General features: G+C 62.7%; 53 protein-coding genes and 1 tRNA gene (1 of these 54 running past the window's edge). 23 read left to right on the top strand and 31 right to left on the bottom strand.

Annotated elements, in window-relative coordinates:
- Positions 1 to 31: 31 nt before the first annotated feature.
- A complete protein-coding gene (locus WDM91_22580; GenBank protein MEI9997398.1) occupies positions 32 to 1,510 on the bottom strand; it encodes a M81 family metallopeptidase in 1,479 nt (492 codons plus the stop codon).
- Positions 1,511 to 1,747: 237 nt separating this feature from the next.
- On the opposite strand from WDM91_22580, the gene WDM91_22575 reads away from it, so the two are divergent.
- A complete protein-coding gene (locus WDM91_22575; protein MEI9997397.1) occupies positions 1,748 to 2,920 on the top strand; it encodes a lipid-transfer protein in 1,173 nt (390 codons plus the stop codon).
- A gap of 243 nt (positions 2,921 to 3,163) precedes the next feature.
- Here WDM91_22575 and WDM91_22570 read toward each other — a convergent pair whose 3' ends face one another.
- Positions 3,164 to 3,604 carry a MucR family transcriptional regulator gene (locus tag WDM91_22570; protein ID MEI9997396.1) on the bottom strand — a complete coding sequence of 147 codons (441 nt, stop codon included), beginning with the start codon at positions 3,602 to 3,604 and terminating at the stop codon, positions 3,164 to 3,166.
- A 387-nt stretch (positions 3,605 to 3,991) separates the two neighbouring features.
- Here WDM91_22570 and WDM91_22565 point away from each other — a divergent pair, with 387 nt between their 5' ends.
- Positions 3,992 to 4,408 carry a helix-turn-helix transcriptional regulator gene (locus tag WDM91_22565; GenBank protein ID MEI9997395.1) on the top strand — a complete coding sequence of 139 codons (417 nt, stop codon included), beginning with the start codon at positions 3,992 to 3,994 and terminating at the stop codon, positions 4,406 to 4,408.
- 58 nt (positions 4,409 to 4,466) lie between these two features.
- Here WDM91_22565 and WDM91_22560 read toward each other — a convergent pair whose 3' ends face one another.
- The 3 genes from WDM91_22560 to WDM91_22550 are packed head-to-tail and all read right to left on the bottom strand — an operon-like array spanning position 4,467 to position 7,562.
- Complete coding sequence (locus tag WDM91_22560) at positions 4,467 to 5,369, bottom strand: Pnap_2097 family protein (GenBank protein ID MEI9997394.1); 903 nt, start codon at positions 5,367 to 5,369, stop codon at positions 4,467 to 4,469.
- 13 nt (positions 5,370 to 5,382) lie between these two features.
- Complete coding sequence (locus WDM91_22555; protein MEI9997393.1) at positions 5,383 to 6,393, bottom strand: SDR family oxidoreductase; 1,011 nt, start codon at positions 6,391 to 6,393, stop codon at positions 5,383 to 5,385.
- 38 nt (positions 6,394 to 6,431) lie between these two features.
- A complete protein-coding gene (locus tag WDM91_22550) occupies positions 6,432 to 7,562 on the bottom strand; it encodes an SDR family oxidoreductase (protein ID MEI9997392.1) in 1,131 nt (376 codons plus the stop codon).
- Positions 7,563 to 7,849: 287 nt separating this feature from the next.
- On the opposite strand from WDM91_22550, the gene WDM91_22545 reads away from it, so the two are divergent.
- From WDM91_22545 to WDM91_22520, 6 genes are all read left to right on the top strand, one after another.
- Entirely contained in the window at positions 7,850 to 8,605 is a 756-nt protein-coding gene (locus WDM91_22545; GenBank protein MEI9997391.1) for a S24/S26 family peptidase, read from the top strand.
- Positions 8,602 to 9,615 (top strand): hypothetical protein, encoded by a 1,014-nt coding sequence (locus tag WDM91_22540; GenBank protein ID MEI9997390.1) that lies wholly within the window; start codon positions 8,602 to 8,604, stop codon positions 9,613 to 9,615. Before WDM91_22545 ends, WDM91_22540 begins: the two co-directional genes overlap by 4 nt.
- On the top strand, positions 9,612 to 11,087 hold the full coding sequence (locus tag WDM91_22535; GenBank protein MEI9997389.1) for an amino acid adenylation domain-containing protein: 1,476 nt from the start codon (positions 9,612 to 9,614) through the stop codon (positions 11,085 to 11,087). The genes WDM91_22540 and WDM91_22535 overlap by 4 nt, the downstream gene beginning before the upstream one ends.
- 3 nt (positions 11,088 to 11,090) lie before the next feature.
- The gene (locus WDM91_22530; protein MEI9997388.1) at positions 11,091 to 11,354 is read left to right on the top strand and encodes an acyl carrier protein; all 264 of its coding nucleotides are present in this window, start codon (positions 11,091 to 11,093) and stop codon (positions 11,352 to 11,354) included.
- Between the two features lie 72 nt (positions 11,355 to 11,426).
- Positions 11,427 to 11,822, top strand: coding sequence for a PaaI family thioesterase (locus WDM91_22525; GenBank protein MEI9997387.1), 396 nt, complete (start codon positions 11,427 to 11,429; stop codon positions 11,820 to 11,822).
- The gene (locus WDM91_22520) at positions 11,819 to 12,331 is read left to right on the top strand and encodes a GNAT family N-acetyltransferase (protein MEI9997386.1); all 513 of its coding nucleotides are present in this window, start codon (positions 11,819 to 11,821) and stop codon (positions 12,329 to 12,331) included. Before WDM91_22525 ends, WDM91_22520 begins: the two co-directional genes overlap by 4 nt.
- A gap of 14 nt (positions 12,332 to 12,345) precedes the next feature.
- Here WDM91_22520 and WDM91_22515 read toward each other — a convergent pair whose 3' ends face one another.
- The 11 genes from WDM91_22515 to WDM91_22465 form a co-directional block, all read right to left on the bottom strand.
- Entirely contained in the window at positions 12,346 to 13,536 is a 1,191-nt protein-coding gene (locus WDM91_22515) for an MFS transporter (protein ID MEI9997385.1), read from the bottom strand.
- Between the two features lie 18 nt (positions 13,537 to 13,554).
- A complete protein-coding gene (locus WDM91_22510; GenBank protein ID MEI9997384.1) occupies positions 13,555 to 15,018 on the bottom strand; it encodes a DUF92 domain-containing protein in 1,464 nt (487 codons plus the stop codon).
- On the bottom strand, positions 15,015 to 15,923 hold the full coding sequence (locus tag WDM91_22505; GenBank protein ID MEI9997383.1) for a hypothetical protein: 909 nt from the start codon (positions 15,921 to 15,923) through the stop codon (positions 15,015 to 15,017). Before WDM91_22505 ends, WDM91_22510 begins: the two co-directional genes overlap by 4 nt.
- An 8-nt stretch (positions 15,924 to 15,931) precedes the next feature.
- Positions 15,932 to 18,028: a hypothetical protein gene (locus tag WDM91_22500; GenBank protein MEI9997382.1), complete on the bottom strand. Its 2,097-nt coding sequence runs from the start codon at positions 18,026 to 18,028 to the stop codon at positions 15,932 to 15,934.
- Between the two features lie 17 nt (positions 18,029 to 18,045).
- Positions 18,046 to 18,978, bottom strand: coding sequence for a UbiA family prenyltransferase (locus tag WDM91_22495; protein ID MEI9997381.1), 933 nt, complete (start codon positions 18,976 to 18,978; stop codon positions 18,046 to 18,048).
- Complete coding sequence (locus WDM91_22490; GenBank protein MEI9997380.1) at positions 18,971 to 19,375, bottom strand: hypothetical protein; 405 nt, start codon at positions 19,373 to 19,375, stop codon at positions 18,971 to 18,973. Before WDM91_22490 ends, WDM91_22495 begins: the two co-directional genes overlap by 8 nt.
- A 94-nt stretch (positions 19,376 to 19,469) precedes the next feature.
- A complete protein-coding gene (locus WDM91_22485) occupies positions 19,470 to 19,730 on the bottom strand; it encodes a PqqD family protein (protein ID MEI9997379.1) in 261 nt (86 codons plus the stop codon).
- Between the two features lie 149 nt (positions 19,731 to 19,879).
- Positions 19,880 to 20,614, bottom strand: coding sequence for a class I SAM-dependent methyltransferase (locus WDM91_22480; GenBank protein MEI9997378.1), 735 nt, complete (start codon positions 20,612 to 20,614; stop codon positions 19,880 to 19,882).
- A 58-nt stretch (positions 20,615 to 20,672) separates the two neighbouring features.
- Positions 20,673 to 21,725 (bottom strand): 3-oxoacyl-[acyl-carrier-protein] synthase III C-terminal domain-containing protein, encoded by a 1,053-nt coding sequence (locus tag WDM91_22475; protein MEI9997377.1) that lies wholly within the window; start codon positions 21,723 to 21,725, stop codon positions 20,673 to 20,675.
- Between the two features lie 51 nt (positions 21,726 to 21,776).
- The gene (locus WDM91_22470) at positions 21,777 to 22,517 is read right to left on the bottom strand and encodes a phytanoyl-CoA dioxygenase family protein (protein ID MEI9997376.1); all 741 of its coding nucleotides are present in this window, start codon (positions 22,515 to 22,517) and stop codon (positions 21,777 to 21,779) included.
- Between the two features lie 10 nt (positions 22,518 to 22,527).
- Positions 22,528 to 22,821, bottom strand: coding sequence for a PqqD family peptide modification chaperone (locus tag WDM91_22465; GenBank protein MEI9997375.1), 294 nt, complete (start codon positions 22,819 to 22,821; stop codon positions 22,528 to 22,530).
- Between the two features lie 69 nt (positions 22,822 to 22,890).
- On the opposite strand from WDM91_22465, the gene WDM91_22460 reads away from it, so the two are divergent.
- From WDM91_22460 to WDM91_22445, 4 genes are read left to right on the top strand one after another with little or no spacing between them, the layout of a single operon-like run.
- Positions 22,891 to 24,075, top strand: a complete 1,185-nt coding sequence (locus WDM91_22460; protein MEI9997374.1) for a cupin domain-containing protein — start codon at positions 22,891 to 22,893, stop codon at positions 24,073 to 24,075.
- Between the two features lie 58 nt (positions 24,076 to 24,133).
- Positions 24,134 to 24,448 (top strand): PqqD family protein, encoded by a 315-nt coding sequence (locus WDM91_22455; GenBank protein MEI9997373.1) that lies wholly within the window; start codon positions 24,134 to 24,136, stop codon positions 24,446 to 24,448.
- A gap of 27 nt (positions 24,449 to 24,475) precedes the next feature.
- Positions 24,476 to 25,636 (top strand): radical SAM protein, encoded by a 1,161-nt coding sequence (locus tag WDM91_22450; protein ID MEI9997372.1) that lies wholly within the window; start codon positions 24,476 to 24,478, stop codon positions 25,634 to 25,636.
- Between the two features lies 1 nt (position 25,637).
- Positions 25,638 to 26,438, top strand: coding sequence for an SDR family oxidoreductase (locus WDM91_22445; protein ID MEI9997371.1), 801 nt, complete (start codon positions 25,638 to 25,640; stop codon positions 26,436 to 26,438).
- Positions 26,439 to 27,352: 914 nt separating this feature from the next.
- On the opposite strand, the gene WDM91_22440 is transcribed toward WDM91_22445, so the two are convergent.
- From WDM91_22440 to WDM91_22410, 7 genes are all read right to left on the bottom strand, one after another.
- Entirely contained in the window at positions 27,353 to 28,267 is a 915-nt protein-coding gene (locus WDM91_22440; GenBank protein ID MEI9997370.1) for an alpha/beta hydrolase, read from the bottom strand.
- 10 nt (positions 28,268 to 28,277) lie between these two features.
- The gene (locus WDM91_22435; protein MEI9997369.1) at positions 28,278 to 30,077 is read right to left on the bottom strand and encodes an NAD(P)/FAD-dependent oxidoreductase; all 1,800 of its coding nucleotides are present in this window, start codon (positions 30,075 to 30,077) and stop codon (positions 28,278 to 28,280) included.
- Positions 30,078 to 30,138: 61 nt separating this feature from the next.
- Positions 30,139 to 31,386 (bottom strand): TetR/AcrR family transcriptional regulator, encoded by a 1,248-nt coding sequence (locus tag WDM91_22430; GenBank protein MEI9997368.1) that lies wholly within the window; start codon positions 31,384 to 31,386, stop codon positions 30,139 to 30,141.
- Positions 31,387 to 31,468: 82 nt separating this feature from the next.
- Positions 31,469 to 32,407, bottom strand: coding sequence for an Lrp/AsnC family transcriptional regulator (locus tag WDM91_22425; protein MEI9997367.1), 939 nt, complete (start codon positions 32,405 to 32,407; stop codon positions 31,469 to 31,471).
- An 85-nt stretch (positions 32,408 to 32,492) separates the two neighbouring features.
- Positions 32,493 to 34,049, bottom strand: a complete 1,557-nt coding sequence (locus tag WDM91_22420) for an AMP-binding protein (protein MEI9997366.1) — start codon at positions 34,047 to 34,049, stop codon at positions 32,493 to 32,495.
- Positions 34,050 to 34,087: 38 nt separating this feature from the next.
- Complete coding sequence (locus WDM91_22415) at positions 34,088 to 35,236, bottom strand: thiolase family protein (GenBank protein MEI9997365.1); 1,149 nt, start codon at positions 35,234 to 35,236, stop codon at positions 34,088 to 34,090.
- 2 nt (positions 35,237 to 35,238) lie between these two features.
- The gene (locus WDM91_22410; protein ID MEI9997364.1) at positions 35,239 to 35,586 is read right to left on the bottom strand and encodes a zinc ribbon domain-containing protein; all 348 of its coding nucleotides are present in this window, start codon (positions 35,584 to 35,586) and stop codon (positions 35,239 to 35,241) included.
- 305 nt (positions 35,587 to 35,891) lie between these two features.
- Here WDM91_22410 and WDM91_22405 point away from each other — a divergent pair, with 305 nt between their 5' ends.
- The 3 genes from WDM91_22405 to WDM91_22395 are packed head-to-tail and all read left to right on the top strand — an operon-like array spanning position 35,892 to position 38,640.
- Complete coding sequence (locus WDM91_22405) at positions 35,892 to 36,677, top strand: SDR family NAD(P)-dependent oxidoreductase (GenBank protein MEI9997363.1); 786 nt, start codon at positions 35,892 to 35,894, stop codon at positions 36,675 to 36,677.
- Between the two features lie 7 nt (positions 36,678 to 36,684).
- Positions 36,685 to 37,464, top strand: coding sequence for a crotonase/enoyl-CoA hydratase family protein (locus WDM91_22400; GenBank protein ID MEI9997362.1), 780 nt, complete (start codon positions 36,685 to 36,687; stop codon positions 37,462 to 37,464).
- A gap of 24 nt (positions 37,465 to 37,488) precedes the next feature.
- Positions 37,489 to 38,640 (top strand): acyl-CoA dehydrogenase family protein, encoded by a 1,152-nt coding sequence (locus tag WDM91_22395; GenBank protein ID MEI9997361.1) that lies wholly within the window; start codon positions 37,489 to 37,491, stop codon positions 38,638 to 38,640.
- On the opposite strand, the gene WDM91_22390 is transcribed toward WDM91_22395, so the two are convergent.
- The 3 genes from WDM91_22390 to WDM91_22380 all read right to left on the bottom strand — a co-directional run bounded on the left by WDM91_22390 (position 38,637) and on the right by WDM91_22380 (position 42,971).
- Positions 38,637 to 39,608, bottom strand: coding sequence for a nitronate monooxygenase family protein (locus WDM91_22390; GenBank protein MEI9997360.1), 972 nt, complete (start codon positions 39,606 to 39,608; stop codon positions 38,637 to 38,639). The two genes, WDM91_22395 and WDM91_22390, sit on opposite strands and share 4 nt — an antisense overlap.
- Before the next feature lie 96 nt (positions 39,609 to 39,704).
- Positions 39,705 to 41,927, bottom strand: a complete 2,223-nt coding sequence (locus WDM91_22385; protein MEI9997359.1) for a TonB-dependent receptor — start codon at positions 41,925 to 41,927, stop codon at positions 39,705 to 39,707.
- Positions 41,928 to 42,894: 967 nt separating this feature from the next.
- Positions 42,895 to 42,971: transfer RNA gene (locus WDM91_22380), tRNA-His, on the bottom strand.
- 153 nt (positions 42,972 to 43,124) lie between these two features.
- Here WDM91_22380 and WDM91_22375 point away from each other — a divergent pair.
- From WDM91_22375 to WDM91_22355, 5 genes are all read left to right on the top strand, one after another.
- A complete protein-coding gene (locus tag WDM91_22375) occupies positions 43,125 to 45,104 on the top strand; it encodes an AsmA family protein (GenBank protein ID MEI9997358.1) in 1,980 nt (659 codons plus the stop codon).
- A gap of 7 nt (positions 45,105 to 45,111) precedes the next feature.
- Complete coding sequence (locus tag WDM91_22370) at positions 45,112 to 46,215, top strand: extracellular solute-binding protein (protein ID MEI9997357.1); 1,104 nt, start codon at positions 45,112 to 45,114, stop codon at positions 46,213 to 46,215.
- Positions 46,216 to 46,356: 141 nt separating this feature from the next.
- Positions 46,357 to 47,301: an oligopeptide ABC transporter permease OppB gene (oppB, locus tag WDM91_22365; protein ID MEI9997356.1), complete on the top strand. Its 945-nt coding sequence runs from the start codon at positions 46,357 to 46,359 to the stop codon at positions 47,299 to 47,301.
- A complete protein-coding gene (locus WDM91_22360; GenBank protein ID MEI9997355.1) occupies positions 47,298 to 48,236 on the top strand; it encodes an ABC transporter permease subunit in 939 nt (312 codons plus the stop codon). The genes oppB and WDM91_22360 overlap by 4 nt, the downstream gene beginning before the upstream one ends.
- Before the next feature lies 1 nt (position 48,237).
- Positions 48,238 to 50,052 (top strand): ABC transporter ATP-binding protein, encoded by a 1,815-nt coding sequence (locus tag WDM91_22355; protein MEI9997354.1) that lies wholly within the window; start codon positions 48,238 to 48,240, stop codon positions 50,050 to 50,052.
- A 6-nt stretch (positions 50,053 to 50,058) separates the two neighbouring features.
- Here WDM91_22355 and WDM91_22350 read toward each other — a convergent pair whose 3' ends face one another.
- Entirely contained in the window at positions 50,059 to 50,694 is a 636-nt protein-coding gene (locus tag WDM91_22350) for a hypothetical protein (GenBank protein MEI9997353.1), read from the bottom strand.
- Positions 50,695 to 50,776: 82 nt separating this feature from the next.
- On the opposite strand from WDM91_22350, the gene WDM91_22345 reads away from it, so the two are divergent.
- Together WDM91_22345 and WDM91_22340 are read left to right on the top strand one after the other, a co-directional pair.
- Positions 50,777 to 52,423: a peptide ABC transporter substrate-binding protein gene (locus WDM91_22345; protein MEI9997352.1), complete on the top strand. Its 1,647-nt coding sequence runs from the start codon at positions 50,777 to 50,779 to the stop codon at positions 52,421 to 52,423.
- Positions 52,423 to 53,997 carry a peptide ABC transporter substrate-binding protein gene (locus WDM91_22340; protein ID MEI9997351.1) on the top strand — a complete coding sequence of 525 codons (1,575 nt, stop codon included), beginning with the start codon at positions 52,423 to 52,425 and terminating at the stop codon, positions 53,995 to 53,997. The genes WDM91_22345 and WDM91_22340 overlap by 1 nt, the downstream gene beginning before the upstream one ends.
- Here the strand turns inward: WDM91_22340 and WDM91_22335 are convergent.
- Positions 53,994 to 54,914, bottom strand: a complete 921-nt coding sequence (locus WDM91_22335; GenBank protein ID MEI9997350.1) for a LysR family transcriptional regulator — start codon at positions 54,912 to 54,914, stop codon at positions 53,994 to 53,996. The two genes, WDM91_22340 and WDM91_22335, sit on opposite strands and share 4 nt — an antisense overlap.
- Before the next feature lie 71 nt (positions 54,915 to 54,985).
- Between WDM91_22335 and WDM91_22330 the strand changes: the two genes are divergently transcribed.
- Complete coding sequence (locus tag WDM91_22330; GenBank protein MEI9997349.1) at positions 54,986 to 55,927, top strand: NAD-dependent epimerase/dehydratase family protein; 942 nt, start codon at positions 54,986 to 54,988, stop codon at positions 55,925 to 55,927.
- 301 nt (positions 55,928 to 56,228) lie between these two features.
- Here WDM91_22330 and WDM91_22325 read toward each other — a convergent pair whose 3' ends face one another.
- The 3 genes from WDM91_22325 to WDM91_22315 form a co-directional block, all read right to left on the bottom strand.
- Entirely contained in the window at positions 56,229 to 56,579 is a 351-nt protein-coding gene (locus WDM91_22325; protein MEI9997348.1) for a hypothetical protein, read from the bottom strand.
- A 24-nt stretch (positions 56,580 to 56,603) separates the two neighbouring features.
- Entirely contained in the window at positions 56,604 to 56,930 is a 327-nt protein-coding gene (locus tag WDM91_22320) for a hypothetical protein (protein ID MEI9997347.1), read from the bottom strand.
- Positions 56,931 to 57,182: 252 nt separating this feature from the next.
- On the bottom strand, positions 57,183 to 57,377 hold the 3' end of the coding sequence (locus tag WDM91_22315; GenBank protein MEI9997346.1) for a hypothetical protein. The gene runs 336 nt beyond the window's last position; only the last 195 of its 531 coding nucleotides appear in the window; its start codon lies beyond the right edge, outside the window; the stop codon is at positions 57,183 to 57,185.

Genomic DNA, 57,377 nt, shown 5'->3' with positions numbered 1-57,377 from the left:
GCACAGGTTGCGATTGCCTTCCCAACGGCTCTCATGACCCCTCCCCAGCCTTCGGGGCGGCAATCGAATACCCCAACGGGTCGTTCGTGCGCGGAAAATATTCGAGATTTCGCTTCTTGCGATAGGGCAGCATTGCAAAATCCATCTGAAGCGTGCCCGGCGTGGCGACGAGGATTACCTCGTCGGCGAGGGGTGCGAAATGCGAACGGAAGTGCTGTGTCGATTTCACCACGATGAGGCGCTTGCTTGAGAGATCGATGCCCAGTCCTGTGAAGGCCTCCGGCGAAAAAGTCTGTGTGCGGATGGAATTTACCACGATGTCGATACCGTCGGTTTCTATCCAGACCGAAGCCCCCATCGGGGCACGCGAATCGCCCAGCCCTTGCTGGTCGTGACGTTCGGCGATGGCGCGGACCGTTATTTCGACGTCCAAGGGATCGCCCGAAGCCGCGCCGCCCTTGCCGCCCAGCCGCAGTTCGAATGTCGCGCCGACACCTGCTTCCATGCAGATGGCAACAGCCTGTGGATCCCATACACAGCCGAAGGCCGCGTCGCGCAGCGATCGGCCCAGCATGGCGCGAAGAAGCGAGACGTTGTCGCTCGGCGCGCCTCCACCGGCGTTGTCCGCCGTATCGGCCAGAACGACCCTGCCTTGCGCCGAGGCACATAAATCCAGGGCCGTGGCGATATCCGGCATCCGGGGAACGAACGCCTCGCGTCGCGCATAGATCACCCGCCCGATGCGCTCGGCCGCGGCGCGCGCCAGCTCCCTATCCCCATCGGCGATAACAAGGACTTTCGACCCGGCTTCGGGCGAATCCCCCCAGGGAAATCCATGCACGAAACTTATGGAAAGTATTCCCGGTCGCTTTTCCTCCTCCCGGATGTAACCGAGCAATCCGGACATCGGTTCTGCGGTCGTCGGATAGAACCCGACCATGCAGCAATCGAAGACCGCGGAGACCGGCGCGACAAGGCCCGCTTTCCTGCGCACGCAGATGTCGTAGAGTTCTTCCGAGCGGGGAATAAAATCGCTGTGGGGATATTCCTTCATCAGGACGATGGCGTCTGCGTTCGCCACCATCGTCTCCGTCAGATGGCAGTGCGGATCGAGCTCCACGCCAATGGCAAGCTCTGGTCCGCCGATGCGGCGCAGATGAGAAATAAGATCGCCTTCGCAATCGTCACAAGCGGTGGACACCATCGCGCCGTGCAGGATCAGAAGCGCAATGTCGAAAGGTCCTTGCTTTCGAAAATCCGCGAGTATCCGGTCGCGATACCCCTCATAGACGCTTTGCAGCGTGGGCCCGGAAGGCTCCGCCGAAGCAATCAATCCCGCAACGAACTCGTGTCCGTCTTCGGCGGCTCTCTTTTGCAGGCCTTGGATGATCTGGGCGTCGGGGTTGCCGCTGTCATCGTCGGGCGCGATCTCGACGAATCCGCGCGCGCCTGTCGGCCACGGCGCAAAGGTGTTCGTTTCCGTCGAAAGCGCCGCCGCGAAGATCCGCATCACAAAATTCCTTCTATATCGGACGCCGGACATAGCGTGCGCCAGATGAGCCGCGTTGCGGACCCTGCTTCGACTGCGCCGACATCGGCTTGCAATCGCCCGCCGCGCGCAATATTAGTCTGACCTGACCGTTTATGCAACGGCGCATCGCCAAGAACGTCGATGCCGGCCTGCCAGCTGGGTGGCGGTCCCGTTGAGCAATTGGAGGAATTCGAGATGCGCGGTTCAACACGCGAGGTGCTGGTCGCCGGCGTCGGAATGATCCCATTCACCAAGCCGGGCCAGAATGCGCCGTATGATGATATGGGCAGCGCCGCCATTCGCCTCGCACTGAAAGACGGCGGGATCGGCTTCGACCAGGTCGAGCAGGCCTATGCCGGCTACGTATTCGGCGAAAGCTGCGCCGGCCAACGGGTCATCTACAAGGCGGGCATGGCCGGCATCCCGATCTTGAACGTCAACAACAACTGCTCGACCGGGTCGTCCGCCTTGTTCCTGGCGCGCCAGGCGGTCGAGAGCGGCGCGGCCGAATGCGCGCTTGCCGTGGGATTCGAGCAGATGCGCCCGGGTGCCATCGCGCCGATCTTCACGGACCGAGTCAGCCCGTTCGAAGACTTCGACAAGGCCTGCGCGGAACTGGTCGACGTCGACCTGCCCCTCGCCCTGCGTTATTTCGGCGGCGCCGGCCTAGCCCATATGAACAAGTACGGCACGACGCTCGCCGACTTCGCCAAGGTCCGAGCCAAGGCAAGCCGCCATGCCGCGAACAATCCCATGTCGGTATTCCGCAATGTGATGACGGAAGAGGACGTGCTTGCGGCGCAGACGATCTGGCCCGGCGTGATGACGCGGCCGATGGCGTGCCCGCCGACATGCGGTGCCGCCGCGGCTTTGGTCGTATCGCGCGATTTCGCCACAAAGAACGATCTTGATCGGTCCGTCCGCATCGCCGCTCAGGTCATGACGACCGACACGCCCATCACGCTCGAAGCGCGCGACATGATCCATCTGGTGGGCAGCGAGATGACGCAACGCGCCGCCACTGCGGTATACGAAAAGTCGGGCATCGGGCCCGAGGATATCAGGGTGGCCGAGCTGCACGACTGCTTCGCGCATAACGAGGTGATCACATATGAGGGGCTGGGGTTCTGCGGCGAGGGCGAAGCGCAGCGCTTCATCGCCGACGGTGACAATAGCTATGGTGGCAAGGTCGTTACCAACCCGTCGGGCGGCCTGCTGTCTAAGGGACATCCGCTCGGTGCCACCGGCCTGGCCCAGTGCTATGAGCTCGTTCATCAACTTCGCGGCACGGCTGACAAGCGGCAGGTGGAGCACGTCCGACACGGCCTGCAACACAATCTCGGGCTTGGCGGCGCATGCGTCGTCACGTTATACGAGAAGACAACGTAGAATTCACCGAACGAACCGGCAGCATTGCGTGAGGCTCGCTCTTTTCGCGCAGCTTTTCGGCCGACCCGTGGTCCGGGAGCGGAGCAGTTTTCCGGAAACGGAATGGTACAGCAACACTATCCAGCGAACTTTGCTCTCAGGTTTTTCCGCTGACGCAGAAGCGATGTCGTCGGAATCGAAGGTGACGGCGGTATTGGCGGCGCGGCCGCTACAGGCGCCGTCGTCCGAGCTATGTCGGCGTCGTCACGCCCGTGATTTCCGCGCCCGTTTCCCGGTGCGCGACTTCCCCAAGCCTATGTCCCGGGCAACCTGCGCACGGCGAGCCGCGTAATTGGGCGCCACCATCGGATAGTCCGCGGGCAAGCTCCATTTCAGACGATACTGCTCGGGCGACAAACGATAGCGCTCTTTCAAGTATCGCCGAAGAATTTTGAGCCGCTTGCCGTCCTCGAGACAGACGAGGTAATCGGGCGTGATGGACTTTGCGATGGATATCGCGGGCTTTTGATAAGACAGTCTCTCAGTTCGGGAATGCTCTGCCAGCCGGTGCAAGGCGCCCAGGACCTCCTCCAACATCACGGAAATCCTATCGACGGGTAGCGTATTGTTGCTGACATAGGCGGCCACGATGTTGCTCGCCCACCCGATAAAGCGTTCCGTCTGGCTGTCTCGGTCGTCGGTCATGCGCGTCCAAAAAAGATACTATGCGATATGCCTCAATACTGCCGACACCGGCGCAATATCAACCGAAGAATCCCGTTCACTCGCGAGTGGGCGTTTCTACGATGCCGCATGGGAGTTGAATTATTGACCACCGAATAAGCCGTTCCAAATGTGAAGAAGTCTTTCCAAATGTATTGCGAAGAAGAAAACTCGATTTTAGATGTCGTCGAACCACCGGAGAAAATAGTGTCCATGTCTGACAATATAGAGGCCAGTTTTTTCGAGCTATGCTTGAACTGCCTTCTCGTGAATGCTGATTGTGCGCGCCAGCCACTTGCAGACATTTCCGGACCTGCCCGCAGGTGCACCAGCCCACGAAACCCGCCTATAGAGGCATGATGAATCGCGATGCCTAGGTCCGCCAACAGGCAACTAGACAATTACATCGGCAGGCGAATCCAGGCGCGCCGCAAAGCAATGAGAATCACGCAATCCCAGCTGGCGAAAGGCATGAATCTCTCATTCCAGCAAATTCAGCGCTACGAGGCCGGCACGAGCACCATCACCGCGCCACGCCTTTACCAACTGGCGCGTCTCATGGAAGTTCCCATCGAATATTTTTTCGACGCCCCGCTGTTGGCGGCTTCTCTTCTGCGCGAAGTCGACGGCAAGCGTCTTCCAGAGTTGGAGCGTACCATCGACTTCGCCACCTCGCCGGAGGGCACCGTTCTCATCGATGCGTTCCGCGCCATCGCAAATCGTGATCTGAGACGGCAGATGCTTCGCCTCATCGCTCTCCTGGGAAAAGATCTTGCGCCGAAATAGCGTGTCCCGCAGGTGAGCGTCTGCGGTTCGCGTGCCGGGCTCCCTGCTTGCGCCCCGATCAGCGCGACGCGGCCACCTCGAGGATGCGGCGCGTCGAACTGCCCGTCGCCGCCGCAAGTGCGGCAGGTGCCTCCCGCTGGGCGATGCCAACCGCCACGACATTTCCGGTCATCTCATTCATGACGCGCGCGACACAGTCCCCGCGTGCGGAGATATCGAATACCGAAGCCTCGACCGTCAGCACGTCACCCACGTTTGCATTGGAGAGAATGAACAAATCTCGCCCGACGATATTTCCGAGCGATAGGTGACAATCGAACAGCCAAGCGTTCTCGGCGCGATCCATGATGCTTGGAATGTACGCGAAATAGAGAATTTTTGCGCCGTTGAATTCGATCGATGGGCAAGGCAGGAACCGCACCGGCGCCGGCGTTGCGAGACGGGTCATGGAGTTCGCACCCTGTCGCGCCGCGCGCGCCGCCTCGAGAAGCGTTTCGGCGCCCTGCGGCGGGGAGCGGACGATGACGGCGTGCCGCATCGACGTCGGCTCCGCGGAAACCAGCCCGGAATTGTCGCTCTCACGTTGCCGCTTGAGGAAGATGGACAGCAGCTCGACCTGCAAGACCGCTTTGCCCCGGATCATTCCGACGTGACGGGAGTAAAAACGCTTGCGCGACACGAACTCTCCTGCCGAAGCAATCTCGAGGCTGTCGCCCTCCCGCGCGGCACCGAACGCGCAATTGCGCAAGCGTATGGCGACGAAGGCGGGATAAAGCCTGTTGCCGAAGGTGTCGCAAATGGCCTGCGGCTCCAACTCCAGGTAACGGCCAATGAGGGACCAGTGCATGTCACCGAGCTGACGGAGCAACCACGCCTCGGAGAGTCCGCCATAGGCCAGTTGCGGCATTCCAAGCAGATGGGACTGCAGAATGCTCGTCCGTGCAGGATCGACCGCGCTCATGCGTCCTCGTCTCCTATTTGCGGTCGGCTAAAGCGTAATAAAGCGCGATCGCGTCAAAGGCCCGTTCCAACCGCGCCGGCTGGACATTCCAGCGGCGACAGGCGTCTGTGAACCGGGTCGTTTGGAACGGGCCAATGCCGTCCATGTATGAAAGCGTCTGGCGCTGGATTCCGAATAGAGGCAAAAGAACATCCGACCGCGCAACGGCACGGAACAACGACTTTGGGACCGTCCAAATCCTCTCGTGACCGGCGAGCCTGCGGACCATCTCTCGCGTGAACTGCCGCAGCGTAGGCGCTTCCTTGTCGATAACATGCAGGACATCCAATCCGTTGGGCCTTTCGCCCAGCCCGGCGCAAACCGTATCCGCTACAAGATCGACAGTGACCAGCGGGAACGTAAACGCACAATCCCCGGGCAAAAGAAACGGGAGGTGCCGCCACATCATGGCGAACGCCGCGTAAGGACCGTCGAACTTGGAGGTCACGCCGCCGGACGAGTCACCTATCACGATGCCGGGCCGGTAAATGCGGGTCGGCATCACGCCGTTTCCACCGACGATCTTCTCGGCGTGCCATTTGGAACGTTCGTAGTGATTGCGAAAATCGGCCGGTGCGTCGACCGGCAGTTCGGGCGTGCTGGCCGCCGCGCGTCCGGCCACAGTGATGGAGCTTATATAGTGCAGTTCGATATCGTTTCGCGCGCCGAAGATCGCCAACACATTCGCAGTTCCCTGGACGTTGGTTTTCATGGCTTCCGCCCACGAAATGTCCAGGCGGTACACGGCGGCGGCATGGACGATCTGCGAGATCGTGGATTGCACCATCGCCAGGTCCTCACCCGACAACCCCAGATTCGGCCCCATGACGTCCCCGGCGACGACGGTCAGCCGTCCCAAGCCGCTGCATCGGCGCAACGCAAGCTCTTGTTGCGTACCGCCGCGCACCAGGGCGATTACCTCGCGTCCCTGCGTCAGAAGCTGCCGCACGATCCTCGACCCGATAAATCCCGTTGCACCGGTCACGAACACCGCTCCGCCCGCCTCTGGTAGCTTAGTTCCAGTCATCGCGCCGATCCGAAAGACCCAAGTCGGGCGCGATCGCCGAGCGTGCGGGCCCCGAACGCCATGTCGACGGCGAATCGGCAAAGCGTCTCTACATAGGTCTCGAAAGCCGGTGCCGTGAGCCCAAGCTTCTCCGCGCCGGCAGTCGCGTAACAGCGCTGCGTCGTGATGTATGGAATGAAAAGCGCCAGCTTCCGAAGCTTGCGCCGAATACCTGCGGGAAGAACGCCGGCGCCCGCGGCCGCGAACAAGAAGGGACCGGGCGGCACGAATATTCCCTGGAGTGGTCGTGATCCTCCGTCGAGCTTATTGAATGCACCTGCGCACAATTCCCAAAGCCGCCGGATCGTGACAGCGTGCGATCCCGCCGCCGCATGCACGATACGGTGATCGTTCGCCGCCGACGCGTGCATGGCCATCACGACGTCGACGACGAAATCGAGCGGAACGATGTCCAGCGTGGCATCGGGTCTCGCCGGAAGCAGCGAGAGCTGTGCCTGATGGACGAGCTTGAAGGGATAATAGAGCGTCGAGAAGTTTCTTATGGTCCCGGTCCGGGAATCCCCAACGATGGCCGTGGGGCGTATGACGTTCACGGGGCATCGCACGCGATCGAGAAATATCCTCTCTGCCAGGAATTTCGACATCTCATACCTGTTGCTGAACGTGTCCGAGAATCGTAGAGGCTCCTCGGCAATCGTGCCTGTGCGGATGCCGCCGGCATAAGCGGTCGAGATATAGGAGCACCGCTCGAGACTTCCGCGCGCGATGAGCAGGTTTGCCAATTCGGCACAGTTTTCCGCGCCGGCCAAATTTGTGGCGATCAGATCGTCCCCACTCGCGCGCCAGTCGACGTTCGCGGCTGCGTGCACGATGTCGGTCAGGCCTTCGATGGCCGCGTCATCATGCTGTAGGCCGAACAGCGGCGCACGGACGTCGCCCTCGACAATGGACACCCGATCGGCGGCCGCCGGCAATCCGGCCAGAAGGCGCTTCAGAGCACCGCGCGACTGCGGCCGAACCAGCGCAACCACATGTGCCGGCGTGTTCTCCACCAACGCCTGGAGCAAGGCTCCCCCGAGATTCCCCGTGGCACCCGTCACGAGATATTTCGGCGAGGCATTGCGCATCACGGTCTCCGGACCTGCGGAGCGTCAGCGCAATCTTGCGCCGGACGGCCTCCGATCGACTGGGTTGCCGGCCCGCTCCGCAGCAATATCGTATAATATCATAATGTATATATTCCGCCAGTAAAGTATTCTATATTGTCTTCCCAATCGAGTTTTTCTAGTCTTCGCGGATGAACCCCAGTCAGGGCGGAAGAGCAATCCGAAGCCGGAACGCCGCGCCGTGCACCCGCCCGGTGCGGCATGCGGCACGCGCGTTGGATCTTGTGATTTCGCCCTGTGGACGCCAATTGCGTGTGATCGTTCCGGCAATCCGCAGCAGCGCGCACTTTCTGCTTCTCGACGAGCGCCACTGCCGCCTCTATCTCTGCGATTTTGACGAGACGAAATTTTCATTGTCCGCGCGCGGCGGCGGAACAGCGGCGGGTGAGAGCGTTTTCGCGGCCGCCACGGCTTTCTTCGCGGCGGTGTACGAGGCGATCCATTTCGTCGTCTCGCAGGTCCAGTTGCCGGTCACCATGGCTGTCTTGTTGTACAGGCGCTTGGCGCACCGCATGGCAGCGCCGGAATCTGCAAGACCCGCGCGGTCGAATGCGTCAGACTACGCAGTCGTTTCCGGAATGAGCATGTATCCGGTGCTGCGCACCGGTGCGATCGTGGAGATCGAACAGCTGGCGGCTGGCGACACGGTGCAGACGGGAGAGATCGCCGTCATCCGGACCGATTGCCGGACGCTCATTCATAGAGTTTTGCTCCAATTCATGTTTCGTGGCGCCCAATACGCTGTCGAAAAGGGCGATGGCGAATTGCGGCTATCGATCGTCAGCCAAAAGGATATCTTTGAACGCCTCGTGGAAGACGACGCGCCGGTCGCGATGTCCCAATGGCCTCCAACAGTTGTTTCGCTTGTCTTCGGCCTGGCTTGGCTGCCCGCGGACCTGATGGCACGTGCGCTTGGGACGGCATTCTCATGGACGATCTGGAATGGCCTGGGGCGGCCCCGCTCGTGTTGGTCCGCTTTGGCCCACATTGGTGAACCACCATGATCGGCTTGGTCGGCATTTCGGCGACGGTTCCGGACGCGGTGAGGCCCGCTGAGGACTTCACGAGCGACCACGCGGCGGCCGCGGCGGCCGGCTTCGCACAGATCCGGATGGCGAAGAGCGAGCAGGAAACCGCCAACCTTCAACTCGAAAGTGCACGCAACGCCCTGGCGGACGCGGCGATAACGCCGGACCGTGTCGACTACGTCATCGCCGTGAGAAACGGAAGCTGCGCGCCCTATTCCGCGACATGGCTTTCCTGTCTTTTGGCGCGCAGCCTCGGCGCAACCGCCGCGCAATGCCTCGACATTCAGGGATGTTCCTGTGCCGGCACGCTGCTCGGCCTCGACACGGCAAGACGTTTTTTGCAGCACGCCGGCCGATACGCGCTTGTGGTCGGCGGCGGCGCCGCGCCCCTCACATCGCGATGGCTCGACGACCGCTGCGAGTTTCCCGACGCTCCCCCGCCTGCCGGCGATTCCGTGGCCGATGTGCCTGTCCTGCTTGGTGACGGCGCGTATGCCGCGGTCGTCGCCGCGGACGGCGGATGGATAGGACTGTGCGACGTCGCGATAGATCTCGATCTGTCCTTCACCGAATCCCATGTCAGCCGCGGCGGTCTTGCCTTCCCGATCGATCGCGCCGAGAAAGCGCGCTGGTTGTCCGCTGCGCCCATAGGCCTCTTCCGCGCTCTCGACCGCTGCCGGAGAGGCTCCGGTAGCTTCGCCCCCACCGGAAGCTTCCTGATCGGGACCAACAGCGGCATGGACATCAAAAAGAGATTGTCCGCTCTCATGGCGCAAGCCGACTGGGGCGAGCGACAGCAAAAGGCCTGCGATGCTCAACTTGAGCAGATGTCGCAGATCGGTCATCTGATCGGAGGCGACACGATCGCGAACCTTCAGCACCTTTCGCGTACCGGCAGCCTTGCCGAGGGCGATCACCTGGTCGCGATCGAATTCGGCGAGATGTTCTATACGAGCGTTGCCACGCTCCGCGTGAACACAAAATGAGCGGGTTTGCGGACAATATACTGTCTCAGTGCGCCCGGGCGCCGTCGGCGACCGCCGTGCACGACGACAACACAAGTCACACGTTCCATGATCTGGAGGAGGCATCGCGATCGATAGCGCAGTCCCTCGTCGCGGCGGGCATTTCGCACGGTGCCCGCGTCTGTATTTCCCTCCCCAAGTCATTCGCTGCCGTTGCCGCGATCATGGGAATCGCGCGGGCCGGCGCATCCTTCGTTCCCCTCGACCATACTGCGCCCGCCGCTTATCAAGCTGCACAGGTCGTGGGCATCGACGTTGCCGCGGCGATCATCGCGCCGACCGTTCACGAGGCGGCGGAACGGCTTTTCGCGGGATTTTCGGCGATCCAAGCCGGAGGCTTTGCAGCAAAACAAGTGCGCATCCTGGCGCGCGCGGCGGCTTCGTCCGCGGACCAGGAGGCTTACGTCATCTTCACCTCCGGCTCGACTGGCAGGCCGAAGGCTGTCGCGATCACCATTCAAGCTCTTCAAGCCTATCTTGCGGGCGCGAGAACCGCTTACGGACTCGCGCCGGGCGACAGGGTCTTCGGTCCCGCACCGCTTCACTTCGACTTCAGCATCCAGGACATCGTATATCCACTGAGCGTGGGCGCCGGCGTGTTGTGCGCGCCCGCAACCGTCTTCATGCCAGGCGACATCATCGCCTGGCTCCGCCGCACCCGCGTCACCACGCTTTCCGGCGTACCATCCTTTTTCCTCCATATTGCGCAAGGCGCAGCCGTCGAAGCAAACTGGTTTCCCGACCTTGATCGCGTCATATTCGGCGGCGAGCACTTCCCGGTGGCCGCACTGCGGGCCTGGATGGCGTCCTATCCGAACACGACGTTTATCAACACGTATGGGCCTACCGAGGCAACGGTCTTCGTCACGGCCCACCGCCTTCGCACGATTCCCGAACTCAGTGAACGTGTCCCGATCGGCGAGCCGTTGGGCGACACCGTGTTGCAGATCGCGACCGAGGACGCCCCCGCGCCCGGAGAGTTGCTGATATCCGGCAGTCAACTCGCGAGAGGATACGTCAACGACGCACAGCTCACGCGGGACCGCTTTGTCGTCGATCGGACCGGCGCGCGTTGGTATCGGACCGGCGATCTTGCCGCGCGCGAAAACGGCGAGATTTTTGTCCTCGGGAGACTGGATACCCAGATCAAGCTCTACGGCCGCCGGGTCGAGCTCGGCGCTATCGAAGACGCGCTGATGCAGGTCCGCGGCGTTCGCGAGGCGGTGGCCGTGGCGCGGAAGGAAGCCGATGGCCGCGTCACGGGAATTATTTGCCATGTCGCGAGCGACAGGTCGGAAACCGAAATCAAACACGAGATGGCTCAGCGCGTGCCCCACCACATGGTCCCTGCCCGAGTCGTATTCCACGCGAGCGTGCCGCGCACTAGCAACGGCAAGATGGATCGGGCGGCCTGTGCGGCGGCCGGAGGCTGATGCATGCCGACGGGGAGCGAAGATATCTGCGAAGGCGTCGTGCGGCTGGTCTCCTGCCTGTGCGGGCGCGACGACGTCGCGCCCGATACGGGACTCATGCAACGCGGCTTTCTCGACTCTTTGAACCTCGTACGGCTCGTCATGGAGCTGGAGAACTCGTTCGGCGTGCGAATTCCGCGCGAAAGCGTGACCGCGGCAAATTTCGCGTCGGGCAGGACTATTGCGAATCTTATCGAATACTTGTTGAATCGCGGTGCTGCCCAGTGATCGGAGCATGTGCCCGCCATGTCGGAACCGAGTAACGAGCTGTCTCTCCACCGTGAATTTGCGGATTCGGTGTTGAGCGATCTGCCGACAATGCATGCCAACAACCGCAGTTCGGGCTTGCTGGGGACCCATCCCTTGAGGTTCGACGAAGAAACCCGAACCGCCTTCGCACAGTTCGAGGCGAGCGGCGCATTCACGAATTTCGCAGGGACGGTGCAAGGCGGCTTGCTCGGCGCCATGCTGGACGACGTCATCGGTCTGGCCGCCTGCGCCTTTGCCGGACCGGACCGGATCGGTCCGACCGTTCAATGCAGCATTCAATATATGTTTCCGGTGATGCCCGGCATCGTCCGCGGATCCGCGCGTGTTGTCCGGGCAACGTCCCGCTTGCTCTTTCTGGAGGGACACCTGCTGGATGCCAAAGACCGGGTTGCCGTTCATTGTACGAATGTAACGGGACGGCGATGAGCACGATCGGACCGCTTCTTTCGCGCGGCAGGATCGACGTGCGGCAGAAATGCACCGACGATCAGACTTGGATAGAGCAGACCTTGCGCGAGCGCTGGGGGAACGTGAAGGTCGTTTCGAACGGTGTGGTGCACGACGGCGGCGCGATCGAGGCCCTTGTTGCGGTCATAGAAGGGCGCAGATCCGGCCTCCTGACCTATCAGGCGGCGGTCCGGGACTGCGAGGTCGTTTCGCTCGACGCTATCGAACAATGGGGTGGGATCGGCACTGCGCTGCTCGAGGCCATGGCGGCGATCGGCCGGCAGCGTGGATGGCGACGTCTCCACCTTGTCACGACGAACGACAATATCGACGCATTGCGGTTTTATCAGCGAAGAGCATGGAAGATATCGGCGATCAACGTCGACGCAATCGCGCAGGCCCGCTTGTTGAAGCCGAGCATACCGTTGACCGGCTCGTACGATATCCCGATACGCGACGAGATCGAGCTCGAATACGTACTCTCGTAACTGCGACGCGCAATTTACTTGCGACGCGTCGATAACGCGAAGAGCAGCGTTCCGCCAACCAGAAGCGCCGCCGCCAGCAAAAATGGCGCAGAGATCGAGAACGCGGTGAATACAATTCCAGCCGCTATCGGAGCGGCGATCTCCGCGCCGCCTTTGACGGCGTTCATCACGCCCAGGATCGTGCCCTGCTCATCGTCCGGCGCGGCGCTGCTGACGGCAGAGGTGACGACCGGGATCGCAGTTCCAAGACCGCAATAGAGCAGAAAGAACCCCGGAAAGACCAAAGCGGAACGCGGTGCGAGCACCAGGAACAACAGTGCCGCGGCCGACATCATGAATGCGGCGGGCAAGGTGACGGCAGCCGGAACGCTTCGCAGCAGGCCCATCATGAGCAGTACTTGCGCCGCGATCATGCCTGTCGCGCACATCGCCACGATCACACCGACTTCACGAGGGCCGAAGCCGAAACGATAATGGGTCCACAAGGCCGTGACGGACATGGTGGTCAGCACGACGTATTGAACGACGAATGCGCACAAGTTCAGTCCCAAGAGCGTACGATTGGCCATCACCGCGTGTACGATCTGACGCCACTTTCCCGGCGGTCGGCGATCCCTGGAGGTGCGGTCGGTCGTCATGTTCCAGACGACGAGCAGCGCGACGACAGCTACGAGGCAAGTCGCACCCGCGACAGCGAAAGTCAGGCGGGCGGAGCTCTCCGCGCCGCTACCCGCCAGCAATCCACCGGCAAGAGGCCCCAGAACAAGCCCGGCGGCGCCGGCAAATCCCAGCATCGCCATGCCACTCGTCCGCGCCTCCGGTGTTGTGTTGTCGGCGACAAGAGCCTCCAGAATGGTTATGTTGCTCGACATCGCACCGGCAAGCGCGCGCGCAAAGAAGACGACGACAAGACTGCCTGCATAAAACATGACGAAATTGGCGAGGGCCATGCCGCACAGGCAGAGTAGGATCACCGGCTTTCGCCCGACGAAGTCCGATATCCGTCCCAGCAAAGGAGCGCCGACCAGGCCCGCAGCTCCATAGACCGCCACCATCGCTGTGATCGCGACCGGCGACGCACCGAACCGCATGGCGAAAAACGGGACCAGCGGAAGTATGAGGCTAAGCGACAGCGCATCAAGCGCTGCAATTCCGGCAGGCAGGAGGATGACGCTTCGGCTGCGTCCCGCAATCGAGGTCTCCAAAGCTTCCTCCGTGCAAATCTAGGCAAGCCAGCACACGCAGAACACCAGGGCCGCCGTCAGGAAATTGACGGTCTCGTTCGAGACATAAGCCAGGCCCCGCACAAGGACCGGCGAAATATGGACGTCCTTTAGCCTGTCTTCGTAAATATAGCCGCCCGGTTCGTAAATGTAACCTCGTTGAAGAGTGGCTCCAAGAAGAGAATCCACAAAGGAGCCAAGAAACGCGATTGTTGCGACCGGCAGGAGCTGGCTCCATTCGATCATCCGCACGCCGGCGCCGGCAGCGGCGATCAGCAGCGCGCCGAATGCTGCGCCGGCGATTCCAGCCGGCGTCACGCCGCCCGACGTTCCGGGCGGGACTTTGGCCAACGACACGATCAGCCGAGGCTCGGTCGACGAGAAGCGGCCAACCTCCGTTGCCATCGTGTCGCTCGCGGCGACGGCGACACTGCCCACGAAAGCCGCAGCAAAATGCGGCGAATGGCCGGCCAAGGCGAACAGCAGTCCGGCGGTTACGGGCATCAGTGCCCAAGCCCACACCTGACCTGCGCGGCGTCCTTCGCGGGCGTCATGTTGGGTCGCGGTCTCAGGGCGCACACGCGTAGCGATGCTGCCCGCCAAAAAGAAGATCGTCATCACCGCTGTCCCGGAATATCCGACGGTCGCGAACAACACGATGCCCACAATCACCACGGACAATGCACCGTCGGCAGAAAGCCATCTCCTGCGTATGGCGAGACCAGCGACCGCCAAGACGATTGCCAGCTGCACGATCGGATCGACGAGGGAGCCGGCCCAGGCATTCTCCGCAAGGTGCAAAGTCAATGCGACGCTCACTGGAATGAGGAGATTGTCGGCGTCGCCAGTTGCCAACCCTTCCACGGCGGCGCTGATGCACGCGGCGATGGCAGCCACCGCGAGAGCGCGCCCCAGCGACGCCCCCGCCAGAAACAATTCGCCGAAGAAAAGAACGGCAAAGGCGCTGACGGCAAAGGCGAACGTACCTATCCACGTCTTGGCGCTTTTCGCCGTCAACGTTCGGTAGCCCCATCGCCGGCCGGCGAGGCAGGCCGCCGTGTCGGCGAAGGCGAGCACGCAAAGCGCAATCTGGATATTCGCATCCCGCGCGCCAATAAGGAGCAGGATAGAGAATGCCGCGAACCCTGCGATGGGCCCGCGAAACGACCTATTCGGCCGGGTGAGATGTCCGAGCAGTCCGATATACCGCATGGCGGCCAGCGCGATACCCGATCCTGTCGCTGCGAGTATCAATGTGGGCCGGTCTGGGACCCAGGCGACAAGAACTGCTCCGGTGAGTGCGCAAACGACATGCACGACCTTTCGGGAGATTTCAAAATCGAGAGAAAGATATTTCTGCAGGATCTTCGCGCCCAGAAACAATCCGCAAATCGCTACAACAAGAGCGGCCGCGAGCAGACCGTGCTGCACGACGGGAATGCGATGTAAAAGAGGCCAGTTCATCGTATCTCCAGAGCACCGCGGGCTTCGCCCAGATGCGCTGCCGGGACACGAAGCGGCGCGATCGACATCACGAGCCGCGCGCACCCCTGTCTCACCGTCAGCCAGACGACCGCTTGCGCCGCCATAACCACGAACCAAAAAAACGCGTACCAGACGACTTTGGCCGCCGACGGCTCCGCGGCGAACCACAGCCCGATGAGCAATACTCCGGCGCAGAAGCCCGCTGCCTGGACGCCGCCGAGCAGCAAAAATCCAAGCGGCGCGTCAGCGGCGATGCGCGCTGCTTTCGTGAAGCACGTGATCAGGCCAAGTTGCGGCGTGACGATCGAAAGGGTTCGCGCCAGATTGACGAGAACTTCAACGAACGGCGCGCCAATAAGAAATGTCGCCAAAGCGAACGGCGCAACGGAGATTCCCGCCAGGAGCGGGCTCGAACCGTCGGAGCGGCTCCAGATGATCGCCGCGGCAAGAGCCAGCGCGATGATCGCGAGCAGAATGCCTTGGGTACACGCACCAAGCCCTGCGATCAGAACAAGGCGCGCATATCGCTTCGTACCTTCCATCAGACACCAGCGCCAGCCGAAAGGGACGGATGGGCCGCGCAGAAACCAGGCAATGGCAATGCCGTCCAGCAATATTCGCGCCGCCTCGCCCGAACATGCCCAGACCAGCGCGCCCGGGCCCATCGCTCCGCGCCCGATCGCGCCAAAAAATACATCCAGCTGGATAAACGGCATCGGCGAAGGCGGCGTGACGAAAAACGGGACGCGTGCGGCGCTTATGACCGCGCGGATCGCCTCTGCTGCAATCGGCAAGATCCCCAGGATCGCAAGACCAACAAACGCCGCGCCAAGCCGCAGCGACCCGCGCCGGCGCTCGGCACACGCCATCCAGCCGAAGACCATCCGGCGGCTCACAGCAGCGACCCGAGAAGCGCGAATGCTTGCTGAAATGCTGCCGACCAGAACAGCGACCAGCGCATAGCAAATCCCGCGTCGGGCGCCAGAAACATTCCGTTGTTCATGGGATCGACGTCAACCGCGATACGGTCCTCGGGATCGATCAGGACGGCGCGGAGCGGGGCGCGATACGATAGCTCGTATTCCCGCCACGTCTTACGCGCCGGCCAAGGCAAAGTGACATGCGCGCCGCCCGCGAACGAAAAGACGATCGTCGTCGGCAGATGCCGCCAGCCCGGCCCCGCCACGCGCACGTCGCTCAGATAGGCGCCCTGCCCCGCGGATGAGCCGTCCGCGGGAAAGGATGCTTGGGAACCAGCGTCCGCGCATGCCGTCCGCGCTTCGCTTCCGGTCGCGCCCTGTTCGACGATACGATACCGGATACCGGTTCCTGTACAGCCTCCGCGCACCGGCGCCGGCGGCGATGCGCCTTGCGCATTCGACGCGCGCGTCGTTGTGGCGGATACGATATGAAAGTCCGGTTGATGGACGGTGCCGAACGCTTCCTGCAGGAACGCCTTCAAATCCGGCACTCCGACGGAATCTGCTGCGGTGAGATATTCGGACAGGCCAGGGTGCTTGTACGCGTAAGACCGGTACAGCTGATGGAAATAGCGATCCATTGCGGCCGATCCCCAGATCGCCTGAGCCGTGAGGAAAATGAGCGCAGGTCGCGCGTATATCTGGTCATAGGCTGTGCCGGGCTTGAGAAGAAATGACGGCTCTTTTTCCGGAGGCTCGCTGAAAGAGAGGTCATCGCGCAGAAGATGCAGCCTCTCCAAAAGCCGCTTGTTCAGCGGCCGGCCGAGCACGGAGCCGAGAGATGACGCAGTGTCGTATCTGTCCTCGAGCGCGACCGTCTCGAAATACGTGGCAACGCCTTCGTCCAGGAAAGCGCTGGTCTGTTCGTTGGTCGCAATCAGCCCTTGAAAGTACTGGTGCGAGAATTCATGTGCGTCGTCCAATTCCCGGATCCGAATGCCGCCAAGAAGCCAATTGTCGAGATGCCGATCGGTCATGAAGCCGGTGTACAGCGTCGGGAATTCCATCCCTCCGATCGATGCCGCCGCGTTCGGCGGCGAGACGACCGAAAGGCTGTCGAACGGATAGGGCCCGACATGGACCTCGAGCGCGCGCATGCCCGCCGCCGCGCTTTCACGCGCGCGCTCCAGATCGAGACCGCTGGCCGGTGGATAGAACAAGCCGACGCTTACGGGCGAGCCGTCGAGACGGCGATAGGTGAACCGCGTTTCCGACAGATCGCCCAGGACGAACGCGAAGTCATGCGCACCGGCAAGATGGACGTGAAGCCGGTCAAGCCCATGCGAAGAGGAATGGAAGAGAATCTGTCCGGTGACGGCGAGGCTTGGGCCGCTCGGATAGGAGATATCGACGTCGTAGTCGGCGAAGTTTGCGAAGAACTCCGTGGCGGCGTGATACTGATGCGGCGTGTAGTCCACATCGGGAAAGGATGTGCCGTCCAGTCCGGGCAGCGCCGCGAGGCTGGGATACCATTGACCGAAAAAACAGAACGCCGGAACGCACCCGGTCGCTTGTTGTGGCAGAGGAAGACGGCCGGAAAACGCGACCTGCAGCTCGCCCCACGATCCTGCGGCGACCGCGCAAGGCAGCGAGAGCCCGACCAAGGTCCGGTCGTTGGCATTCGCGTCGTCCGGCTCGATGAACCGCCCCGCGACGGCTACCATCGCGCTCCCGCAGCGTTGCCGTACCGCAGAGAGTCGCAGCCAGCCCGAAGTGTCGCCGTCGGGTGGATCGAAGCCGCAGCCCGTCCGGACATAGCATCGCGCCCGGCCAGCGCGCGCTTCCGCGAACCACGTACTCGACGCGGTCGCGTAGGCATTGAGGTACAGATGCAACTGCACGGCGGAAAGCGGCGATTTGCCGGCATTCCGCCACCGCACCGTTTCTTCGCCGTTGAATGCACGGTCCGCATTCCGCACTTGAACCGCGATCCTGTAGCCGACATTCGCTGCCGGCCGATCCGCCAGTGCCAATTGCGTCATGGGCCCCAGCGCCAGCGCGATCACCACGGCAACGCGGCGCCATCTCATGGCGCGCCGATCTCGGAAAGCTGGGTGGCGGCGGCTGCAAGAACGAAGAAAACGGGAAAGACGCTCAGCGAAAGATAGGCCCGGTGAACGGCCACCTCGGTGTCTGTGCGCGCGATGAGCCGGATGACGAAGAACGTCGTCGCCATTATCCCGGCCAAGACGGCCAGAACCAACCCGACGCGGGATACCGCCGCATAGAGAAACGCGACGGAACATGCCACGCAAGCAGCCCAGAAGGCGACAGCCGCCCCGGCGGCTGCCTTCTCGCCCCGTCCCACGGCAACTGTCGCGACGCCCGAAATCGAATCGCCGGCCTGGTCCAGGATGCCGGAGACCACATCCGACGCGACATCCGCGAAATAGAAGACGCCGGTGAGCAGCGCGACGAGCAGCCACGCAAGCGGCGTCGGCGGATGCCCCGCTGCGGGCAGCGCCATTGCCAGACCAAAAATCGGAATCGGCGCGTTTTGCAGCGAGGTCAGCACCTCGGAGCTTCCAGCTGTCGTCGCGCGCTTCTTGAAGAAGCCGTAGTGGCTTAGTACGAATACCAGCTGGAGCAGAACGGGAAGCAAGGCGACCGGACTCCACAGCCAGGCGACAAGCGCCGCGGCGCCGTAAAGCGCAAATCCCCAGCCCGCCATGATGCGCGGCGTGCAGACACCCGTCGCCAGCGGACGCTCGGGATGGACGATCTGATCTGCATCGGCATCGCAGATGTCGTTGAAGATCAGCGACGCGACGAAGACGCACAGACCGGCAAGCCCGGTGGCGGCGGCGCCGAAGCCAAAAGTCTGCGACAATCGGAGCGGTTCGGCAAAAATGACGTATGGTGCAACAATCGCCAGTATCGTGGGAAGCAACAGGATGTTCGAGACCCGGCTGCCGCGGACATAGATGACAAGCTGCGCGATTGCGGCGTCATCAGCCATCCGCGGATCTCCGCACGACGGCCTTTTCCCGCCCGGCTTTATGCTCGAGGACGAGATCGATGCCGAGCATCCGCGCATTGCGCTCGCCCAACACGACTACGTAGCGCGAGAACTCTTCGGGCGTCGTGTCGTAGTAGAAGAAGAATTCCGGCGTTTCGTCGTAAAACCATAAATCCGTGTGAATTTCGATCGCATCGGCCCGCTCGACGATCTTGCAGGTGTCGTAGATCATCTCGCGGCCACTGACGAAGTCTTTCACGAACGCCTCGACATTGCCGGCGCCGTTCACTTCGATCCAAGCCTCGTGATAGCCGCCGTCGTGAAATCCGCCCAGCCCGAAGCCCGCAAGGTCTTCGAATGTCGCGCCTCGGCTGCGCGCGAAAGCCGTCGCGAGCACGAGGCCATGAAGGCACCCGACAGCGCGTTTGGCCGCCCGCGCCTCGAGCGTGGACGGCAACGGCGGCAGGAACCCGGATGCCGTTTCCAGCCGGCTAGCGTTCGACTTGGACGACACCGGACTCCTCCAGATGCTCTAAAATCGCGATGACATCCTCGACCGCCTCCTCGCGGCCGACGGCGTAGGCGCCTGCGACCGCATTGGCGACGTCGATTACGCTTCGCTTTCCATCGAGGGCGCGGAACACGAAGGCCGCGGTGTCGTTCAGTGCAATGTCCGGCGCGATAAGGATGCCGCGCTCGAACTCCTTGACTTCGCAATCCGCGCGAACACGCGCAACGGCTGTCGGCTTCATCGTCGCTCTTCCGTTGAAAGACAAAGGAGCGGGACCGCTAGAGTCCCGCCCCCCTGAACGTTACACGCGGTGACCGCCTGCAACGACCGCACGCCGAACCTTGAACATCTTCGGCTTGACATAGGTCTTCATGACATTCTCCTTCGTAGTTAACTCGCACTATGTGCGAGTTGCGGATCGTCGACTCCACCAGGTTTTTCGATCAGCAGAATCCACGAATTCGCTCCGGGAAAGTCCTCATCGAAGGGAGGACTTTGCAAATCGTCTATGCACGCAAGCACATCGAGTTCATCGAGCTCGAAACGCTCGATCCGCCACGCGGCCTCGGTTTTCCCGGCGATGAGCCGCACGGCGTCCGCCGGCAGGCTTTCTGCCGACGCCTCCTCCACGAAGCGGTAGTGAACCGGGTCCGGAATAAGGCGCCAAAGCGCGCCCAGCGTCTCGTCCGATGAAGGTTCGGTATCGATAATCGCGGCACACCCGCCCGCCGCCAGTGTTCTCCAGATCTCACGCAGCGCACGCGCCGGATCTGCCCAGTGATGAAAACACGAATAGGACACGATGGCGTCGAGCGACTTGTTCTCGAACGGCAAATCGTGGACGTCCGCGATCATCGGGTGCACGGTCGCCTTCAGCTCCTCGTTCCGAAGGAGCGCATCGGTGAGTTTCAGCATCGCGGGATTGATGTCCGCCGCATAAATGTCGCCCGTCGCGCGCCGCGCAAGCTCGCGCGTCAGATATCCAGGTCCGACCCCGAGATCCAGGAATTTGCCGGACATGCGCCCGACCCTTCTCAGCAGATTCACGGCGAGCAGCGGATACAGGAATTCCTGATACCGCCTCACGAAACCGTCATAGGCATCGCACTCTGCCGCAGTCAGCATCGTCTCCCTTCCTTCAACTCGGGCATCGCAAGCGGCTCGGTCACCGGCGATCGCATCCTCAGTGTTGCTCCAGCAGCATCGCGCCATACGACATGCCGACGCCGACCGACGTCATGACGAGGTGTTTGTGGCGGCTCGCTTCTTCCCTGTGCTCGGCCCAGGTAACCGGTACCGAAGACGTCGACATGTTGCCGCGTGTGGGCAGCGAAATGCCGATCTGCCCTGCTGGAATTCCGGTATCGCCGAGCGCATTGAGCACGTTGATGCTCGCTTGGTGAGGAACCAGATAGACGGCATTGCAATCGAGGTCGTTGCGCTTGATCATCAGCCGCGTCGCCTCGCACATCGCCGTCGGCGCCGCCAGCGCGACCTGGTGAACACTGTGTACCAGACGGTATTCGTCGTCGATCGAGCTGAGATGCCGGATGTCCGGGCTCGCAGGCTTGGCCTCATAAAACGGCTTCGGAGGCGCCTTGCCGCCGATGATCGGCATGCAGATAAGCTCGGCGGGCTCGTTCGCGATCTTGGATTTCGTTGAAAGATGGCAGTCGGCGATGCGGTATGCGCTTGGCTTGTCGGTCACGATCATGGCGCCACCGGTGTCGCCGAATATGAAATGCTCGATGGGAAAGCGCGTCTGCGCCCACCACGCATTGATCGTCTCCGATGACGTCACCAGAACCGTGCGCGCCTGACCCAGCCGGATCATGTTCGACGCGACGTGGACGCCATGCAGGAACTCGGCGCAGCCGCCGATGAGGTCCAGCGTGTAGGCCTGCTCGATGCCGAGCCGCTTCAGCAAACGTGACGAGATCGGCGGCGCGATGTAGTCGAAGAAGGCCGAACAGGCAATCACAGCATCGAGATCGGACGCAGCCAGGCCAGCATCTTCCAGCGCCGCAAGCGACGCCGAATAGGCCAGGTCCTCTCCGGAAACGATCTGCCGCCCCCCATCGCGGTAATCGACGCAAATCGGCCGCTCGCGAACGCCAAGAAGGGCTTCATACCGCTTGCCCTTGGCGACAGGCAGACCGATCGCCTCGCAAATATCCGCGTTCGTATAGATGTTCGGCGGAATATAGGCGCCCAGACCGCTAATGTAGACCTGCATGTCCTTCTCCATCGCCGGCCGAAGCCCGGCTGCTACCTGCCAGCTACCCCGTCAGTGTTTCAGCGTGTCGGTGCGCAACGTGATGTCCATCGGCGTCCAGTTGTCTTGGGGCGCACCGTGTTTGCGCTGGTAGGCCGTCGTAGGCGCGGTCTTCCCGTTCAGCGAAACCCTTATGGCAGACGTCCTGTTGTCCGAGCTGCCATGTGCCAACAAGTAGTGCAGGAAGATCACCGTGCCCGCCGGACCATCCAGCGGGATTGGCGTGCCGTAATCCGGTCCGTCGGGCGCATCGGTATCGCCATCGGGCGCCGTGCCCGTCTTCCAGTAGTGCTCGAATATCTGCCGATGAGAGCCGGGAATGGCTGCGACGGCTCCGCCGCACGGATCCACATCGCTCGCGTAGACGAATGTCAGTAGATAGCGGCGCACCGGAAGCAATGTCGATTCGCCGACGCCGTCGATATGAAAGCCGTGCGGATTGAATTCCTTTGCCCCGAAGCGCGGGAAATTCAGCACGGGTACGTAGCTCGAACGCGGCACAAATCCGTCTCCGACCAGCTGACGCTTTATAGCGTCGATCTCTTCAGTGGCGACGATGCCCATATCCGCCTCAAGCTGGGGTACCGGCGCGATGACATCTTCTGGCCATGTCGTCGGATCGCTTGCATCCAACTGCAACGCCGCATCGATCCGCTCCCGGCACTTCTTTATGCGGGCCGCCCCGATCATCGCGGGAAAGCGGAGGAATCCTTGCTCGACGAATTGATCCTTGGCCGCCTTCGACAACAGCATTGTGCCGCTCTCACCTAGCCTTGAGGTCGGCGGTATCCGCGCCGGCCTCGATAACGAGCCCGTCATCGAGCATTTCTCCGACGACCGCTTTCGCATCATTGAGAAATTCCCGCCGGTCCCAGCCCTTTTGATCCGCAAGCCGGTCGCATAATGCAGCCAGACTCGTTGCCTCCTCTGAGAGACTTACGAACAGCAAGGCAGCCGTTTCGTTCATCGCAACCCCATTGTCGGTCACGACGCCCTTGAGGTGCGCCTTCCATTTAATGGCCGGATTGGCGCGATATCGTTTGGTCTCGTCCGTCATTGAGGTAAGTATGATTGACTCATCGATACTTTGCAATACTATGCAATACTTGAAACGCAGAATGACGACGTGATTGGGCAAGCCACCGTGTTGTTGGCGGACATGTGCATCGCGTCACGGCCAAAAATGCTGCACGTAACCTGCGAGACGCGAGAACATTCACAAAAGCCTGCAGGTCGCGGTCTGCGCGAACTCATCGGGGCCGGAAAATTCGCTGATTTCATGCAGGCGTGCTGGCCGGAAAAGCCTGCGCTGTTCGACTTTCCTTCCGCAACGCTGATGCGCCTGTTCGCCCTGGCCCGCTTTCGCACAGCGTATTCCGCGCTTCGGCAGGTGGACGGTCCGGTGATGGTCTATGGCGACATCCCTGTGGATCTCACCGACGGTATTTCCAACAAATTTTATACGACGCCGGATCGCGCGGACGCGTTCCTGTCTCGCGGCGCGACGGTTGAGATCGATCACTACGAGGTCGCGAGCAACGAGCTTCAGCGCTGGTTGGCGGCGTTCAAGCAGGATCTGGGACTGCCGGCCAGCGTGATGGGCAAGTGCGTCGTGTACGCTTCGTCGGCCTCGCAAGGCCTGGACATGCATTTCGACGCTTACGCGAACTTCGTCGTCCAGCTTTCGGGCAGCAAGACCTGGCGGTTGGCGCCAAACGAACGCGTGGTCGCGCCTCTCGAACACCACGACATGGACGAGCCGTTCCCGAGCGAAGAACTTCAAAGCTATTGGGCGCGCGGGGCCGCCCTGCCCGCCGCCGCGGATATCGAGACGGTGACGCTCGAGGCCGGGCAGATGCTTTTTGTACCGCGGGGGTATTGGCACGGGACGTCCGCGGGCCGCCATTCCCTCTCGCTGAACTTCACCTTCGGCCAGCCTGCGGCGCTGGATCTGGCGCTGTCCGCTTTGCGGCGCCGCTTGGCCGCCAGCAGCCATTGGCGCGCGCTGTTGTCGTGCGATCTGATCGTCGAAGAGTCGTCGACGCCGGCCGACCGCCAGTTGAGAGAAGCCGCGATTTGGCTGCAGCGCCTGCGGACGGAGATCGAGAAACTCTCGCCTTCGGATCTACTCGACGCATCGCGGTCCCTTGCCGACCCCTATTCGGAGGCAAACGCCCTGGTGCGGCAGCTCTCGCGCTATCGCGACACCGATGGCGATGCCGCGCGACCGCGGCGGCTGGCTGCCGGCGGCGAGAATTGGGACGACTACGACAAGTGCTTCGCGGAAGGCATGGAGTGGCTGGCACCGTGAGCTGTCGAAGCGAACACAAGCAATTCAGCAAGACAAGGATTCAGAAGGAGACGCAACCTTGACCACCGAGCTATCCGATGCGTTGCACGCCACGAACGAACTGTCTGCACGGCTGCAACCCGCGCCCAACCTGCAGTGGAAGAAGTTCAAGAGCAGCATTGTCATCGAACCCGGGCTGGTTCTCAACGACTCCGCGGCCTTTGCGTTTGGCCTGCTCGATGGCCAGACCGACCTGCAGCGGGTTTGCGAGCTTCTCGCCGCGGAATACCGCATTTCCGTGTCCGATGTGGTCGACGACGTGCTGGAACTGTCGCGCGAGCTTCTGAAGCACAAGATCGTCATCCGACAGCTCGAAGCCGAGCGGCACAACTGAACCCTGCCGGAAAGGACGGAAGCTCCCATGCTCAGAACGGCCGAACGCAAGGACTATTCGCATCTCGTCATGAACGGCCAGGGCGGGCTTAAGAGCGTCTGGCTGCAGATTACGGCGAAGTGCAATCAGCATTGCGCCTATTGCTACATGAATGCGAGCCGCGCGACCAACCAAAGGCTGTCCTTCAATGAGATCGACACGATATTCCGCAAGGCGAAGGGCTTGGGCGGACAAGTCATGCTGATCTCGGGGGGAGAGCCGACGATCGTCAAGGAATTGCCTGCGATCCTGCGCGCCTCCGCCGAGACGTACGGCTTCAAAACCTATCTCGTGACCAATGGGACGGGCATCACGGACCATCTCATCCGCGACCTGCGCGAGCTGGACGTCTACGTCCAGGTCAGCATGGATAGCGTCGACGATGAGGCATATGCCAAGGTGCGTGGCCTGCCTCTGCTGTCGCGTGTCAAGCGCAATGTCGAGAAGATGGTGGCGGAGAACATCGGCGTCGCGCTCTCGGTGCCGATCACGAACGTCGTCGACACCAGCGTGGTCGGCGTCCTGGACTGGGCGATCGAATGCGGCGTGCAGAATGTCCACGTCTCGACCAGCTACTCGCAGAGAACCGGAGTAACCGACGATCTCACGCGCCAAGGCGCGGCGAGCGTCCTGACCGAGCTCTATCGCTACGAGAAAGACCACTTCTACGAACTGAGCATCGACCTGATCGAGAACATGATCATCAATGCCGCGGGCAAGGGAGAGCCTTGCTCGACATACTGCGCCCCGATGTCCGGCCGCACGCTCGAGGTCGACGCCTATGGCCGGACCTTCTATTGCGGCGCCATCACCACCGTCCCCGAGATGGCACTTGGAAACATCCTCGAGGAGGACTTCGTCGACCGCTACTACGACCGCTCGTTCTCGTCCAAGCACCTGCTGCTGACGCCCGACAAGCTTTCCATCTGCAGCAGCTGTGAATATCGCGGGATATGCAAAGGCTCCTGCCGCTCCCAGGCTCTGACGTACACGGGTGACCTGTTCGGCCCGGTCAGCCATTGCGAGGACCTGAAGGTGTTGTACGCGGAGATGATGAGGGACTATCGCGCCGGCGAGCTCGACGAGCTCATCGCCTTTCTCGCCATGATCCATGGTCCGCAGCTGACCGCGCAGACCAAATGCTTTTGACATGACAGCCCGCGAGCCGGAGGGGCTTGAAGGTCGCGTCTTCGTGGTGACGGGCGGGACGCGCGGCATCGGGCGCGCGACGGCCGCCACCCTGCACGCCCAAGGCGCAAAGCTGGTGACGTGCAGCCGCAGACAGGCTGACGTCGACGAGCTCAATGCCGCCTTCGCATCGGACCGGCTGGCGGCGGTCGTGGCGGACGTCTCGCGACCCGCCGATGTGGAAGGCCTGTGCCGGTTCGCGATCGAGAAATTCGGCACGATCGACGGTCTCGTCAGCAACGCGGGCTCGGCCTGCGTCTCGTCCGCGCTCGAAGCACGCGAGGAGGAAATACTGTATCAGCTGCAGGCACGACTTCTTGCGACGTGGACGCTGGTGCGCGGCGCCTTGGTACAACTGAAGAAGTCTCGGCGATCGAGCATCGTCATCGTAGCCGGCGCAGCCGGCGTCGATCCCACGGCGATGCTCGCGATCCCCGGCGTCGTGAATGCCGGATTGTTGAACTTGTCGAGAACCCTGGCGGACGAGCTTGCCGAATATGGGGTGCGCGTAAACGTGGTCAACCCAGGAACGCTCGATACCCGCTTGGGCCAGGATGTCATCGACGCCTATGCCGAGAAGACCGGAATCGATCCGGAGGTCCTGCGCGACGAGATGACGAGCAATCTGCCGCTCGGCCGCCTGCCGGTCCCTCAGGACATTGCAAACGCGATTGTCTTCCTGCTGTCCGACAGGGCTGCGATGCTGACGGGCAATACGCTTACGCCGGATGGCGGGATCTTGATACGCCGGGCCCGCGGCTAACGTCCGCGTGCGGCAGGCTCGCGATACCATAGCAGTGCAGGCCGATCATGTCGTTCGAGCCGCCGCAATCGGCGCCATTCGCGCCGCCGCGTGGAGGTTCGGCGTTTTTCGGAATCGGAATGGTACAGGGGCACCGCCTCCGTCCAACTTTACTCACGATCGTCTTCAAAATAGGAGCAAGAGCACTCCCTTCACACGGGAGGGATCACAGGTTCAATCCCTGTCGCGCCCGCCATTTTCCAGGATTGCCGCGGATTTTCGAAATCGGCCGTTTATTCTATTCGGCACCGAACGGCGTACAAAAGCAGACTTCGGCACCGAAATCCGCGGAAAATCCGTAGAAAAGTTTGACCGCATAGATCACTATATGTTCTTGCTCATATCGAGCGCGAATACGGCCCGAATTCGACCCGAACTCGCTTGAAGTTCCGCTAGGTTGGCGCAGTGATTTCTCGCGTTCGACATTCCTCAAGTTCGGTGCCGACAATACATGCCGTCGCGTTGGCATGCGGTTCCATCGGCCAACCAATCTTCAACCGATGGCCCGCTGCCCCGCGGCGTTCGTGATCCGCTTTGTTTCGGCAACTGATTGCACGGGCTGCCACTATTTTGGCGGCAGGAGCACTCCGAAAACGAATCCGACCCATATTGCACGTCCGGCAAGATAGGCTTGAAGGGCTGTCAAATCGGCGCACACATTGTGACAGCTCGGATTTCTTCAGCAGCGGGACAGGACGTTGCAAGCGACACGATCCGATTGGAACCCAGTCCGGACTCCTACGCCGCACTCGCCGAACTTCTCAAGCTTGAATCCGCGCGCAAACTTCCGTCTCTCCATGACTCACGTCCGGTTCCACAAAACACCCAAGTCGGTGCCTTCGAAACTGCGGACCGGCCAGGAAGGCGTTACGGGCTTACGCCGCCGGATTGATACTGCCGGGCAATCCACTGTCCAGCTTCAAGAATGGCGCCACGGCCGCCGAGGACAAATCGCTATGAAATAGTGGCCATGCATGGACCATATCCCGCCAGACGCTGAGATAAACGGAACCTCCCACGAGCCCCGCCTTTCGGGCGAATCCCACTGCATCGCTTAATAGAATTTCGTCTGTCCCAGTGTGGAGATAGATCGGTGGCAAACCGTGCAACGATGCGTTGAGCGGAGAGATATAGGGATCCCCGGGAGATCCGCCTCCACCACAATAGGCAAGCGCACATTGCTCAAGCGCCTCTCTGGTCAACATCGGATCGTGCGTTGCGCGGGCGCCGTAAGAATCGCCGCTTAAGATCATATCCAACCAAGGGCTGAGCAAATAAGCTCCAGCGGGCAACGGCAACGCAAGCTCTCGCAATTTCAGGAGCAAGGCCGCCGTCAGGTTGCCGCCCGCGGATTCCCCAGCCACGACAACTCTGCTCGGAGCAAACCCTTCGTGGAGAGCGGGGCGATAATCGCGAACCGCATCTTCGAGCCCACATGGGTAGGGACATTCCGGCGCCAAGCGATAGTGCATATTCAGGGCGATCGACCGGCTCGCTTCGGCCAGACGCGCGACGAAATGGCGGTGAATTCGCAGGCTTCCAAATATATGACCGCCGCCGTAATGATAGATAAGAAGATGCTCTTTGTTCGCATTGTGCGGCGTCAATCGTTCCGCATGCCCGCCGTCGAATTCGACGACGTCCACATTGCAATCGACCGGAAGCGGAATCGCACCATGCTCGTCGTCGAACAATCGGCGTTGTTGCTCAAGCGTCGGGGGATTTTCCCGACCGTTCGCCGCGCGTTCCCGCCATGCGCGCTTGAAGGTGTCGATCTCCGCCGCGCCCATCCTTGCCCCCTCAAGCGCCAAGCTGTTCCAGGCCTTCGAGGTCGCCCTTGTCTCGCCAGGCTTCGAGCAGGGGGACGAACACCAGCGGGCCGGCGGGATAAAAGCTGCCGAGCACCGATTTATCGGACGGCTGACCCTCGTTGTTGTAGTAGCCCGGCGTACACGCCTGGTCGAACTTCTTGCGCTCGTTTCGAAACGTCAGGATGTGGTCGACCCATGCGCGCTCCGCGTCTTGGCTGGGCTCCACGGCCGAAATCTGGCGTTCAAGACACGTCTTAATTATCCAGGCCAGGTGCCTGCTGCTTTCGTTCAGCATGTGGGTGAAGTTCGGCGTGTTCGCGGTCTGGGCGTTGCCGAGGACGAAACAATTGGGGAAATAGCGAATGAAGTATCCGTGAAGGGTGGACACGCCATCCTTCCACTTCTCGCTCAGGGTCAGTCCGCCGCGGCCGTATATCTGATAGCCGTTGCGGATGGAGAAATCGGTCTGGAATTCGAATCCCGTCGCATAGATCAGACAGTCAACGGGAAATTCCCGGCCATTCGCTACGATTCCGGACGGCGTCACGCGGTCGACGCCTCGCCCGTCGGTATCGACCAGCGTCACATTTTGCCGATTGAATGTTTCGAGGTACGAGTCGTGAAAACACGGCCTCTTGCACATGATGTTGTAATAGGGCTTCAACGCCGCGGCGGTGGCTTTGTCGTTGACGGCCCGGTCGATCCGGTCCCGGATCTGCTCCATCTTGCGGAAGTCGGCGAGTTGCCGGCGCTCGGCATCGTCCGGCAGCGATGCGAGTTCGACGCCGATTCCACGCAGGATTTCGGTCCATCCATCGGAAACGAGATCTTCATCGGCCGTACCGCCCGACACCAGCGTGTTGAAGTTGTCCATTCTCCGTTGCTGCCAGCCGGGCTGGAGCGCGCCGGCCCATTGCGGATCCGTGGGCCGATTGTTGCGCGCATCGACAACGGAGGGCGTTCGCTGAAACACGTAAAGATGCCGCGCGCCCTTGGCGAGATGGGGAATGCATTGTATGGCCGTCGCCCCGGTGCCGATGATGGCGACGCGCTTGTCGGCCAGGTTGCTCAGGCCGCCCTCGGGACCGCCGCCCGTATAGTCGTAGTCCCATCGGCTGGTATGAAACGCGTGCCCGCTGAAGGTCTCGATGCCGGCAATACCCGGCAATTTCGGCTTGTTGAGGGGACCGGTCGACATGCACACATATCGCGCCGCAATCGTGTCGTTTCGATCGGTGTCCGCGATCCAGCGTTGCCTCCGGTCGTTCCAGCGCAGCTCCCGGATTTCGGTCTGGAATAGGGTTTTCTCGTATAAATCGTATTTGCGGCCGATGGCCTGCGCATGCGCCAGGATTTCCGGCCCCTTCGCGTACTTCTCGACGGGAATATAGTTCAGCTCTTCCAGCAGCGGGATATAGACATAGGATTCGATATCGCATGCGGCGCCGGGATATCGGTTCCAATACCAGGTCCCGCCGAAGTCGCCGGCCTTCTCGACGATCAGGATATCAGTTATGCCCGCCTCCCGCAGGCGCGCGGCCTGGAGAAGGCCGCCAAATCCTCCGCCGACGATCAGAACGTCGGGATTGGAAACGACGGGATCGCGGGCGAACCCCGGAGGGACGTAAGGATCCTCGTCGTAGCGCGCGAACGCGCCCTGCACATGTCGATATTGATCGGTGCCGTCGCGCCGCAACCGCTTGGCCCGCTCCGCATCATACCGTCCTTGCAGCGCTTCGGCGTCGAAGCCCGGCGGTTCCTCTGGTCTTCCCACGCTGCCGATCCGCATTTTACATTTCGGTGCATATAATCTCCGGATTGAAACATCGCTGTCAAGGCCGGCTCGGCCCCTAGACCGGCCGCAGGCCGATCCGAACGAGGGTGGCGATTTCCCTTGGAACAAGACTTCGGTCGGACTGCCCGATGGTGTCGAACCATTTGGGGAGCCATTGAAAGACGCCCGGGTGCATGGCCAGAACGGCGCGGGCATTCACGCGGCGAATGCTCTTTTCCCGGTACCCTGCCTCGAAGACCCGAAGGTAGTCGGCCATGAGGCGCCCGGACGACGCCTGCATCCTTTTGCGTATTGTCGACGGAAGCGCTTCGAAACCGGCCAAAGGCGCAAGTGGGGCCACGTCCTCGCGCAGGCTGGCCTCCGATAGAGCATGGGTGCTCGCGGACAGCGCGTCGATTCTCGGCCCCTCATATGCGACCGTTCGTCGGGCAATCTCCTCGTAGAAGCCGAAGGAACGCGTATAGCATTGGGCGACGAGTGCGGCCTTGTCGCCGACATTGTGATAGACGACCTTCTTTGTCACGCCCACGCGCGCAGCGATTTCGTCCAGCGATGTCGCATCGACCCCCTTGAGATTGAAAAGCCAGGACGCAGCGGTGAGCAACGCCTCACGACGCGCGGCTGCCATCGCCCGGTCGTCGAAAACACTTTGGCTTAACATCGCGCCGCTCGACAGAACCATGGGTCGATAATCGATCGACGCAGCGCGATCCGCGGCTACGCCATCGCGCAACAGAAGCTTTGTCCCTTCTACAAGCTCCTTGCGTGTCAGCGCATCGTTCGTGCGCCAGCGCCGCGACATCGGAAGCCAGGAGATCAGGCCGATGATCACTTCGGCGACGATATGGCGGGAACAGGGCCGCAGCGAGCCGGCATCGATGCCCTTTTTCAATATGTCCGCGATGTTCGCCATGATGGCGGCATAGAGGCCGAGAATCGTGCTTCTTTGTTCGGGATGGAGATAGGCGGTTTCGCTGAGGGCCGCGAATTCCGGCTGCCGCGCGCCAAGCAGCGCGTCGATGAAGGCATCGATGATCGCCAGGGGATCGGTTCGATTGCGGGCGGCCTCGTTCAACCGCTGCGCCATGAGCTCGCACGATCGGCGATAGCACTGGAAGGCGAGATCCTGTTGATCTTCGAAATAATAGTACAGAGCGGCGCGGGAAACATCGAGCCGCTTTGCGATTTCCGGCAGGGATGCGTGGGAAATTCCCAGGCTGTTTAGGATCTTGGTCGACTCTTCCAGAACGCGAGCCCGCCTGTTCGCGCGCGCGCTCTGTCCGCTTTCGACCGGCTTTTCCAATTCGTCGCTCCTTCGGCGTGCGGTTCGGAGCATCAGCGGCTTGGTGAACCGCCGGGCGCGAAAGTCATGTTCGCCGACCCGCTCATTCGTCCACGATGTAGATGAGGTCGGCCCGATGCTTCTTCACTTCGGCGATGTTGCGAATGGTGATCTCGGTGAGCCCGGGCGTTGTTTCCAGTCGGCTCTTCACGATCGCGACGAAGTGGGCGAAATCTCTGGCGCCGGCAAGGACGAAGATACTGTGCCGGCCGCTGACCGTGCAGACTATCCCCAAATCGTCGATTTTTCCGAGATGCGACAGCGCTCGCTCCAGGCTCGCCGCGGCAACTTGAAGATATCCGAACGCGGCCATGTTCAGTCCCAGCTTTCCGGGATCGCAGACCGCGCCTATTCGAATGACCCGCCCATGCAGCATCCGGTTTACACGCTCGCGCACGGTGCTCGCAGGCACATCGAGGGTCCGTGCAATTTCTCGATTGCTTACGCGGCCGTCGATTTGAAGTTGGCGAACGATCTGATCGTCGAGCTTGTCGCCGACTTCGGACACGCCCGTCGGTCCCAGATCCAGCGCCGCGTAGTCCGACCGGAACATGATGGTCTTCAATGCCAGATTGACTTCCAGGCGATCGACACCCTCCACGAGGCCGACTTCGTTTTGCAGCAATGCCAATATCGCCGTGTTCTCCTCGACGAATGCCATCAGGTGGATTTCCGGGCTGCCGACGCAAACCTGAACGGTCGTGATGCGGTCGAATTTGGCGAGGTCTTTGGCGACCTCGTCGATCTCCCGCCCTCTTACCCAAACGTGCATGAAGCAGGTTTGCCTGTTGCGCAGTCGCTTGACGTTGACCTGCGCCATCACGCGCATCACCCCCGCCTCGTTCAGGGCGCGTATGCGCGATGCTATCGTCGGTTCGGCCAAGCTCAGGCTCTCGGCGATCTCCTTTGTGGGGCGCCGGCCGTCCTCGCGAAGCTCGCGGATGATTTTGAGATCTATTTTATCGGGTTTGCCCGCTTCCAAGACACGTCCCCGAATCGGTGAATCGACATTCTAAGAAGCACCCTATCGGTATTTCGTCAAATTGCGGTCCGGTCATCGTCCGAAATCAGATCCGACGCTCCCGTCCGGCCCAATAAGGCTCCCGCAAGACGTTCTTCGTCACCTTTCCCGTCGCATTTCGCGGCAATTCGTCGATGAACCGGACACTCTTGGGGACCTTGTATCCGGCAAGGGTCTTGCGGCAATGCGCAATCAACGATTCCGGGTCGTGTTCCGCAAGCGGCTTCATCTCACACACGGCAAGGACCTGTTCGCCCATGTCCGGGTCTGGAATCCCGATAACGGCGGCCTCCAGAATACCCGGATGCGTATGCAGCGCTGCCTCGATTTCGGCGGGATAAACGTTCGTACCCCCGACAATGATCATGTCCTTGAGCCGATCGGTCACGTAGAGATAGCCGCGGTCGTCCAACCGGCCGACGTCGCCCGTCCGGAAATATCCATCCGGCGTCAAATCATCCGGTCCCAGCGGCGCCCGATTGAGATAACGGTCGATCATCAACGGCGTCCGTACACATATTTCGCCCGCCTCGCCTGGCGGCAAGGTTTCGCCGTCGGGCCCGATTATCTTTACGTCGACATAGGGCATGGGCTTTCCACTGGAATCCGGGGCTTCGTCCCAATGCTCCGGGAGCATGTAGCTGATCATTTGGGTTTCGCTCATCCCATAGCCTTCGAAAATCAGGCATTGCGGACCAAAGAACTCCTTTGCCCAGCGCTTCAGGCTCGCAGGAACGGCGGCAGCGCCGATATTTGCCGTGCGCATGGAGGAGCGATCGAAGCGATCCCGAATTTCGCTGGGAAGCGCGGCCAGGCGATGGAGCATGGTTGGAACGGCCATCCAGTTCGTGATCGCGTGGCGATCTATGAGCCGAAGCGCGGATTCGGCGTCGAATTTCGGCAGAATGACTACGGCTCCGCCCGCTCGCAGGCAAAACAAGGCCGAGTTCGGGCCGGCGCCGTGGTGCATCGGCAGGCAGAGCAGAAACCGCGAATGCTCCGAGACCGGTATGATGCTGGCCATGTAGTCGCGGTATTGCTGCACATTTTTGCGCGTCGCCAGAAGCGCGGGGTCGAGAGCGACACCCTTGGGCCGGCCGGTCGTGCCGGAGGTATAGAGAATGAGCGGCGCGGGCGCGGGCGCGACCATCGGAGTCGGCGCAACCGTGTCGGCGATGATGTCCGCGTAGTTTGGCGCGCCCGAATCGAGCCGGGCGAACGTCAATATCGCGTCGATGCCGCTTGCCCGGGCGACCTCCATGACAGGCCCGGGTGTCGGATCGTCGATGACCAGCGCGCGGGCGCCGCTATCCTCCAAAATATAGCGTGTCTCTTCGATGGTGGACCGATTGTTCACGCCGACAAGCGCGGCGCCGATCTTGCTCGCGGCCAGTTGCACGACGAACCATTCGTGGCGAATAGCCATGCGTGCCGCGATCCGGTCGCCGGGGCGCAATCCCATCTTCTGGAAGCCGGCCGCAAGCCGGTTGGCGCGATCGTTCCACGCCTTCCAGCTGATGCGGGCATCGCCCTCGAAGAAGGCGACGGCATCCGGTTTCGCCTGCGCAAAGCTCTCTGCGCTGCCTTTGTACGGACTGTTCATGGCATCGTCTCTTTTCATCGGCCCCGGCGGGGCAATTGCTAATCGCTACGCAAGATGTGGACGAGGCAAACGGCGCCCACGCCGACCATGTGGGCAAGGCCCGTTCGCGCTCCCGGGTGTTGGCGACGATCGGCTTCGCCCCGGAGTTGGCGGGTGATCTCGGCGATTTGCCCGAGACCGGTCGGGCCGAGAGGGTGACCCATGGCAAGCAATCCGCCCGACGGACTGACCGCGACGCGGCCGCCAATGTTGAAATCGCCGCGCTTCAATGCTTGGGGCGCGCCGCCGCGTTCGCACAGGCCCATGCGCTCGACATAGAGAAGCTCTTCGACCGTGAACGCATCGTGAAGCTCGACAATGTCGAGATCCTCCGGACCGATCCCCGCTTCCCGATAGGCTTGATCGATCGTCTCCTCGGTGAGAGCGGCGTCGAATCCCGATGCCGGCTCATAAACCCGCTCCGAGCGGGAAGTTGAGCTTATCACCCGCGGCGACCGGCGCGGATCGACGCCAAATTTGCGAATCGCGTCTTGCGAGGCCACGATGACGGCCGAGGCTCCTTCGCCCACCGGGCAACATTGGAGCGGCGTCAGAAAGCCGGCGACGGGCTCGGCGCTTAGAATTTCATCGAGCGTTCGCGCTTGCTGGCGGTGGGCATAGGGGTTGAGAGCCCCGTTTCCGAGATTTTTCACGGCGACGCGCGCGAAGTCCTCCGGAGTCGCCCCGGATTCGGCCCCGTACGTCCTCGCAAGAAGCGCGAAATGCGTGAACGCCGCGACGCGATCATGCTCCAAATTGTCCAATCCGTTCCGCGACGATCCCAAGGTGAAGGGCGCGGGCTTGTCGACACCCAGCGCAAGCGTCACGTCGCTGATCCCGGAAGCGACTTCGAGCACCGCATTGCGGAAGGCCGTCGAGCCGGATGCCGAAGCGTTCTCGACCTGTTGCATCGGGATGCCCGTCGCACCCAGATGCCGCAACATGACCCGGGTCGGGGACATCCCAAGCAGACAATTGGCATGAAAGGCGGACTCGACCGCCGACCATTCCAGCCCCGCATCGGCGAGCGCCGCGCGCACCGCGGCAAGTCCCAGGACAACGTAAGGCGTGTCCGACAGCTTCTGATAGCGATGGTTGCCAACACCGACCACATAGACCGGGCGGAGGTTCGAGAGAGATCTAACCATCGTCAGTCCCTCGCAAGCCGAAAACGCAGTTCCGACGCGCGCTCGCCGGTGGGCGCCGTCAGCGATCCGCGCATCTCCGCCCCGATGTACAACCCCGATTCACCGCGCTGGTCCAACGTGCAACGAAGGAGCGGTCCGCTTTGCAGGCGTATTTCGCCGATCACGAAGGGCGCCTCGATTTCACCGCCCTGATAGCGGTGTACCTCGGCAAATGAGATCAGCACGCCGACAGCCTCAAGCTCTTGAGGCGCCAACATTTCCCCGTACGCGCCGCACATTTCGCAGCCATAGATCTGCCGGGGAAAGCCAGTGTGACCGCATTTCCGGCACTGCTGCCCGAACAGCAACACGCGACCGTCCGTCGACGCTCCATACAGCGTGGGATGTCTGACCCGATTACCCCGATCCATCGCGCCCTTCTTTAACGTTTGCGCATAAATATTCGCATATCTTCACGCGATACGAAAGTGAAATGGCATATTTTTAAACTTTTGGCTGGACAGCCCCGCCGGCAATCGTCAAAAGTTCGCCGGCGCCTGCGATGCGGATGGGCGGGGGGATTTGGGGCGGAACCGTTCAGCGGCGCGGATCGCAGAGTCCGGGAAGAACGGGAACCGCAGGGATTTCGAGAATTGCCAGCGACCAAGAGGGAAAAATGGACATTCTGAATTTGTCTGGAAAGACCGCCCTTGTGACGGGGGCAGGCCAAGGCGTGGGGCGCCAGACAGTGTTTCTCCTGGCGGCCTACGGCGCCAAGGTTGTGGTCAACGATTATTTTGCCGAGCGGGCCCAGGCGGTCGCGGACGACATCAATCGCGAACATCCCGGTTCGGCAATTGCCCTGGCCGCCGATGTGTCGGATTTCGCCTCGGTGCAGGCAATGGCCGATCGGGCCAGGAGCCTGGCGGGGCCGGTCGGCGTGCTGGTGAACAACGCCGGGAATGCAGGTGCCACGGCCTCGGGCGTCTCCGGCAAACCCTTTTGGGAGCAGGATCCGTCGGAATGGAACGCGTGGATTTCGGTCAACTTTTATGGGGTGCTGAACTGCTGCCGCGCGTTTCTCCCCGGCATGATCGAGGCGGGCGCCGGTTCGATCGTCAATGTGATTTCGGACGCGGGGCGTGTCGGCGAGCCCAACATCGAGGTCTATAGCGGCGCCAAGGCCGGCGCCGCCGGGTTCACGCGCGGAATCGCGCGCAGCGTCGGGCGTTTCAAGGTGCGCGCCAATTGCGTCGCAATTTCCGCCACGCGCACGCCGGCAACCGAGAACGCGCTCGCAAATCCGGAATACGCAAAAAGGGCATTGTCGAAATATGTGCTCCGCCGCTTCGGAGAGCCGAGCGATGTCGCCAACATGGTTTTGTTCCTAGCGTCCGAAGCCTCGTCCTGGGTCACCGGTCAGACCTATCCGGTGAACGGCGGCTATGACATGGCGATGTGAGACGGCGATGTCCGAGACTTCAAAAACGATCCGGGTCGAAAAGGACGGCAATATCGTCGTCATCACGATCGATCGCGTGTCCGCCCGCAATTCCTTCGATCTCGCCACCGCGCAGCAAATGGAAGCGGCGCTGGACAGTCTCGACCAGGACGATTCCGCTTTTGTCGGCATCGTGAGCGGCGCGGGCGGTTTCTTTTGCGCCGGCCAGGATCTGAAAGCCGCCGCGCGCGGCGAGGGTGCCTTGACGGAGCGGCGCGGCGGTTTCGGGATCATGGCCAAGCCGTCGTCGAAACCACTGATAGCCGCCGTGGAAGGTCCGGCGCTGGCGGGCGGATTCGAACTGGCTCTCAGCTGCGATCTCATCGTCGCCGCGCGAAACGCCACATTCGGCTTGCCCGAAGTCCGGCGCAGTCTGGTCGCGCTGGGGGGCGGCATTCTGCGGCTGCCGCGACGAATACCCTACCACCTTGCGATGGAGATGATTCTCCTGGGCGATCCGGTTCCCGCCGAAGCGATGAAGGCGCATGGCGTCGTCAACCGCATTTCCGAACCCGGCGAGGCGCTTGCCACGGCGCTCGCTCTCGCGCGGGCGATGGCCGCCAACGGCCCGCTCGCCTTGAAGGCATCCAAGGAGATCGCATTTCGCGCCCAATCGGAGGCCTGGACCGAAGAGCACGGCTGGCGGGAACAGATGCGGATTGCGGGCCCGGTTCTTGCGTCGGAAGACTTCAAGGAAGGCCTGGCGGCATTCGCCGAGAAACGCGCCCCGGTCTGGCGCGGGCGATGAAAACCGATTGTCGGAGTTTTGCTGATGGACTTTGAATTCGAAGCCGAAGAACAACTGATCATCGACAATTTCTGCCGCTTCCTGGAAAGGGAAATTCGGCCTTACGCCAAGGAACTGCGCGACCGTGCGCCGTCGATGGCGGAAGCGAAAGATTTCTTCCAGCGCCTGACGCATTTCGGCATCGGCGGGATGTATGTGCCCGTCGAAGACGGCGGCCATGGCTTCTCCAATCGCCTGAACGGCCGGATGATCGAGGAGATCTGCCGCATAGACGGCGGCCTGGGCGGAATGGTGAGCTTGCAGGACGGCTCCATCGGCAGCTTTGCGCGCATGGCCCCGCAACATCTGAAAGACCGGTACCTGCCCGACCTGATGGCCGGCAAGCGGACCTTGTGCACCGGGATCACCGAGCCCGGCGTCGGTTCGAATCCCCGCAATGTCGTAACCCGCGCAACGCCGACCGGAAGCGGGACGTTGCGGGTGATCGGCGAGAAGACCTGGATTTCAAACGCCGATATCGCCGATCTCGCCATCGTCGTGTGCAAAACCAGCGACGATCCGAAAGCCCCGCTCAGCCAGATACTGCTCGACCGGTACGAGCACGGTTTCGAAACCACCAATCTCAAGAAGCTCGGCCTGAATACGTGGCCCACCGGCCAGGTCATGATCGACTGCGAAGTGCCGGAAGCAAATGTGATCGGCGTCGAAGGCGCGGGCCTGGCGCAGACGTTGCGCATGTTCGAGCGGGCACGCTGCTTTGTGGGCGTGGTCAGCCTGGGTATTGCGCGGGCCGCCCTTGAAGCAGCCATCGACTACGCACGGACGCGCAGGCAATGGGGCAAGGCAATCGCCGGCCACCAATCGATACAGATCAAACTGGCGGAGGCCGCGACGGAACTCGATGCGGCGCGGCTGCTCGTCTATCGCGGGCTCGCCCTCGTGGACCGGGGCGCGCGGTGCGACACCCAGACCTCGATGGCAAAGCTGTTCGCGACCGAAGCCGGCGTCCGGATTACGCATCGCTGTCTTGAGGTCTTCGGCGCCAATGGATTGAGTCCGGAGTTTCCGGTCGAAAAGCTTTTCCGCGACGCGCGTGTGATGACGGTGCCGGACGGGACCTCCGACATTCAGCGGCTGTTGATCGGCCGCAATCTGACCGGCGTTTCCGCCTTTTAACCGTCCGCCAGGGGGCGGCGAGCCGTCAGACCGGCAATCGCGCGCGTTGCATCGTCGTATTCGCGCGCGAAGCGTCCTATCAGCGCCGCGGTGCTTGTGATCCGGTCGATGGCTCCGATGCCCTGCCCCGCTCCCCAGATATCCTTCCAGATTTTCGCTTCAGGGTTCGGCTTCCCAAGACCCAGCCGCTCTTCAAGATCGCCTAGGTTATCCGGATCGAGACCGGCACGAAGAATGGACGGCCGCAGATAGTTGCCGGCAATGCCCGAAAGACGGTCGGTGTAGATCACGTCGGCCGCGGTGCTGCTTACCACCATGGCCTTGTAGGCCTCGTCGGCACTTGCCTCGTGCGTCGCGATGAACGGAGAACCGATATAGCCGCAATCGGCCCCGAGGACGCGCGCGCACAGCAGGGAACGGCCGTTGGAGATCGCCCCGGCAAGCGCCAGCGGTCCGTCATACCAGGTACGAATCTCCTGGATGAGCGCGAACGGGCTTTGCGTACCGCCGTGTCCGCCCGCTCCGGCCGCGACCGCTACGATGCCGTCGGCCCCCCGCTCCACCGCCTTGCGGGCGTGTTGATCGTGAATGATGTCGTGCAGGACGAGGCCGCCATAGCCGTGGATCGCCGAATTGATCTCGCTTCGCGCCCCCAACGAGGTGATGACCACCGGGACCTCGTGCTTCGCGCACATGTTCAGTCCCTCGTCCAGCCGCCTGTTGGAGCCATGGACGATCAGGTTCACCGCAAAGGGAATGCTGCCGCAGTTCTCGCCGATCGCATGCAGCCAATCGTCCAACTGCGTGGCCGATCGGGCATTGAGGGCCGGAAATGAGCCAAGCACGCCGGCTTTGCATTGTGCGATGACAAGGTCGGGTCCCGACACCAGAAACATCGGCGCTGCCATGATGGGAAGCCGCAGCTGATCGAACAGCTTATCGCGCACGGACCGGCTATCGACGTTCATTCGGGAATTCCCGCTTGGCAATGGAGCGCTTCATGCGAAAAAAGCCGGACCGCGCTCTCGAGAGGCGCGGTCCGGACGGGGGGCACGTTGATTACCTTAGAAGGTGTAAGACGCGGTCACTCCGTAAGTGCGCGGAGGCGCGAACTGGCCCTCCATGGACTGCGTGACGTCTTCGGTGAACTCACCGGTAAGAACGGTCTCGTTGGAGACGTTGCGAACATACGCCCTCACGGCGAAATTCGAATTTTCGGGGATGAACGTGGCGTAGAGGTTGCCCAACGTATATGCCGATTGCGTGTCGCTCGGCAGATTGAACGGTCGGAAGTAGACGTCGCTGGAGTGATAGACTTCGCCCCGCAGGACGAGGTCGCCAAGTCCGGACAGCGCCCAGTCGTATTGCGCCCCGAAGTTCAATGTGAATTTCGGCGCGCGATTCAAACGCTTGCCGGTCAGAACCTCACATAAATCGGTGGGAAGGGGGGCGTTGGCGCAGGGAATCGTACCCGATCCCGGATTGAGGGGATCGAAGTTGTCGTAATCGCCGTATTTGGCCTCCGGTATCAAAGACGCGTTTGCGTCGAACGACAGCGCACTGGTTGGCTTCCAGGTGCTTTCCAATTCGACACCGCCGATCGTCGCGGAGGCGGCGTTCACGATTTGATAGCTGACACCGAAGATCTGCGCGATCTGAAGATTGCTGTAGTCGTAGTAGAAGGCAGCCGCATTGAACGTCAATGTGTCGTCGAATGCCGTGGTCTTGTATCCGATCTCATAGGCGGTGATGGTCTCCGGCTTGAAGATCGCGTCGCTGGCGCCGGAACAGGCGGCAGGATTGAACCCACCGGCTTTAAAGCCCTGTTGCCATTGGGCGTATATCTGTCCGCCATCGGAAAAATGATACTGCACTCCGGCTTTGCCGGAGATGTTGTTGAACGTGGCGCGATCGGTGTCGTCGGAGCAGCCCAGGACCAGGCCGGGTACCACCTGCAAACCGCTTGTCAGCAATATGCTTCGCCGATCTTCGCTCCATCGCGCGCCGCCGTATAGATCCACGGCGTCCGTCAGTTTGAGGGTGAGATCGGTGAACAGCGCCTTCGAGGTCGTGGTCTGCGTGAAGATTTGCTCCGTCTGGGAACCGTTCGGGAGCGGTGCGCCGTCGACGAAAACGAATCCCTGGGCGGCGTTGTTCCATGGAAACTCTTGATCGAAGTCGCCCTTGTCCTGATCGTAGAAGGCGCCCAACAGGCCGCTCAGCCGCTTGTTGAACAGCGAGAATTTGAGATCGAATTCCTGCTGAAACGATTTCGACTTGTCGATGCGATTGGCGCTGCAGGTCGGGGTGGCGGTTGCTTCGCAATCGCCGTGCTGGCGCGTGAAGTTCAGATAGACATAGGCGGTGCTGGATCGCAGCGCGATGTCCGGCGAGATCACCCAATTTGCTTCGAGCTGGGCGCCTTCGTCCAATTGATGGGCCGCCGGTTCGAAATCGAAATAAAATTTGCGGGGATCGAAGGAAATGGGATGATTCAAAAAATCGGGATTTGAGGCGATGGCCGCGGCGCTGGGGGGCGTCGTATTGGTCCAGAAGTCCAGCGTATCGTAGTCGTTGAACCAGAATCCGGAAAGATCGACCGTGAGGTCGCTCGTCGGTTCGTATCGAAGGGCGCCGCGCGCGCCCGATTCGCTGTAGCCGCCCAGGCGATTCCCCGTGGCGAGATTTTCGGCATATCCCGTTTCGCGGGCGTCGTGCATCACATAAAGCCGCCCTTGGAGATTGTCCGTGAGCGGACCGGAAACGGCGCTTTCCACCCGCCAGGTGTTGTAGTTGCCGTACCCGGCGTTTATGTAGCCGCCGAACGTATCCGTCGGTTGAGCCGGGGCGAAATTGATGGCGCCGCCGGTCGCGTTGCGTCCATAGAGCGTACCCTGCGGACCGCGCAGGACTTCGACGGAGCCGACGTCCATCAGGAGGAAGTCCATCGGAGCGGCTTGCGAGAGATAGACGCCGTTGTTGTGGATCGCGACCGACCCTTCCAGCCCGCCGATGATGGCGTCCATGCTCACGCCGCGAATTGCGACGAGCGTCGTCCCGCCTGCGGCGCCGATGTCCAAGCTCGGCACTTTCTCGCTTATTTGGGCGACATTCGTGATTTGATCGTTGCGAAGCTGGTCGCCACTTAGGGCCGTGATCGCCGCAGGCGCGTTTTCCACCGACACATCGCGCTTCAGTGCGGTAACGACCACCGTCTCGATTGAGCCCTGGGTCTGGTCCTGAGCCTGTGCGGCTTGTGGAATGGCCGAAAGCAACACAGCGCCCACCAGCAACCCATTCGGGAAAAGCCGAGGCTGTCCACCTAGCGTCATACTGAATCCTCCCCTTCGCACGGTCGTCGCCACTTGGCCCGCCTGCGCATTGTTGTGTTGGTGTCTTTTGTTATTCCCATTATGATCTAAAAGATCAATCAAATTCCACGCAAAACATCTCGATTTGACGAATATATGTTGCTAATGCGCAACTACCCGCAGCCAAGCCACAGGGTGCATCGGATTCCCGGCAAAAAGGCTTGCTTTTCATGCCAGCGAGAACGGATCCGAAAAAACGAATGATTGGCTGACGGGCGGGGCTAAGCCGCTGAAAGCAAATGCGCTCGTCTCCAATGACGACGACCATCTCCGCAACCACGCCTCACTATTCGACGGCAAGGGCTGGCGGCTGTCGCCGCTTTTGGGGCTCCGCGCCCCGTCCCGTTGCACCACCGAGCCAGCAAGGCTCAAATGAAGGTCAGGCTCTACTTCCAGCTGGATGAAAGATGGGGCTCAGGTCACTTCCAGCATCGGCTCCCAGAGAAGTGACGTTCCTAAAACCATAATTCCCAGTTATCTGAAATTCTTTCCCTGTTATCGCGTCGCGCGTTCCCTGTTATCACCAGCGCGATTCCCGACCCAGAAATCGCGCAAAGGCCCGTGGAATCGATGCCTTCAGACCCGTAAGCACGCGAAGCGTGCGCTCAACTAAGAATCTTCCTTGTTTTTATCCCTGATATCTTCGTTTTGCGCGGGAGCAGGGTTCGTCGATCAGACCGCCGGGCACGAACTTCCAACCTCCAGTTCGGGCCGAAGTGGAGGTCTCCGATCTGGAGATGGAGACTGGCGGCCGGACGGCGCCAAAATTCCCTGATCTTTGAGTCTCCGTCGCGGGGCCGGAGACCGGACTTGCGCCCAATGCCGCCGCAACCGACGCTATTCGCATAGGCGCGTGGAGGTTCGGAGTTTTGGGGAAATGGAATGGTACAGTTGGGTGGGCTCGAACCACCGACCTCCGGATCCACAATCCGGCGCTCTAACCAACTGAGCTACAACTGCATATCGGCGAAGGGCGGGAAACTATGGCCCTGTCCCTGGAAAAGCAAGGCTTTGCCAGCCGCTTAGCTTCGTTGCGCAGGCGACGCGCCGGCGCGGCGGAAAGCCTTGATCGCAGGGCGCTTTTTTGCCCGCGGCCGGGCTAGGATCGCTCCGATGAATCGCAAACATCTCTTCGCCCTCGCCAGCGGCGCGGTCCTGGTCGTCGCGGCGGTCGCGGCCGCGCCCCTGCTGGTGCCGACCGGCGGCCTGCGCGGCGAGATCGAAAGCCGGGTCGGCCGCGCCACCGGCCGCGCCTTCAATATCCATGGCACCCTCGCCTTCACGCTGTTCCCCGATCTTGGCCTGACCGCTCGCGACGTGACGCTCGCCAATGCGCCGGGCGGCCATGCTCCCGATCTCGTCCACATGGACGCGATGCACATCGCCGTGCGCATCCTGCCGCTCTTCTCCGGACGGATCGAGGCGAGCGAGATCGTGCTCGACAAGCCGGTCGTCGCGCTCGAGGTCGCGCCCGACGGCCGCGCCAACTGGAAGCTCAGCCCAGCGGTGGGCCGCGGACCTCGACTCGCCGCCGGCGCGGCCGCGAACACGCGCTTCGCCGGCCTGACGATCGAAGACGGCGCCGTGTCCTACGACAACGCCAAGCTCGACATCCACCGCGCGATCACCGGCCTCGATGCGAAGATCGCGCTGACGCGCCTGGACGCAGCGGCCGGCATCGAGGGCAGCTTCGTGCATCGCGGTCGCAAGCTCGGCTTCTCGGCGAATCTGGCGACGCCGGCCTTGCTGCTCACCGGAAGGGCAACGCAGGTGACGACGGCCGTCACCTCCGACTTCCTGAACGCCGGCTTCGTCGGCCGCGTCGCGGGAGACGGCACGGCCGCCGGCGTCGGGAGGCTCCGCACGCCGTCGCTGAAGGATTTGGCGTCCTGGCTCGGCCGTCCGGTCTCTGCCGGCGGCGGGCTTGGGCCGCTGGAGGCACAGGCACAACTCGTCGCGCGCGGCCATCACCTGGCACTGACCGGCCTGAAGGCGCATCTCGACGGCATGGCGCTCGCCGGCAATCTCGACGCCGAACTGGGCGACGGGGTGCCGCGCGTGGACGGCACGCTGAGCGTCGACCGTCTTGATCTCAACACCTACATGCGCGCCCCGAGCGGCCCGCCGGGCGTGCCCGTGCCGACCCCTGCGCAACGTCCTGCGGGGCCGCCCGGCGGCGGCTGGAGCAAGGCGCCGGTCAGGCTCGACCTCATCAAGACGTTGAGCGGCCATCTCGCCCTGGCGGTCGGCCGGCTCGACGTCCTGCACCTGAAGATCGGCCGGACCGCCATTGCCGTAACCCTGCAGGACGGCGTGATGACCGCGCATCTGGGCCCCATGCAGCTCTATGGTGGCAGCGGCGTCGCGGAACTCGTCGCCGATGTGCGCGGTCCGGTGCCGCTGCTGGCTAACAAGCTGACCTTCAGCGGCATTGCGATGGCACCGTTCCTTGCCGATACGATCGGCGTCGACAAGATCGCAGGAACGGGCACCATCGCGCTCGATGTGAAATCCGCCGGCGCCTCGCCGGATGCGATCATGCGCAGCCTGTCGGGCCGCGGTACGGTCGCGATCAGCGGCGGCAGCATCCGCGGCGTCGACATGGGCCGCGTCGCGCGCACCGTCGAGACGATCCTGAGCGCCGGTGCGACGGGCCAGAGCGCCGCCACCGATTTCGACCGCTTCGGCGGCAGCTTCGTCATCGTGAACGGCATGCTGAGCAACAACGATCTCGCGCTGTCGAGCGCCTTCATCAACATGACCGGCGCGGGCCGCCTCGACCTCGGCAACCAGACCATCGCCTACCGCATCGTGCCCAAGGCTTCGATCGGCGGCCGCCTGCACCTGCTCGACGTCGGCGTGCCTTTCGCCATCACCGGCTCCTGGAACCATGTCCGCTACGAGCCCGACATCGCGGGCGCGGTGACGGGATTGATCGGCGGCGTGCTGAGCAAGGGCAGCGGGACGCTGACCGACCTGTTCAAGGGACTGACCGGCGGCGGTACGCGGCCCGACGGCAAGGCGCCGCCGAACAAGAAGAAGAAAAGTAACGGCCTCGGCGATACGCTGAAAGGCCTGTTCGGGATCCATTGAGGTGCGCATGAGCAAACGAACCATCGTCGTCCTCTCGACCGTCGCCGCCGTGCTGGTGATCCTGGCCGGTGCCTGGCTGTGGCTGACCCGGACGCTTCCGGTGCTCACCGTCGCGACCTGGTCGGGGCCTTATGAGCGGGCCCAGGCCAACGCGCTGTTCCGCACCTATGGCGAGGCCAAGTCCTACGACGTGCGCGTCGCGCTTTATGACGGCGGCCTGACCGAGTTGCAGCAGATGGTCGGCAACCATCGCTACGACTGGGACGTGATGGATTTCGAACTGCCGGACGCCATCGCGGCCTGCCGCCTCGGCCTGCTCGAGCATGTCGACGCCGCGACCCTGCCCCCCGGAACGGACGGCACGCCCGCTGCGAAGGATTTCGTCCCGAACGCCGTCGGGCCCTGCTGGGTCGGCAGTGTGGTCTACTCCCAGGTCATCGCCTATGCCCCCCACCGCTTCGCCGGACCGCAGCCGCAGAGCGCCGCCGATTTCTTCGACCTCAAGCGCTTCCCCGGAATCCGCGCGCTGCGGCGCGGCGCCAAGTTCAATCTCGAGCTCGCCCTGCTGGCCGACGGCATGAATCCGGCGGACGTCTACGACGCGCTGCTCACCCCGGTCGGCATCGACCGCGCCCTGACCAAGCTCGGCACGTTGAAGGGTTCGTTGGTTTGGTGGAACAGTTCGGCCGACGCCCTGGCCATGCTGGACGACGGCCGCGCCGCCTTCGCCACCGCACTCAATGGCGACATCTACGACGCGGCCCAGCATCATCATGTCGTAAACGTCATCTGGGACCGCCAGCTCTATGAGCTCGATGTGTTTGGCGTCCCGAAGGGCAACCCGCACAAGGAAACGGCACTGGATTTCGTGCGCTACGCGACGGAATCCCAGCGCCTCGCAGGCGTTGCGAACTGGGTTCCCTACGGTCCGGCGCGCCGTTCGGCGCTGCCGCTCGTGGGCAGGAATCCGGAGCTGGGCACCGACATGGCGCCTTGGCTGCCGACCCTCCCGGCGCATTTCGCCACCGCCTTCGCCGTGGATGACGAGTGGTGGCAGCTGCATGGCGCCGACATCGAGCCGCGCTGGCAAGTCTGGCTGCAGACACAGTGAGCGTTCTTTTGCGATTATTTCGTGGACGGACGAGTTCCTGAAATTTAGGCGCCGGCGCGCATTAAGGCGCATTGACAGGACGTTAACCGTCCCCGAGTTTGATGAACGGCGATCAACTGGGCGTGGGGCCAGCAGCAAAAGATGTTTGCGTATGCCATCAGGCGCCTGCTCGGCGCCATCCCGACGCTATTCATCATCATAACGCTGTCCTTCTTCATGATGCGGGTCGCCCCGGGCGGACCCTTCGACAGCCAGCGCCGCCTGCCGCCGGAGATCGAGCACAACATCAAGGCCGCCTACGACCTCGACAAGCCGCTGATCCAGCAATACGGGATCTATCTGGGCAAGCTGGCGCATGGCGACCTCGGTCCCTCGTTCAAGAACAAGGACTTCACGGTCAACGAGATCATCGCCCAGGGCTTTCCCATCAGCGCCCGCCTCGGCCTTGCGGCGATGACGCTGGCGGTTCTGATCGGCATGTCGCTCGGCACGGTGGCGGCGCTACGCCAGAACCGCACGACGGACTATACCGTGATGGCGGGCGCCATGATCGGCATCACCATCCCCTCCTTCATCATGGCGCCGATCCTCACCCTCGTCTTCGGCGTCTACGGCGTCACGCTGTTCGGGCACGAGATGCACATGCCCACGAGCTGGGATCGCGGCGAGATGATCAACATGATCCTGCCGGTGATCGTCCTGGCGCTGCCGCAGATCGGCGTCATCGCCCGCCTGACGCGCGGCAGCATGGTCGAGGTCCTGCACTCCAACTATGTCCGCACCGCGCGGGCCAAGGGACTGTCGAGCATCATGATCGTCGTGCGCCACGCGCTGCGCGCCGCCGTGCTGCCGCTGGTGAGTTATCTCGGTCCCGCCACGGCCGGCGTGCTGACCGGCTCGCTCGTGGTCGAGCAGCTCTTCGGCATCCCCGGCATCGGCCAGTATTTCGTCAACGCCGCGCTCAACCGCGACTACACGCTGATGCTGGGCGTGCTGATCTGCTACGCGACCCTCGTCATCCTGCTGAACCTGTTGGCCGATCTTCTCTACGCGGTGCTCGATCCGCGCGTGAGGTATGCGCGATGAGCCTGCCTTTCACGCATTCGCGCATGGAAGAGGTGATGGAGCGCGCCGTCGACGTGAAGGGGCGCAGCCTCTGGGAAGACGCCCGCCGCCGGCTGTTGCGCAACCGCGCCGCCGTCGTCAGCATCGTCGTCCTGGCGGTCATCGCGCTCGCCGCGATCGTCGGGCCGTTCCTGCTCTCCTATGCCTACGATGCGCAGGACTACAACATCATCTCCTGCGCCCCGAACTGGTGGCCGGATCCGGCCGTCGAATGCAACGCCGGCGGCTCGCACTGGTTCGGCACCGATTCGCTCGGCCGCGACCTGCTGGTGCGCACGCTGATCGGCGCCCGCGTCTCGCTTGCGGTCGGCCTGACGGCGACGCTGGTCAGCCTCGTCATCGGCGTGCTCTACGGCGCCACCGCCGGGTTCGTCGGTGGCCGCGTCGACGAGCTGATGATGCGCTTCGTCGACGTGCTCTATTCGATCCCCTACATCTTCCTGGTCATCATCCTGATGGTGATCTTCCAGCGCAATTTCTTCCTGTTGTTCATCGCCATCGGCGCGGTCGAATGGCTCACCATGGCGCGGATCGTGCGCGGCCAGACGCTGTCGCTGAAGCAGAAGGAATTCGTCGAGGCGGCACGCGCCGGCGGCGTCGGAACCTTCGGCATCATCGCCCGCCATATCATCCCCAACGTGCTGGGGCCGGTGATCGTCTACGTCACCCTGACCGTGCCGGCCTCGATCCTCGCCGAAAGCTTCCTCTCCTATCTCGGGCTCGGCATCCAGGAGCCGCTGACCTCCTGGGGCGTGCTGATCTCCGACGGCAAGGACCAGATGGAGTCCGCTCCCTGGCTGCTGCTGTTCCCCGCGGCATTCATGGCGGTGACCCTGTTCTGCTTCAACTTCATCGGGGACGGCCTGCGCGACGCCCTGGACCCGAAGGACCGCTGAGATGCCGAACAGCGCCAGCCCGACGCCGATCCTGGACGTCAGCCATCTCGACGTCCGCTTCGCGACGCCCGACGGCGAGGTCCACGCGGTGCGCGACGCGAGCTTCACCATCAACGAAGCGGAATGCCTCGGCGTGGTCGGCGAGTCCGGCTCGGGCAAGAGCCAGCTCTTCATGGCGACGATCGGCCTGCTGGCCGGCAATGGCGCCGCGACCGGCAGCGTGAAATATCGCGGCCAGGAGATTCTCGGCGTCCCGCAGGGGCGCCTGAACAAGCTGCGCGGCTCGAAGATCACCATGATCTTCCAGGACCCGCTGACCTCGCTGACGCCGCACATGACGGCCGGGGCCCAGATCATCGAGGCGCTGCGCGTCCATTCGGGCCTACCGCGCGACGAAGCCGAGAAGCGCGCCATCGAGGTGCTGGAGCTGGTGCGCATCCCCGAGGCGCGCCGCCGCATGAAGCAATATCCGCACGAGCTGTCCGGCGGCATGCGGCAGCGCGTGATGATCGCGATGGCGACCGCCTGCGGCCCCGACCTGCTGATCGCCGACGAGCCGACCACCGCGCTCGATGTGACCGTGCAGGCGCAGATCCTCGACATCATGCGCGACCTCAAGACCGAGCTGAAGACCGCCATCGTGCTGGTCAGCCACGACATGGGCGTGATCGCCGGCGTCGCCGACCGCGTGCAGGTGATGCGGCAGGGCGAGGTCGTCGAATCCGGTCCGGTCGACGACATCTTCTACCGCCCGCGCCACGACTATACGAAGATGCTGTTGAGCGCGATGCCGCGCCTCGACCGGCCCGAGCGCGAAGGCCATGGCCGGGTGCCGGCCCTCAGATCGGATACGCCGCTGCTCACGGTCGACGACCTGAAAGTCTATTTTCCGGTGCGCGGCAACGGCTTCTTCGCCAAGCCAAAACCCCTGCGCGCCGTCGACGGCGTGAGCTTCACGTTGCGCGAAGGCGAGACGCTGGGCATCGTCGGCGAGTCGGGTTGCGGGAAGTCGACGCTGGCGCGCGCCGTGCTCCAGCTCCTGCCCAAGACCGAAGGCACGGTCGTGTGGATGACGCGCGACCTCGACAAGATATCGCCGGCCGACCAGCGCCATCTGCGCAAGGAATTGCAGATCGTGTTCCAGGATCCGCTCGCCAGCCTCGATCCGCGCATGACCATCGGCGAATCCATCGCCGAGCCGCTGCGCACGCTGCAGCCGGAGCTCGGCCGCGACGCCGTGAAGGCCAAGGTCCGCGCCATCATGCAGCAGGTCGGGCTCGATCCGGCCTGGCTCAACCGCTATCCGCACGAATTCTCCGGCGGCCAGAACCAGCGCGTCGGCCTCGCCCGCGCCATGGTCGTGGAGCCGAAACTGGTGGTCTGCGACGAGGCGGTCAGCGCGCTCGACGTCTCTATCCAGGCCCAGATCATCGACCTGATCGTCAAGCTGCAGACCGATTTCGGCATGTCGATGATCTTCATCAGCCACGACCTGTCGGTGGTGCGCCAGATCAGCCATCGCGTGATGGTCCTGTATCTCGGCCGCGTGGTCGAGATCGCCGATCGCGACGCGATCTACAAGGACGCGCGCCATCCCTACACCAAGGCGCTGATTTCGGCGGTCCCGATCCCCGATCCCAAGCTCGAACGCGCCAAGACGCGGGCCAAGCTGTCCGGCGATCTGCCCTCGCCGCTCGACACCCGGGCGCAGCTCAACTTCCTCAAATCGAAGCTGGTCGACGATCCGGATGCGGAGCAATACCGCCCCCGCCTGATCGAGGTCGGGCCTGGCCATCTGGTGGCCGAGCACGACTGACGCGCCTCATTTCAGCCGCTTCACCTTGTAGATCGCCGGCAATTTGTTGATCGTCAGGTTGTACGAGCCCATGAAGCCCCGCTCGATCGTGACGACGTTGCGCCCACTCTTGAAATGCGCCTTGCCACCGTCGCTTTCGATCTGCTGCCAGATCTGGCCGTCGTCCAGGATGACGATGAACTTCTCATGCGCGTTGAACGAGTAGTCGGAAAGCCCGGCGGTGATGCTCTCCAGCGGCGGCGGCGGCGTGTTCTGCGCAGTCGCGGGCGTCCCCGGCGGAGGCGCCGGCGGCGCCAGGTTCTCGCTGCCGAATTGCTGCGGCGTCGTCTGCTCGTTCGGATTGACGCCGAAGATACGGCCCGGATCGTACCACGGCCTGTTGTCGGCGACGGCCGGCGGCGCAGCGGGTGCCGGCGGCGGCGCTGAAGGTGGCGGCGGCGCCACGGCGGCAGGGGGCGGCGGCTCGGCCTGCGCCGCCTTCAACGCCGGGTTGAGCGCATCATAGCAGGCCAGCCGCGAATCGGCCGCCGCGACGGCGGCGCATTTCGCCATCCCGTCCAGCAGATCCTGCCGGGGATCGGCATCGGCCGCCGCCGGGATGAAGGCGAGGGCGGCGAAGAAGGCGACAGGAGCGATTTTCATCGGCTATTCATCCGTTTGCTGTTCTGCTGGCGAGGGCAAGATATGGTATCGACGGTCTCGCCGCGAGGGGGTCAGGACGCCGATGGAACAGAGCAAATGGACACGCCGTGCCCTGGTGACCGGCGGCACCGTGGCCGCGATCGGCGGCGCCGCCTATGCCCTCAAAGGCAAGAGCGGCCCGGTCATGACGCTGTCGAATGGCGACGCCCATAGCCTGGAGCGCGGCAATGGTGCCGAGCCCGACACGCTCGATCCCCACAAGGCCTCGGGCAATTGGGAAAACAACATCATCGGCGACATGTTCATCGGTCTGATGACCGACGGGCCCGACGGCGGTGCGGTCCCCGGCGCGGCGCTCAGCTATGCCGCCAGCCCGGATGGGCTCACCTACACCTTCAAGCTGCGCGACCATGCCTGGTCCGACGGCAAGCCGGTGACGGCGCATGACTACGTCTTCTCGTTCCGCCGCATGGCCGACCCCAAGACCGCCGCGCAATACGTCTCCATCCTCTACCCGATGAAGAACATGGAGGAGGCGGCGTCCGGCCGCGTCCCACCGGACGCCGTCGGCGCCCGCGCCCTGGACGACCGCACGCTGCAACTCACCTTCCGCTACCAGGTGCCCTATATCGCCGAGCTCCTGACGCATTACACGACCTTCGCGGTGCCGCAGCACATCGTCGAGGCCCATGGCGACGCCTGGACGCGGCCCGAGCACATCGCGACCAACGGTCCCTATGTGCTGCGCGAATGGATCCCCAACGATCATGTCCGGCTGGCGAAGAACCCGCGCTTCTTCGATGCCGAAAACGTCGCCATCCAGGCCGTGACCTTCCATCCGACGCAGGATTCGTCGGCCGCCCTGAAGCGGTTCCGCGCCGGCGATTTCGATCTCGTGACGGATTCGGTGCCGCCGCAGCTCATCAACTGGCTCAAGCTCTACATGCCGCGCGAATTGCAGCTCTCGCCCTACATCTTCTCCGCCTACATGCAATTCAACATGCATCGCAAGCCGTTCGACGACATCCGCGTGCGCACCGCGCTGTCGCTCGCCGTCCGCCGCGAGATCATCGCGCAGAAAGTGACCCGGGCCGGCGAGCAGCCCGCCTACGCGCTCGTGCCGTCCGGCATACCGGGCTATCGCGGCGCCCGGCTGCGCTTCGCCGGCGAGACCGATGCGCAGCGGATCGCGCGCGCCCGCAAGCTGCTGGCCGAGGCGGGGCACGGTCCGGACAACCCCGTCGCCTTCGATCTCAACACCTCGCAGGCGACGGAGTCGCGCATCGTCTCGGTGGCGCTGCAGGCGATGTGGAAGGAAATCGGCGTCAATGCGCGGCTGGCGGGCTATGACAGCCAGATCCACTACAACATGCTGCGCAAGCGCGACTTCGACGTGACCCTCGCGGGCTGGGTCGCCGATTATCGCGACCCGAAGAACTATCTCATGCTGTTCCAGTCGCAGACCACCGACCTCAACTATGGCGGCTATTCCAATCCGCAATTCGACGCACTGGTGGAACGCTCCGACAAGGAGCGCGACGTCGCCGTCCGCGAAGGATTGCTGCGCCAGGCCGAGCAGACCCTGCTCGACGATGTGGCCGTCGCGCCGATCTATTTCGGCGTCACCCGCAACCTCGTCTCGCCGCAGGTCCGCGGCTTCGTGAACAACAACGTCAACATCCACCGCACCCGCTATCTCTCGCTCGATCGCGCCGTCAGGACGGTCTGATGCGCGCGCGCGCCGCGGTTCTCGCCGGCCTGCTCGCCGTCGCGGCCGCGTCGCCGGCGTTCGCGCTCAGCGTCCTCAACCGCGGCAATGGCATCGAGATCAAGAGCCTCGATCCGCATTTCATCGACGGCATCAACGAATCCCAGATCGAGGGCGACATCCTGGTCGGCCTGCTGACGATGGACGCCGCCGGCGCGCCGATCCCCGGCGCCGCGACAAGCTGGAGCACCGCGCCGGACGGCAAGACCTGGATCTTCCACCTGCGAGATCACGTGTGGTCGGACGGGCATCCGGTGACGGCGCAGGATTTCGTCTTCGCCTGGCGCCGCCTGCTCGATCCTGCGACCGGCGCGTCCTACGCCTACAATCTCTGGGTCCTGAAGAACGCGCATGCGATCAGCATCGGCAAGCTGCCGCCGGCTTCGCTGGGCGTCGCCGCGCCGGACGACAAGACGCTGGTCCTCACGCTCGAGCATCCCGCCGCCTATCTGCCCGAGCTCCTCACCCACGACACCGCCTATCCGCTGCCCCGCCATGTCGTCATGGCCAAGGGCGCGGCATGGTCGAAGCCCGGAAATTTCGTCGGCAACGGCCCCTATCTGCCGCGCGAATGGATGATCAACGCCCATCTGACGCTGGTGAAGAATCCGCGCTTCTACGACGCGGCGCATGTGCGGATCGACGTCGTGAACTACTGGCCGACGCCCGACAGCAATGCCGCGCTCGACCGCCTGCGCGCCGGCGAGCTCGACACCCAGACGCCCATCCCGCTGCAGCAGATCGGCTGGATTCGCGCCCACATGCCGGAGACGCTGCACATCAAGCCTTTCCTCGGCCTCTCCTATATCTCGATCAACCTGCACCGTCCGCCGCTGGACGATCTGCGCATCCGCCGCGCCCTCAATCTCGCGATCGACCGCGAGGTGATCGCGCAGAAGGTGCTGCGTCTCGGCGAGCCCCCCGCCTACGGCATCGTGCCGCCCAGCGTGGCGAACTACGTGCCCGAGCAGTCGCTCGATTTCCGGCCCCTCCCCTTCGCCGAACGCCTAGCGAAGGCGCGCTGGCTGATGGCCCAGGCCGGCTATGGCCCCGATCACCCCCTCTATCTCACGCTCGAGACCTTCGACGAGCCCAACAACAAGCGTGTCGCAGCGGTCCTGCAGGCGATGCTGCGGCCGATCGCCGTCAATCTCGACATCGTGGCGATCGACGGCGCGGTGCACGGCCGCAACCTGACCTCGGGCAATTTCGAACTCGGCGTCGCCTCCTGGTTCGCCGATTTCAACGACGCGACGAATTTCCTCGACCTGTTGCGCTCCGATGCCGGCAACAATTACGGCCGCTACAGCAATCCTGCCTTCGACGCCGCGCTCGATGCCGCACAGCAGGAGCCCGATGCGAAGAAGCGTGCCGCCCTGCTGGGCGCCGCCGAGCGCCTCGCGCTGAAGGACTATCCCTGGATACCTTTGCGCTTCCGCGTCACCCAGGACCTCGTCCGGCCCTATGTGAAGGGCTGGGTCGACAATCCCCGCGACATGCACCGCACCCGCTGGCTCTGGCTCGACCGCCGCTAGCGTCTCATGCCGGCCGAAGCGGCGTCGCGCACCAGCGACCGGAACCAGACGCAGAAGCGATCGGCGGCGCGGATATGCGAACAGACCAATGTCGTCTGCAGCCCCGTTTCGACAAAGGGCGCGTCGCGCAGCACAAGAGCGAGGCTGGCGGAAAAGCGCCGCGCGAGCGCGGCCGAAAGGGTCGTGACCATATCGGTCGCGGCGACCGCCGCCAGGGCGGCGATGAAGTTCGGCGTCACCAGCGCAATGCGGCGGCGGATGCCGGCCGCCGCCAGCACCGCGTCGATCTCGGTCTGCCCGTCGCCGAGCAACGCGACGCCGGCATGCGGATATTTTGCATAATCGGCCAGCGTCCACTTCCGGTTGGCCGCGGGATGCCCGCGCCGCATCACCAGCGCCACGCGGTCCTCGGCAACGACTTCGCTGGAGATGCCCGGCGGCAGCGGCGTGGACGACATGGCGAACGCGAAGTCCAGCGCACCGCTGTCCAGGCGTTCATAGGTGCCCGGCCGGTAAGCCTCGACGCGGACATCCACCCCCGGCGCCTCGACCGCAAGCCGCGACATCACCTCCGGCAGGATCAGGATGGTGTGGCTGTCTGCCGCCGCGAGGCGCACCGTCCGGCGCTCGCTGCCGGGGTCGAAGGCCGGCTGCGCGAAGGTGCTGCGAAGATGGCCGATCGCCTGCGCCAGTTGCGGCTGCATCGTTTGGGCCCGCGGCGTGAGGACATAGCCGCTTCGCGTCCGCACCAGCAGCGGATCGCCGTGAAGCTCGCGCAGCCGCGCCAGCGCGCGGCTCATCGCCGGCTGGCTGAGCCCCACCTCCGCTGCGGCGCGCGTGACATTGCGGTGGCGCAACAGCGCGTCGAGCGCGGGGATGAGATTGAGGTCGAGGCCGGCAATATTCACTTCACGCATATCAATGATGATAAACATGCATTTCCGGTATGCCAAGCGCATCCCTAAGTTCGGCGCAGAGGAGAACGCCGATGCGCAGATCGACCGTCATATTGGGCTTCGGCGCCGTCGGCCGCGCCGTCACGCAGCGCCTGCTGGCGCGCGGCGGGGCGGTTTGCGTCGCACAGCGCAGCCGGCCGGCGGACCTTGCGGACCCCGCGACCTTCCGGTCCTGCGACGTCCTGCACGCGGAATCGGTTCGGGCGGCGATCGAAGGCGCGGACCAGGTCGTCCTTTCCGTCGGCTTCCCCTATGATGCGAAGGTGTGGCGCCGGGTCTGGCCGGCGACGATCATCAACGTCGTGGAAGCGGCGGCAGCAAGCGGCGCCCGGGTCGTGTTCCTCGACAACCTTTACATGCTCGGGCCGCAGAACACGCCGCGCCGGGAAGACATGCCGCTAACGGCCCAGGGCGCCAAGCCCGCGATTCTCTCGGAGGTCACGCGGATCTGGTCGGCCGCCGCGGTGACCGGCCGCGTCCGCTTTGCCGCCTTGCGCGCGACGGATTTCTACGGCCCCGGCGTCCCGGTCTCTCATCTGGGCGCCACAGGCTTCGGCGCGATCGCCAGGGGCAGGCGGGCCCTGCTGCTCGCACCGCCCGACACGCCGCACGACTTCGCCTATGTGCCGGACATCGCGCGCGCCATCGTCACGCTGCTCGATGCGCCGGACGATGCCTATGGCCAGGTCTGGAACATGCCCTGCGCGCCGACCCGGACGCCGCGCGAGATCCTGCAGCTCGGCGCCGATGCGCTTCACGTCAGGTTGCGCATCCTGGCGGTCCCGCTCGGCCTGCTGCCGCTGCTGGGGCTCTTCTCGCCCTTCATGCGCGAAGTCGCGGATGTCGGCTTCACCTGGGACCGCCCCTATGAGGTCGACGCCACGAAGTTCAAGACCCGCTTCTGGTCCGATGTGACGCCCTATGAGGTGGGTGCGCCCGAAACCGCGCGCTGGTTCGCCGGCCAGCCCTTATGAGGCGCGCCGCCGCCGGCCGGCGGCAGCCGAAACGATCCTCAACGGGACCCAAAACTGTCCGAACCACCACGACGACATCCTCATCGTTAGGCGCTTTTGGGCTCACGCTCCGAGCGACGCGATCATCGTCGTCGGCACCCCTGTGCTGCGGCGTTGTATGGGAATTGAGCGGCCTTCAATCGCCGCATTCACCAGAGCAATGAGTTCTTGACCGGCTAAAGACTTTTACCTAAACGCGATATGGGCCTGGTTTGGCCGTTCGTAGATGCGTCCATTTGCAGGAGTGATCTTGGTGGAGGGATCAGCCCAGCAGGCGCTTAAACCAGCCCTCCGAAGAACCACCTTTAGGATCATCGAAGCCGCACCATTCGTTCAGGGCTGTAAGGAAACAGCCGGCGGCACCAAGTGTCTGACGCTCGTCCCCCGCGTTCATGTACCCATCGAACCGCTGCCTCAGCGCGTCATTTTCATAACCGATGACGTAGCGAAGCACAGCGTCGATTCGCGGTTTATGTTCTGGTGCTACATAAAGATAAGCTACGCCCAGCATGTCCAGCATTCCAACAACAAAAGTCGTTCGGTGCCCTTCCGGCAATTCGCGATACATTCTGCCGGTGACCGTGCCCCTGACTTCCGATTTGCTGACCGCCATAATATTCTCCGCGATACGCGTCCGCTATTTAGACAGAGGCTTTCCGCTGCTGCCATTCGAGTTCCGGAGTTGGCCCTGATTGAAGTTCAGGTATTGAAAGTCCTGGTTTAGATTCTCAGAAGCTCCGTTTTCTCCCGGGTTGGCGTAGGTATCGTATAGGCCAGCGCCGGTCCCAAGCAATAACGTCGCGCCAGCTGGCGAAAGCAACTTTACGCCAGCTGAGATGGAAGATGTATAGTTGCTGAATTCGGCTATTTCAGAGCCGATCAAGCCCGGCGTTTCTGTTGCAAAAAATCCCGTCGATGTTCCTGCAAGTGGGTTAGCCCCAAGGCTGAGCGCCTGACCATTCAACGAAATGTCGTGCGTCCAAGCTGCGAAGCAGTGTTCACGAACGATGACGTGAAGTTCTGCGGTTGAAGCGACACGCGTAGTGTGTTGGCCCCTACTTGCCAGGCTTGAAGTTCATCTCACCAGCCTTCGGCTCTAGCCAGTTCCCAAAGATGTCGCTCGCGGCTGAACTAAGTCCCGCACCTTATCGTGACTCCTGCCGTGCCCGATGTCTCAGCTTCATGTATTTAAATTCGCAAATGTCGGTTCGCGAATCTACAATTCAGCCAAAGGCGCTTCATTCACCTTAGGCACGGTCCGCCGATAGATTCCTGCGTCTGTTGCAATTGCCTGTGTCCGAGCTGCTTCTTGATCCAACGCTACGAGGGGGAAATGATACTGATGCGCGGCTTGGTTTATATCGTCAAGTAAATCTCGGAGCCCGCTTATCCTGTCGGAGAAGACGATTGG

Source organism: Rhizomicrobium sp., from assembly GCA_037200385.1.
GTDB lineage: Bacteria > Pseudomonadota > Alphaproteobacteria > Micropepsales > Micropepsaceae > Rhizomicrobium.
This window is presented reverse-complemented; position numbering and strand designations above follow the sequence as displayed.

Excerpts from the sequence above, each read along its gene's own strand:
- WDM91_22480 (MEI9997378.1), bottom strand. The coding sequence starts at position 20,614 with ATGCTGACTGCGGCAGAGTGCGATGCCTATGACGGTTTCGTGAGGCGG.
- WDM91_22465 (MEI9997375.1), bottom strand. The coding sequence starts at position 22,821 with ATGACGGACGAGACCAAACGATATCGCGCCAATCCGGCCATTAAATGG.
- WDM91_22495 (MEI9997381.1), bottom strand. The coding sequence starts at position 18,978 with ATGGCTGATGACGCCGCAATCGCGCAGCTTGTCATCTATGTCCGCGGC.
- oppB (MEI9997356.1), top strand. The coding sequence starts at position 46,357 with ATGTTTGCGTATGCCATCAGGCGCCTGCTCGGCGCCATCCCGACGCTA.
- WDM91_22375 (MEI9997358.1), top strand. The coding sequence starts at position 43,125 with ATGAATCGCAAACATCTCTTCGCCCTCGCCAGCGGCGCGGTCCTGGTC.
- WDM91_22395 (MEI9997361.1), top strand. The coding sequence starts at position 37,489 with ATGGACTTTGAATTCGAAGCCGAAGAACAACTGATCATCGACAATTTC.
- WDM91_22405 (MEI9997363.1), top strand. The coding sequence starts at position 35,892 with ATGGACATTCTGAATTTGTCTGGAAAGACCGCCCTTGTGACGGGGGCA.
- WDM91_22345 (MEI9997352.1), top strand. The coding sequence starts at position 50,777 with ATGGAACAGAGCAAATGGACACGCCGTGCCCTGGTGACCGGCGGCACC.
- WDM91_22530 (MEI9997388.1), top strand. The coding sequence starts at position 11,091 with ATGCCGACGGGGAGCGAAGATATCTGCGAAGGCGTCGTGCGGCTGGTC.
- WDM91_22435 (MEI9997369.1), bottom strand. The coding sequence starts at position 30,077 with ATGCGGATCGGCAGCGTGGGAAGACCAGAGGAACCGCCGGGCTTCGAC.
- WDM91_22510 (MEI9997384.1), bottom strand. The coding sequence starts at position 15,018 with ATGAACTGGCCTCTTTTACATCGCATTCCCGTCGTGCAGCACGGTCTG.
- WDM91_22335 (MEI9997350.1), bottom strand. The coding sequence starts at position 54,914 with ATGCGTGAAGTGAATATTGCCGGCCTCGACCTCAATCTCATCCCCGCG.
- WDM91_22340 (MEI9997351.1), top strand. The coding sequence starts at position 52,423 with ATGCGCGCGCGCGCCGCGGTTCTCGCCGGCCTGCTCGCCGTCGCGGCC.
- WDM91_22550 (MEI9997392.1), bottom strand. The coding sequence starts at position 7,562 with ATGCGCAATGCCTCGCCGAAATATCTCGTGACGGGTGCCACGGGGAAT.
- WDM91_22520 (MEI9997386.1), top strand. The coding sequence starts at position 11,819 with ATGAGCACGATCGGACCGCTTCTTTCGCGCGGCAGGATCGACGTGCGG.
- WDM91_22485 (MEI9997379.1), bottom strand. The coding sequence starts at position 19,730 with ATGAAGCCGACAGCCGTTGCGCGTGTTCGCGCGGATTGCGAAGTCAAG.
- WDM91_22540 (MEI9997390.1), top strand. The coding sequence starts at position 8,602 with ATGATCGGCTTGGTCGGCATTTCGGCGACGGTTCCGGACGCGGTGAGG.
- WDM91_22580 (MEI9997398.1), bottom strand. The coding sequence starts at position 1,510 with ATGCGGATCTTCGCGGCGGCGCTTTCGACGGAAACGAACACCTTTGCG.
- WDM91_22445 (MEI9997371.1), top strand. The coding sequence starts at position 25,638 with ATGACAGCCCGCGAGCCGGAGGGGCTTGAAGGTCGCGTCTTCGTGGTG.
- WDM91_22390 (MEI9997360.1), bottom strand. The coding sequence starts at position 39,608 with ATGAACGTCGATAGCCGGTCCGTGCGCGATAAGCTGTTCGATCAGCTG.
- WDM91_22420 (MEI9997366.1), bottom strand. The coding sequence starts at position 34,049 with ATGAACAGTCCGTACAAAGGCAGCGCAGAGAGCTTTGCGCAGGCGAAA.
- WDM91_22355 (MEI9997354.1), top strand. The coding sequence starts at position 48,238 with ATGCCGAACAGCGCCAGCCCGACGCCGATCCTGGACGTCAGCCATCTC.
- WDM91_22440 (MEI9997370.1), bottom strand. The coding sequence starts at position 28,267 with ATGGGCGCGGCGGAGATCGACACCTTCAAGCGCGCATGGCGGGAACGC.
- WDM91_22450 (MEI9997372.1), top strand. The coding sequence starts at position 24,476 with ATGCTCAGAACGGCCGAACGCAAGGACTATTCGCATCTCGTCATGAAC.
- WDM91_22570 (MEI9997396.1), bottom strand. The coding sequence starts at position 3,604 with ATGACCGACGACCGAGACAGCCAGACGGAACGCTTTATCGGGTGGGCG.
- WDM91_22565 (MEI9997395.1), top strand. The coding sequence starts at position 3,992 with ATGCCTAGGTCCGCCAACAGGCAACTAGACAATTACATCGGCAGGCGA.
- WDM91_22400 (MEI9997362.1), top strand. The coding sequence starts at position 36,685 with ATGTCCGAGACTTCAAAAACGATCCGGGTCGAAAAGGACGGCAATATC.
- WDM91_22330 (MEI9997349.1), top strand. The coding sequence starts at position 54,986 with ATGCGCAGATCGACCGTCATATTGGGCTTCGGCGCCGTCGGCCGCGCC.
- WDM91_22470 (MEI9997376.1), bottom strand. The coding sequence starts at position 22,517 with ATGCTGTTGTCGAAGGCGGCCAAGGATCAATTCGTCGAGCAAGGATTC.
- WDM91_22415 (MEI9997365.1), bottom strand. The coding sequence starts at position 35,236 with ATGGTTAGATCTCTCTCGAACCTCCGCCCGGTCTATGTGGTCGGTGTT.
- WDM91_22325 (MEI9997348.1), bottom strand. The coding sequence starts at position 56,579 with ATGGCGGTCAGCAAATCGGAAGTCAGGGGCACGGTCACCGGCAGAATG.
- WDM91_22350 (MEI9997353.1), bottom strand. The coding sequence starts at position 50,694 with ATGAAAATCGCTCCTGTCGCCTTCTTCGCCGCCCTCGCCTTCATCCCG.
- WDM91_22560 (MEI9997394.1), bottom strand. The coding sequence starts at position 5,369 with ATGAGCGCGGTCGATCCTGCACGGACGAGCATTCTGCAGTCCCATCTG.
- WDM91_22535 (MEI9997389.1), top strand. The coding sequence starts at position 9,612 with ATGAGCGGGTTTGCGGACAATATACTGTCTCAGTGCGCCCGGGCGCCG.
- WDM91_22505 (MEI9997383.1), bottom strand. The coding sequence starts at position 15,923 with ATGGTCTTCGGCTGGATGGCGTGTGCCGAGCGCCGGCGCGGGTCGCTG.
- WDM91_22360 (MEI9997355.1), top strand. The coding sequence starts at position 47,298 with ATGAGCCTGCCTTTCACGCATTCGCGCATGGAAGAGGTGATGGAGCGC.
- WDM91_22370 (MEI9997357.1), top strand. The coding sequence starts at position 45,112 with ATGAGCAAACGAACCATCGTCGTCCTCTCGACCGTCGCCGCCGTGCTG.
- WDM91_22475 (MEI9997377.1), bottom strand. The coding sequence starts at position 21,725 with ATGCAGGTCTACATTAGCGGTCTGGGCGCCTATATTCCGCCGAACATC.